Source organism: Streptomyces sp. NPDC045431 (assembly GCF_040646655.1).
Lineage (GTDB): Bacteria > Actinomycetota > Actinomycetes > Streptomycetales > Streptomycetaceae > Streptomyces.
In genome coordinates, this window is the sequence record NZ_JBEZAQ010000019.1 from 50,233 (window position 1) to 106,428 (window position 56,196).

55 protein-coding genes and 1 pseudogene (1 of these 56 only partly in view) are annotated in these 56,196 nt (G+C 72.2%); 9 read left to right on the top strand and 47 right to left on the bottom strand.

The window, feature by feature from the left end; genetic code table 11:
- Window positions 1–266: 266 nt before the first annotated feature.
- The 5 genes from AB0A69_RS28595 to rpsB all read right to left on the bottom strand — a co-directional run bounded on the left by AB0A69_RS28595 (window position 267) and on the right by rpsB (window position 4,882).
- Complete coding sequence (locus tag AB0A69_RS28595) at window positions 267–1,445, bottom strand: phosphatidate cytidylyltransferase (protein ID WP_361428040.1); 1,179 nt, start codon at window positions 1,443–1,445, stop codon at window positions 267–269.
- Window positions 1,445–2,002, bottom strand: coding sequence for a ribosome recycling factor (frr, locus tag AB0A69_RS28600; protein ID WP_361428042.1), 558 nt, complete (start codon window positions 2,000–2,002; stop codon window positions 1,445–1,447). The genes AB0A69_RS28595 and frr overlap by 1 nt, the downstream gene beginning before the upstream one ends.
- Window positions 2,003–2,107: 105 nt before the next feature.
- The gene (pyrH, locus tag AB0A69_RS28605) at window positions 2,108–2,872 is read right to left on the bottom strand and encodes a UMP kinase (protein ID WP_361428044.1); all 765 of its coding nucleotides are present in this window, start codon (window positions 2,870–2,872) and stop codon (window positions 2,108–2,110) included.
- Between the two features lie 159 nt (window positions 2,873–3,031).
- A complete protein-coding gene (gene tsf / locus AB0A69_RS28610; protein ID WP_361428046.1) occupies window positions 3,032–3,868 on the bottom strand; it encodes a translation elongation factor Ts in 837 nt (278 codons plus the stop codon).
- 99 nt (window positions 3,869–3,967) lie between these two features.
- Window positions 3,968–4,882, bottom strand: a complete 915-nt coding sequence (rpsB, locus tag AB0A69_RS28615; protein ID WP_361428048.1) for a 30S ribosomal protein S2 — start codon at window positions 4,880–4,882, stop codon at window positions 3,968–3,970.
- 242 nt (window positions 4,883–5,124) lie between these two features.
- On the opposite strand from rpsB, the gene AB0A69_RS28620 reads away from it, so the two are divergent.
- Window positions 5,125–5,643, top strand: coding sequence for a M23 family metallopeptidase (locus tag AB0A69_RS28620; protein ID WP_361428050.1), 519 nt, complete (start codon window positions 5,125–5,127; stop codon window positions 5,641–5,643).
- Between the two features lie 89 nt (window positions 5,644–5,732).
- Here AB0A69_RS28620 and AB0A69_RS28625 read toward each other — a convergent pair whose 3' ends face one another.
- From AB0A69_RS28625 to AB0A69_RS28710, 18 genes and pseudogenes are all read right to left on the bottom strand, one after another.
- Window positions 5,733–6,299 carry a helix-turn-helix domain-containing protein gene (locus AB0A69_RS28625; RefSeq protein WP_361428162.1) on the bottom strand — a complete coding sequence of 189 codons (567 nt, stop codon included), beginning with the start codon at window positions 6,297–6,299 and terminating at the stop codon, window positions 5,733–5,735.
- A gap of 81 nt (window positions 6,300–6,380) precedes the next feature.
- Complete coding sequence (whiG, locus tag AB0A69_RS28630; RefSeq protein WP_361428052.1) at window positions 6,381–7,217, bottom strand: RNA polymerase sigma factor WhiG; 837 nt, start codon at window positions 7,215–7,217, stop codon at window positions 6,381–6,383.
- Window positions 7,218–7,519: 302 nt separating this feature from the next.
- Window positions 7,520–8,716, bottom strand: coding sequence for a DNA-processing protein DprA (gene dprA / locus AB0A69_RS28635; RefSeq protein ID WP_361428054.1), 1,197 nt, complete (start codon window positions 8,714–8,716; stop codon window positions 7,520–7,522).
- Window positions 8,713–10,326, bottom strand: a complete 1,614-nt coding sequence (locus AB0A69_RS28640; protein ID WP_361428056.1) for a YifB family Mg chelatase-like AAA ATPase — start codon at window positions 10,324–10,326, stop codon at window positions 8,713–8,715. Before AB0A69_RS28640 ends, dprA begins: the two co-directional genes overlap by 4 nt.
- 1 nt (window position 10,327) lies before the next feature.
- Window positions 10,328–10,690, bottom strand: coding sequence for a YraN family protein (locus AB0A69_RS28645; protein ID WP_361428058.1), 363 nt, complete (start codon window positions 10,688–10,690; stop codon window positions 10,328–10,330).
- 119 nt (window positions 10,691–10,809) lie between these two features.
- Window positions 10,810–11,118: a DUF2469 domain-containing protein gene (locus tag AB0A69_RS28650; protein ID WP_005311352.1), complete on the bottom strand. Its 309-nt coding sequence runs from the start codon at window positions 11,116–11,118 to the stop codon at window positions 10,810–10,812.
- 55 nt (window positions 11,119–11,173) lie between these two features.
- The gene (locus AB0A69_RS28655) at window positions 11,174–11,668 is read right to left on the bottom strand and encodes an NUDIX hydrolase (protein ID WP_361428060.1); all 495 of its coding nucleotides are present in this window, start codon (window positions 11,666–11,668) and stop codon (window positions 11,174–11,176) included.
- Entirely contained in the window at window positions 11,661–12,404 is a 744-nt protein-coding gene (gene lepB, locus AB0A69_RS28660; protein ID WP_361428062.1) for a signal peptidase I, read from the bottom strand. Before lepB (AB0A69_RS28660) ends, AB0A69_RS28655 begins: the two co-directional genes overlap by 8 nt.
- Before the next feature lie 90 nt (window positions 12,405–12,494).
- Complete coding sequence (gene lepB, locus AB0A69_RS28665) at window positions 12,495–13,430, bottom strand: signal peptidase I (RefSeq protein WP_361428164.1); 936 nt, start codon at window positions 13,428–13,430, stop codon at window positions 12,495–12,497.
- Window positions 13,384–13,545: pseudogene (locus AB0A69_RS28670) on the bottom strand (signal peptidase I); the annotation flags it as partial. The pseudogene AB0A69_RS28670 and the gene lepB (AB0A69_RS28665), both read right to left, overlap by 47 nt.
- Before the next feature lie 142 nt (window positions 13,546–13,687).
- Entirely contained in the window at window positions 13,688–14,533 is an 846-nt protein-coding gene (gene lepB / locus AB0A69_RS28675) for a signal peptidase I (RefSeq protein WP_361428064.1), read from the bottom strand.
- Entirely contained in the window at window positions 14,526–15,308 is a 783-nt protein-coding gene (gene lepB / locus AB0A69_RS28680; protein WP_361428066.1) for a signal peptidase I, read from the bottom strand. The genes lepB (AB0A69_RS28675) and lepB (AB0A69_RS28680) overlap by 8 nt, the downstream gene beginning before the upstream one ends.
- Before the next feature lie 60 nt (window positions 15,309–15,368).
- Window positions 15,369–15,719 (bottom strand): 50S ribosomal protein L19, encoded by a 351-nt coding sequence (gene rplS / locus AB0A69_RS28685; protein WP_361428068.1) that lies wholly within the window; start codon window positions 15,717–15,719, stop codon window positions 15,369–15,371.
- Between the two features lie 128 nt (window positions 15,720–15,847).
- Window positions 15,848–16,669: a tRNA (guanosine(37)-N1)-methyltransferase TrmD gene (gene trmD / locus AB0A69_RS28690; protein WP_361428070.1), complete on the bottom strand. Its 822-nt coding sequence runs from the start codon at window positions 16,667–16,669 to the stop codon at window positions 15,848–15,850.
- A complete protein-coding gene (gene rimM, locus AB0A69_RS28695; RefSeq protein ID WP_361428072.1) occupies window positions 16,669–17,238 on the bottom strand; it encodes a ribosome maturation factor RimM in 570 nt (189 codons plus the stop codon). Before rimM ends, trmD begins: the two co-directional genes overlap by 1 nt.
- 113 nt (window positions 17,239–17,351) lie before the next feature.
- Window positions 17,352–17,591, bottom strand: coding sequence for an RNA-binding protein (locus tag AB0A69_RS28700; RefSeq protein ID WP_030267150.1), 240 nt, complete (start codon window positions 17,589–17,591; stop codon window positions 17,352–17,354).
- 2 nt (window positions 17,592–17,593) lie between these two features.
- Window positions 17,594–18,037: a 30S ribosomal protein S16 gene (gene rpsP / locus AB0A69_RS28705; RefSeq protein ID WP_361428074.1), complete on the bottom strand. Its 444-nt coding sequence runs from the start codon at window positions 18,035–18,037 to the stop codon at window positions 17,594–17,596.
- Window positions 18,038–18,192: 155 nt separating this feature from the next.
- A complete protein-coding gene (locus AB0A69_RS28710; RefSeq protein WP_361428076.1) occupies window positions 18,193–18,822 on the bottom strand; it encodes a hypothetical protein in 630 nt (209 codons plus the stop codon).
- Between the two features lie 441 nt (window positions 18,823–19,263).
- On the opposite strand from AB0A69_RS28710, the gene AB0A69_RS28715 reads away from it, so the two are divergent.
- On the top strand, window positions 19,264–20,139 hold the full coding sequence (locus AB0A69_RS28715; protein WP_361428078.1) for a methyltransferase domain-containing protein: 876 nt from the start codon (window positions 19,264–19,266) through the stop codon (window positions 20,137–20,139).
- Between the two features lie 4 nt (window positions 20,140–20,143).
- Here the strand turns inward: AB0A69_RS28715 and ftsH are convergent, their stop codons facing one another.
- From ftsH to AB0A69_RS28745, 6 genes are all read right to left on the bottom strand, one after another.
- A complete protein-coding gene (ftsH, locus tag AB0A69_RS28720; RefSeq protein WP_361428080.1) occupies window positions 20,144–22,042 on the bottom strand; it encodes an ATP-dependent zinc metalloprotease FtsH in 1,899 nt (632 codons plus the stop codon).
- Between the two features lie 145 nt (window positions 22,043–22,187).
- Window positions 22,188–23,741 carry a signal recognition particle protein gene (ffh, locus tag AB0A69_RS28725; protein WP_361428082.1) on the bottom strand — a complete coding sequence of 518 codons (1,554 nt, stop codon included), beginning with the start codon at window positions 23,739–23,741 and terminating at the stop codon, window positions 22,188–22,190.
- A gap of 85 nt (window positions 23,742–23,826) precedes the next feature.
- Window positions 23,827–26,256, bottom strand: coding sequence for a [protein-PII] uridylyltransferase (locus tag AB0A69_RS28730; RefSeq protein ID WP_361428084.1), 2,430 nt, complete (start codon window positions 26,254–26,256; stop codon window positions 23,827–23,829).
- A gap of 25 nt (window positions 26,257–26,281) precedes the next feature.
- On the bottom strand, window positions 26,282–26,620 hold the full coding sequence (locus tag AB0A69_RS28735) for a P-II family nitrogen regulator (RefSeq protein WP_361428086.1): 339 nt from the start codon (window positions 26,618–26,620) through the stop codon (window positions 26,282–26,284).
- Window positions 26,617–27,969 (bottom strand): ammonium transporter, encoded by a 1,353-nt coding sequence (locus tag AB0A69_RS28740; RefSeq protein WP_361428088.1) that lies wholly within the window; start codon window positions 27,967–27,969, stop codon window positions 26,617–26,619. Before AB0A69_RS28740 ends, AB0A69_RS28735 begins: the two co-directional genes overlap by 4 nt.
- A 352-nt stretch (window positions 27,970–28,321) precedes the next feature.
- The gene (locus AB0A69_RS28745; RefSeq protein ID WP_361428090.1) at window positions 28,322–29,800 is read right to left on the bottom strand and encodes a hypothetical protein; all 1,479 of its coding nucleotides are present in this window, start codon (window positions 29,798–29,800) and stop codon (window positions 28,322–28,324) included.
- 416 nt (window positions 29,801–30,216) lie between these two features.
- Between AB0A69_RS28745 and AB0A69_RS28750 the strand changes: the two genes are divergently transcribed.
- On the top strand, window positions 30,217–30,876 hold the full coding sequence (locus AB0A69_RS28750) for a bifunctional DNA primase/polymerase (RefSeq protein ID WP_361428091.1): 660 nt from the start codon (window positions 30,217–30,219) through the stop codon (window positions 30,874–30,876).
- 55 nt (window positions 30,877–30,931) lie between these two features.
- On the opposite strand, the gene ftsY is transcribed toward AB0A69_RS28750, so the two are convergent.
- Window positions 30,932–32,158, bottom strand: a complete 1,227-nt coding sequence (ftsY, locus tag AB0A69_RS28755) for a signal recognition particle-docking protein FtsY (protein WP_361428092.1) — start codon at window positions 32,156–32,158, stop codon at window positions 30,932–30,934.
- A gap of 100 nt (window positions 32,159–32,258) precedes the next feature.
- Here ftsY and AB0A69_RS28760 point away from each other — a divergent pair, with 100 nt between their 5' ends.
- Both AB0A69_RS28760 and AB0A69_RS28765 read left to right on the top strand, forming a co-directional pair.
- Entirely contained in the window at window positions 32,259–33,704 is a 1,446-nt protein-coding gene (locus AB0A69_RS28760; protein ID WP_361428094.1) for a cytosine permease, read from the top strand.
- A 142-nt stretch (window positions 33,705–33,846) separates the two neighbouring features.
- On the top strand, window positions 33,847–34,161 hold the full coding sequence (locus AB0A69_RS28765; RefSeq protein ID WP_361428096.1) for a hypothetical protein: 315 nt from the start codon (window positions 33,847–33,849) through the stop codon (window positions 34,159–34,161).
- Window positions 34,162–34,284: 123 nt separating this feature from the next.
- Here AB0A69_RS28765 and AB0A69_RS28770 read toward each other — a convergent pair whose 3' ends face one another.
- The 4 genes from AB0A69_RS28770 to AB0A69_RS28785 form a co-directional block, all read right to left on the bottom strand.
- Window positions 34,285–35,718, bottom strand: coding sequence for a sugar porter family MFS transporter (locus AB0A69_RS28770; protein WP_361428098.1), 1,434 nt, complete (start codon window positions 35,716–35,718; stop codon window positions 34,285–34,287).
- Between the two features lie 197 nt (window positions 35,719–35,915).
- The gene (gene smc, locus AB0A69_RS28775) at window positions 35,916–39,491 is read right to left on the bottom strand and encodes a chromosome segregation protein SMC (RefSeq protein ID WP_361428100.1); all 3,576 of its coding nucleotides are present in this window, start codon (window positions 39,489–39,491) and stop codon (window positions 35,916–35,918) included.
- A 220-nt stretch (window positions 39,492–39,711) separates the two neighbouring features.
- Complete coding sequence (locus AB0A69_RS28780; RefSeq protein ID WP_361428102.1) at window positions 39,712–39,927, bottom strand: hypothetical protein; 216 nt, start codon at window positions 39,925–39,927, stop codon at window positions 39,712–39,714.
- A gap of 405 nt (window positions 39,928–40,332) precedes the next feature.
- On the bottom strand, window positions 40,333–40,614 hold the full coding sequence (locus AB0A69_RS28785; RefSeq protein WP_361428104.1) for an acylphosphatase: 282 nt from the start codon (window positions 40,612–40,614) through the stop codon (window positions 40,333–40,335).
- Window positions 40,615–40,735: 121 nt separating this feature from the next.
- Here AB0A69_RS28785 and AB0A69_RS28790 point away from each other — a divergent pair, with 121 nt between their 5' ends.
- The gene (locus AB0A69_RS28790; RefSeq protein ID WP_361428106.1) at window positions 40,736–41,614 is read left to right on the top strand and encodes a CAP domain-containing protein; all 879 of its coding nucleotides are present in this window, start codon (window positions 40,736–40,738) and stop codon (window positions 41,612–41,614) included.
- 4 nt (window positions 41,615–41,618) lie between these two features.
- Here the strand turns inward: AB0A69_RS28790 and mutM are convergent, their stop codons facing one another.
- The 9 genes from mutM to AB0A69_RS28835 form a co-directional block, all read right to left on the bottom strand.
- A complete protein-coding gene (gene mutM, locus AB0A69_RS28795; protein WP_361428108.1) occupies window positions 41,619–42,482 on the bottom strand; it encodes a bifunctional DNA-formamidopyrimidine glycosylase/DNA-(apurinic or apyrimidinic site) lyase in 864 nt (287 codons plus the stop codon).
- 92 nt (window positions 42,483–42,574) lie between these two features.
- Window positions 42,575–43,492, bottom strand: a complete 918-nt coding sequence (gene rnc, locus AB0A69_RS28800; RefSeq protein WP_361428110.1) for a ribonuclease III — start codon at window positions 43,490–43,492, stop codon at window positions 42,575–42,577.
- An 8-nt stretch (window positions 43,493–43,500) separates the two neighbouring features.
- Entirely contained in the window at window positions 43,501–43,674 is a 174-nt protein-coding gene (gene rpmF, locus AB0A69_RS28805; protein ID WP_030496967.1) for a 50S ribosomal protein L32, read from the bottom strand.
- 2 nt (window positions 43,675–43,676) lie between these two features.
- A complete protein-coding gene (locus AB0A69_RS28810; protein WP_361428112.1) occupies window positions 43,677–44,282 on the bottom strand; it encodes a DUF177 domain-containing protein in 606 nt (201 codons plus the stop codon).
- Window positions 44,283–44,480: 198 nt separating this feature from the next.
- Window positions 44,481–45,593 carry a cell division initiation protein gene (locus AB0A69_RS28815; protein WP_361428114.1) on the bottom strand — a complete coding sequence of 371 codons (1,113 nt, stop codon included), beginning with the start codon at window positions 45,591–45,593 and terminating at the stop codon, window positions 44,481–44,483.
- A 99-nt stretch (window positions 45,594–45,692) separates the two neighbouring features.
- Complete coding sequence (coaD, locus tag AB0A69_RS28820) at window positions 45,693–46,172, bottom strand: pantetheine-phosphate adenylyltransferase (protein ID WP_361428116.1); 480 nt, start codon at window positions 46,170–46,172, stop codon at window positions 45,693–45,695.
- Between the two features lie 26 nt (window positions 46,173–46,198).
- Window positions 46,199–46,783 carry a 16S rRNA (guanine(966)-N(2))-methyltransferase RsmD gene (gene rsmD, locus AB0A69_RS28825; RefSeq protein WP_361428118.1) on the bottom strand — a complete coding sequence of 195 codons (585 nt, stop codon included), beginning with the start codon at window positions 46,781–46,783 and terminating at the stop codon, window positions 46,199–46,201.
- A gap of 69 nt (window positions 46,784–46,852) precedes the next feature.
- A complete protein-coding gene (recG, locus tag AB0A69_RS28830; protein WP_361428120.1) occupies window positions 46,853–49,051 on the bottom strand; it encodes an ATP-dependent DNA helicase RecG in 2,199 nt (732 codons plus the stop codon).
- Window positions 49,052–49,129: 78 nt separating this feature from the next.
- Window positions 49,130–50,731, bottom strand: coding sequence for a DAK2 domain-containing protein (locus AB0A69_RS28835; RefSeq protein WP_361428122.1), 1,602 nt, complete (start codon window positions 50,729–50,731; stop codon window positions 49,130–49,132).
- A 247-nt stretch (window positions 50,732–50,978) separates the two neighbouring features.
- Between AB0A69_RS28835 and rpmB the strand changes: the two genes are divergently transcribed.
- Window positions 50,979–51,164, top strand: a complete 186-nt coding sequence (rpmB, locus tag AB0A69_RS28840) for a 50S ribosomal protein L28 (RefSeq protein ID WP_064070327.1) — start codon at window positions 50,979–50,981, stop codon at window positions 51,162–51,164.
- Window positions 51,165–51,305: 141 nt separating this feature from the next.
- Here the strand turns inward: rpmB and thiD are convergent, their stop codons facing one another.
- Both thiD and AB0A69_RS28850 read right to left on the bottom strand, forming a co-directional pair.
- Window positions 51,306–52,100 (bottom strand): bifunctional hydroxymethylpyrimidine kinase/phosphomethylpyrimidine kinase, encoded by a 795-nt coding sequence (thiD, locus tag AB0A69_RS28845; RefSeq protein WP_361428124.1) that lies wholly within the window; start codon window positions 52,098–52,100, stop codon window positions 51,306–51,308.
- Complete coding sequence (locus tag AB0A69_RS28850) at window positions 52,097–53,059, bottom strand: thiamine-phosphate kinase (protein ID WP_064070329.1); 963 nt, start codon at window positions 53,057–53,059, stop codon at window positions 52,097–52,099. The genes thiD and AB0A69_RS28850 overlap by 4 nt, the downstream gene beginning before the upstream one ends.
- A gap of 227 nt (window positions 53,060–53,286) precedes the next feature.
- Between AB0A69_RS28850 and AB0A69_RS28855 the strand changes: the two genes are divergently transcribed.
- A complete protein-coding gene (locus AB0A69_RS28855; protein WP_360979368.1) occupies window positions 53,287–53,520 on the top strand; it encodes an Lrp/AsnC ligand binding domain-containing protein in 234 nt (77 codons plus the stop codon).
- Between the two features lie 23 nt (window positions 53,521–53,543).
- Window positions 53,544–54,056 carry a DUF3515 domain-containing protein gene (locus tag AB0A69_RS28860; RefSeq protein ID WP_361428166.1) on the top strand — a complete coding sequence of 171 codons (513 nt, stop codon included), beginning with the start codon at window positions 53,544–53,546 and terminating at the stop codon, window positions 54,054–54,056.
- Window positions 54,057–54,113: 57 nt separating this feature from the next.
- Here AB0A69_RS28860 and AB0A69_RS28865 read toward each other — a convergent pair whose 3' ends face one another.
- A complete protein-coding gene (locus AB0A69_RS28865) occupies window positions 54,114–55,262 on the bottom strand; it encodes a D-alanine--D-alanine ligase family protein (RefSeq protein ID WP_361428126.1) in 1,149 nt (382 codons plus the stop codon).
- Window positions 55,263–55,324: 62 nt separating this feature from the next.
- A protein-coding gene (locus AB0A69_RS28870; RefSeq protein WP_361428128.1) for an NAD(P)H-dependent glycerol-3-phosphate dehydrogenase crosses the window boundary here: on the bottom strand, window positions 55,325–56,196 show its 3' portion. The gene runs 220 nt beyond the window's last position; only the last 872 of its 1,092 coding nucleotides appear in the window; its start codon lies off the right edge, out of view; its stop codon occupies window positions 55,325–55,327.

The window sequence follows — 56,196 nt, forward strand, 5'->3', positions numbered from 1 at the left end:
GCGTGGCGCCGTGGCCACCGTCAGCCGGCGCCCACGAACAGCACCAGCAACAGCCACACCACCGGCGCCGTCGGCAGCAGCGAGTCCAGCCGGTCCATACTGTGCCTATATGCGGCTACCGCCGCGTGGCGCCGTGGCTACCGTCAGCCGGCGCCCACGAACAGCACCAGCAACAGCCACACCACCGGCGCCGTCGGCAGCAGCGAGTCCAGCCGGTCCATACCGTGCCTATATGCGGCTACCGCCGCGTGGCGCCGTGGCCACCGTCAGCCGGCGCCCACGAACAGCACCAGCAACAGCCACACCACCGGCGCCGTCGGCAGCAGCGAGTCCAGCCGGTCCATGATGCCGCCGTGGCCCGGGAGCAGGGTGCCCATGTCCTTGATGCCCAGGTCCCGCTTGATCATCGACTCGCCGAGGTCGCCGAGCGTGGCGCTCACCGCGACCGCGAGGCCCAGCAGCAGGCCCTGCCACCAGGCACCGCCGTCGATGGCGAACTCCATGCACAGCGCGCCCGCCGCCATGGCGAACGCCACCGCGCCGACCAGGCCCTCGCGCGTCTTGCCGGGGCTGATGCGCGGCGCGAGCTTCCGCTTGCCGAAGCGCCAGCCGACCGCGTACGCCCCGGTGTCGCTGACCACGGTCAGCAGCAGGAAGGTGAGCACCCGCCACGAACCGTCGTCGGCGGTGAGCATCAGCGCCACGAAGGTCGCCAGGAACGGCACGTAGAAGGCGGCGAAGAGACCGGCCGTGACGTCCTTGAGGTAGCCCTCGGGCGGTTCCGTCATCCGCCACACGAGCACGGCGAGCGCGGTCAGCGCCATCGCCACCCACGCGCCCTCGGCGCCGCGTACGTACCCGGCGACGACCATCGCCACGCCGCCCACCGCGAGCGGCACGAGCGGGGCCTTGATGGACTTGCGCTCCTGAAGGCGCGAGGTGAGTTCCCACAGCCCGACCACGACGGCGACCGCGACGACGCCGACGAACACGTCCTTGAGGATGAAGAGCGACGCGATGATGACCGCGCCGAGGCCGACGCCGACCCCTATGGCGGCCCGCAGGTCGCGCCCGGCCCGCTTCTTCGGCGGAGACTGGTGGGGCTGACCCGGCTGACCCGGCTGCTCCGGAGGCTGCGTCGCTCCCGACGGCGGCGTGGGCATGGGCTCCTGCGGCATCTCGTCACGGAACAGGGGACCGCTCAGCCGAGCGGTCCCCCGGTCACGGTGGTCGTCGTCCTGGTCTCCGCCGACGTGTCCTCCGGCGTATCCGCCAGGGGGAACATCGGCGGGTACGACGGGCATGGGGCGGGTCCGGCCCGCTTCATGCCCCTCATATGCGGGGCCCGCCGGGGTCTCCGGGGCGTGTACCCCCGGAGCGTACCCCTGGTCGGGCGGACCCCAGTGGCCGCCTTTCGGCGGGGTCCCCCAGGAAGAGTCGTTCATCAGACCTCGAGCAGCTCGGCTTCCTTGTGCTTGAGCAGCTCGTCCACCTGCGCGACGTACTTGTGGGTGAGGTCCTCGAGGTCCTTCTCGGCGCGACGGCCCTCGTCCTCACCGATGTCGCCGTCCTTGACCGCCTTGTCGAGGGCGTCCTTGGCCTTGCGGCGCACCGAGCGGATCGACACCTTCGAGTCCTCGGCCTTGCCCTTGGCGACCTTGATGTACTCGCGGCGGCGGTCCTCGGTGAGCTCGGGGAACACCACCCGGATGATGTTGCCGTCGTTGCTCGGGTTGACGCCGAGGTCCGAGTCGCGGATGGCCTGCTCGATGTTGCGCAGCGCGCTCTTGTCGAACGGGGTCACCACGGCCATGCGCGGCTCCGGCACGGAGAACGACGCCAGCTGGTTGATCGGGGTCACCGCGCCGTAGTAGTCCGCGACGATCTTGTTGAACATGGCGGGGTGCGCCCGTCCGGTACGGATCGCGGCGAAGTCCTCCTTGGCGACCAGGACGGCCTTCTCCATCTTCTCCTCTGCCTCGAGGAGGGTCTCTTCGATCACCACTTGCTCCTGCGTGTCTTGAGTAGGCGCGTCTTTACGCTCTGCACGGTGTCCGACCGGCAGGGCTTTGTCCATCCCCGGGATCAGGGCACCGGGGAGGGTGGGTCAGTTCCTGGTGCCCTGGTCGCTCACGAGAGTGCCGATCTTCTCACCCTTCACCGCGCGGGCGATATTGCCCGCCGCGAGCAGTTCGAAGACCAGGATCGGGAGGTTGTTGTCGCGGCAGAGGGTGATGGCGGTGGCGTCGGCGACCTTGAGGTCGCGCGAGAGGACCTCGCCGTACTCCAGCGCGTCGAACTTCACCGCGTCCGGGTTGGCCTTCGGGTCGGAGTCGTAGACCCCGTCCACACCGTTCTTGCCCATGAGAAGCGCCTCGGCGTCGATCTCCAGGGCGCGCTGCGCGGCGGTGGTGTCGGTGGAGAAGTAGGGCATGCCCATACCGGCGCCGAAGATGACGACGCGGCCCTTCTCCAGGTGACGGACGGCGCGGAGCGGGATGTACGGCTCGGCGACCTGGCCCATGGTGATGGCGGTCTGGACGCGGGAGTCGATGCCCTCCTTCTCCAGGAAGTCCTGGAGGGCGAGGCAGTTCATGACCGTACCGAGCATGCCCATGTAGTCGGAGCGGGCCCGGTCCATGCCGCGCTGCTGGAGCTCGGCGCCGCGGAAGAAGTTGCCGCCGCCGATCACTACGGCGATCTCCGCGCCGTCGCGTACGACCGCGGCGATCTCGCGTGCGATGGCGTGTACGACGTCGGGGTCGACGCCGAGGCCGCCTCCGCCGGCGAACGCCTCACCGGACAGCTTCAGCATGAAGCGGCCGGCCTTTTTGCCGTGGTTGTCGTCGCCTTGTGCGGCGCCCTGATTCATGGAGATCTCCTCGTGCACATACGAAGAAGGCCATTGCCGGGGTAACTGCTCTCCCTAGCGGCAATGGCCTCCTCGTCAGATCTGCGGGCGTCCGGTCGCTCACGCGCCGACGTCCACGTGGGCAACCCTACTGGGCGGCCCGGTCGATCGCGTACCGGCTCAGATGCCGACCTTGATGCGGGCGAAGCGCTTCAGGGTGACACCGGCCTCGTCCAGGACCTTCTGGACGGACTTCTTGTTGTCCAGCGCGTACGGCTGGCCCAGGAGGGTGGCGTCCTTGAAGAAGCCGTTGAGGCGACCCTCGACGATCTTCGGGAGCGCGGCCTCGGGCTTGCCCTCGGCGCGGGTGGTCTCCTCGGCGACGCGGCGCTCGGCCTCGACGACCTCGGCCGGGACGTCGTCCTTGGAGAGGTACTTCGGGGCGAACGCGGCGATGTGCTGCGCGATACCCTTCGCGACCTCGGCGTTCTCCTTGTCGAGCTCGACGAGGACGCCGATCTGCGGGGGCAGGTCGGGCATGGTGCGGTGCATGTACGCGGTGACGAAGCCGTCGCTGAACTGCGCGAAGCGGTCCAGGACGATCTTCTCGCCGAGGTTGGCGTTGGCCTCGTCGACGTACGCCTGGACGGTCTTGCCGGGCTCGATCTCGGAGGCGAGGAGCGCCTCGATGTCGGCCGGGGAGGTCTTGGCGACGTGCTCGGCGATCGCGTTGGCGACGGCCTGGAACTTGTCACCCTTGGCGACGAAGTCCGTCTCGCACTTCAGCTCGACGAGGACACCGGAGGTGTTGTCGCCGGCGATGAGGGAGACGACGGCGCCGTTCTCGGCGGAGCGGCCCTCGCGCTTGGCGACGCCCTTCTGGCCCTTGATGCGCAGGGCCTCGACGGCCTTGTCGACGTTGCCGTCGGACTCGTCCAGCGCCTTCTTGCAGTCCATCATGCCGGCGCCGGTGAGCTCGCGGAGCTTCTTGACGTCAGCGGCGGTGTAGTTCGCCATGATCTGTGAGTCTCTCTCGAAGTCTGGAAGATCTACGAAGATCTGCGGGTGGACGGCGGGGGCTTCGTGGGCCCCCGCCGTCATCCGAACCTTGAAAGGTCAGGCCTGCTCGGCGTCCGCGGCCGGAGCCTCGGCAGCGGCCTCGGGGGCCTCGGCGGCCTCAGCGGCCGGAGCCTCGGCGGCGGCCTCGGCCGGCTTCTCGGCGGCCTCGGGAGCCTCCTCGGAGGCCTCCTTCTTCTCGCCCTCGAGCAGGTCGCGCTCCCACTCGGCCAGCGGCTCGCCGGCGGCCTTGTCGCCCGGCTTCTGGTCGCCGGTGGCGGCGCCGGAGCGGGCGATGAGGCCCTCGGCGACGGCGTCGGCGATCACGCGGGTGAGCAGGGTGACGGAGCGGATCGCGTCGTCGTTGCCCGGGATCTTGTAGTCGACCTCGTCGGGGTCGCAGTTGGTGTCGAGGATCGCGACGACCGGGATGTGGAGCTTGCGCGCCTCACCGACGGCGATGTGCTCCTTCTTGGTGTCGACGATCCAGACGGCGCTCGGCACCTTCTGCATCTCGCGGATACCGCCGAGGGTCTTCTCCAGCTTGGCCTTCTCGCGCGAGAGCACGAGAAGCTCCTTCTTGGTCAGACCGGACGCGGCGACGTCCTCGAAGTCAATCGCCTCGAGCTCCTTCAGACGCTGAAGGCGCTTGTAGACGGTGGAGAAGTTGGTGAGCATGCCACCGAGCCAGCGCTGGTTGACGTACGGCATGCCGACGCGGGTCGCCTGCTCGGCGATGGCCTCCTGGGCCTGCTTCTTGGTACCCACGAACATGATGGAGCCGCCGTGCGCGACGGTCTCCTTGACGAACTCGTAGGCGCGGTCGATGTACGACAGCGACTGGAGCAGGTCGATGATGTAGATGCCGTTGCGCTCGGTGAAGATGAAGCGCTTCATCTTCGGGTTCCAGCGACGGGTCTGGTGACCGAAGTGGACGCCGCTCTCCAGCAGCTCCCGCATCGTGACGACGGCCATGGCCGTATCTCCTTGGAATCTCGGTTGTGTCCTGACGCCCCGACGCGCTGCTGCCACAAGGGACCGAAGAGCGCTACCACGACTTTGAGGGCGGTGGCGGGGCGTGCGAAGTCGACCCGGTGGCCCGGGTCGCCAGAAGAAGTGTACGGGACCCAGGCACCGCCGGGTGACGGCGCTGTCCACAAGACCTTCGGAATCCACAGCCCCCGGCGGGCGCGGCTCCGGTGCCCCACAGTCGCCCCATGCGCCTGATCACTCTGCTGCTCACGCTCGCGACCGCCCTGACGGGCTCGGCCGTCCCGCCCGGCCCGCCCGGCTCGGCCGTCCCGCCCGGCTTGGCGGGCACCTGGCCGGTGGGGCCGCCGCGACCACCGGTCGTCCGTGGCTGGGAGCCGCCCGCCTCCCCGTACGGCCCCGGCCATCGGGGCGTGGACCTGGGCGCCGCACCGGGCACCCCGGTCCGCGCGGCGGCCGCCGGCCGGGTCACGTTCGCGGGGCCGGTGGCGGGCCGCGGCGTCCTGACGATCACGCACCCGAGCCCGGGGCCGCCCCTGCGTACGTCGTACGAACCGGTCGAGCCCCTGGTCCGTGCGGGCGCCGAGGTCGCGAAGGGCCAGGTGGTGGCGGTCCTGACCGCCGCGCGGCCCCACTGCGCCCCCACCTGCCTCCACTGGAGCCTGCGCCGGGGCGACACGTACCTGAACCCCCTGGCGCTGGTACCGCGCCGGCCGTCGCGCCTGCTGCCGCTGACGGGCACCTGAGGCTCCTCGGCGGCGCGCCTGCCGGGCAGGCCGCCCGGCAGCCCGGCGGCGCGGCGTACCGGCCGGGTGGGAGTCCGGCGGCGCGGCGGTCAGCTCGCGGAGCCGCCCACGCCCCGCAGGGCCAGCGCCACCGCGGCCTCGGCGATGGACGACGGCTCCTCGGCCGCGCCGAGCTCGATGCGGCGGACCGCCGCGTCGACCATGCCCTGCAGCAGCATCGCCGTCAGCCGGGGCTGCTCCTGCCCCAGCTCCCCGAGCGCCTCGACGATCATGGCGATGAGCCCGCCGTGCGCGGCGCGGATCTTCTCGCGCGCGCCGTCGTCCAGTTCGCCGGCCGAGATCGCGACGACGGCCCGGTGGCGCCGGTCCCCGACCAGCTCCAGCTGCTTGCGGACGTACGCCTCGACCTTGCCCTCGGGCGTGTCCGCCCGCTCCATCGCCGCCTCGACCTCCGCCGCCCACACGGGGAAGTCCACCGCGCACAGCTCCTCCACCACGGCGGCGCGCGAGCGGAAGTACTCGTACACGGAGGACCGGGCCAGGCCGGTGCGCTCGGCGAGGGCGGGGAAGGTCAGCGCCTCCGTACCGCCCTCGGACAGCAGGGAACGCGCGGCGTCCAGCAGGGCGCCGCGCTGCATGGTCCGGTGCTCGGCCACGGAGGCCGCTCGAATCCTGGGCACGGCTCCACTTTACGGTTTACGGCCGCCCGTTCGACCTCGGCGTGAGAGATCGCCGGCTCAGCGGCCGACGTCCGCCAGCTTGGCCCGCAGCTGGAGCACGGACTTGGTGTGGATCTGGCTGACCCGGCTCTCGGTGACGCCGAGCACGTTGCCGATCTCGGCGAGGGTCAGCCCCTCGTAGTAGTACAGGGTCACCACGGTCTTCTCCCGCTCGGGCAGCGTGTTGATCGCCCGGGCGAGCAACCGCCGCAGCTCGCGGTCCTCGGCGACCTCGACGGGGTCGTCCGCCGCGGTGTCCTCCAGCGTGTCCATCAGGCTGAGCCGGTCGCCGCCCTCACCGCCGACGTGCAGCAGCTCCTCCAGGGCGACGACGTTCGCCAGCGACAACTGGCTGAATACCGCGTGCAGTTCCTCCAGTGCGATGCCCATCTCGGCGGCGACCTCGCTCTCGGAGGGGGTGCGCCGCAGCTGCGCCTCCAGCGTGGCGTACGCGCGCTCCACGGCCCGCGCCTTCTGCCGCACCGACCGGGGGATCCAGTCCAGCGCCCGCAGCTCGTCGATCATCGCGCCCCGGATCCGGGTGATCGCGTACGTCTCGAACTTGATCGACCGACCGATGTCGAACTTCTCGATCGCGTCGATCAGCCCGAACACCCCGGAGGAGAAGAAGTCCGCCTGCTCCACGTTGGACGGCAAACCCACGCTGACCCGCCCGGCCACGTACTTCACCAGCGGCGAGTAGTGCAGGATCAGCTGTTCCCGCAGGCGCTCGTCGCCCGTGTCCTTGTACGACCGCCACAGCTCCTCGAGCGACGAGGGGGCGGGCGGGCGCACGGCGCCCCGTGCAGCGGGGGGCACCGCTGCGCGGTCGGACCCGGAGGTGTGCTGGGGCATGCGTCGCCTTGAGCCGTTCTGGGTGTGCGGGGGGACGGGGGAACGAAGGGGGGCCGAATAGCGGAAGGGGTAATTCTGGTGAGCGTAGCGTGACTGGCCGGTCGCAGTGCGCTAAGGAATGCGCATCATGCCTCCTCGGGGGCGTGCCGTCGGCCGCATCTTCGAATAGTCCGCACGCTTCGAAAACATCGGCAGCCACGAGGGGGGCCGGCGGGGCCGACGGCGCGCACACCGGCCCCTCGGGCGGTTCCGGGAGCGCTACGGACGTCATCGGCATCACCTTTTCACCCGAATGCTGCAGGTCAAGCACCGCCTCGCCGGGTGTTCGGGCGGCGCATGGCCTCCGCGGTCAACTGCCAGCCCTGGCCGTGGCGTTCGACGTACCCGAGGGAGTGGAGTTCGTACAGGCTGCCGAGGGTTTCGTCAACGCCGGTGCCGGCGCCGCGCGCCGCGTCCCGCGCGGTGACGGGCGTGCCGCGCGGCGGGAGGGCTTCGAGTACGCGGGCGCTCACCGGGCCGAGCAGGTCGCGCGGCAGTACGGGTCCGCGCCGGGCGGGCGCGAGCTCCCCGATGTCCCCGACCAGTTCGGCGACTTCGGCGGCGTCGGTGACGAGGACGGCCTCGCCGCGCAGCAGTTCGTGCACGCCCGCCGACAGCCCGCTGGTGGCGGGCCCCGGCACGCCCATCGTGTACCGGCCGAGCCGCTGCGCGCTGCGCGCGGTGACGAGCGACCCGCTGCGGTACTCGGCCTCGACGACGACCGTGCCGCGGGTCAGCGCGGCGATGACCCGGTTGCGGAGGATGAAGCGGCTGCGTGTCGGATGCGCGCCGGGTGGCAACTCGCCGACGAGGAGCCCCTGTTCGGCGATGCGCCCGATCAGGCCGGCGTGGCCGCGCGGGTAGGGGACGTCGACGCCGCAGGCGAGGACGGCGACGGTGGCGCCGTCCACGGCGAGCGCGCCGCGGTGCGCGGCCCCGTCGACGCCGAAGGCGGCGCCCGAGACGACCACCCAGCCGCGCTCGGCGAGCCCCGAGGCGAGGCTCGCGGCCATGTGCGCCCCGTACGGCGTGCACGCCCGCGCGCCGACCACGGCGACGGAGCGCAGCGCCCAGGGGCGCAGCCCGGCCCGCCCGCGCACCCAGAGCCCCACGGGCCGGGCGTCCCCGAGGTCGTCGAGCTGACGGGGCCACTCCGCGTCGCCGGGCACGACGAACCGCCCGCCGACGGCGTCCACCGCCGCCAGGTCCCGCTCGGGTTCGGCGTCGGCGGCCCGTATCCGCAGGCCCTGGAGCCGCCGCTCGGTCACGCCGCCGAGGGCTCCGCGCCGGTACGGCTCCGAGGTCAGCCGGGCGAGCAGCTCCCGGGGCCCGAGCTCCCGCAGCCAGCGCCCGCCGTGCTCGTCGCCCGGCTCCAGGACCCGCGTCAGCGCGGCCCGCGCCAGCCGCTCCTCCTCCCCCACGCCGCCGCCCCCGCTCTCCGCCCCGTTCGTGGTGCTCACGGCGCCGCCCCCGCCTCCACCGGCACGCCCCGGGCGATGCCGGTGCGCAGCTCCAGCGCCAGGGCGACGTCGCCCGCCCCCGGCCGGTCGCGGCCCGCCAGGTCGGCGAGGGTCCAGGCGACCCTGAGCACCCGGTCCAGGCCCCGCGCGGTGAGCAGGCCGCGCTCGACGTCCCGCTCCGCCGCGTCGAGCGCCCCGGGCGCGACCCGCCAGCGCGTGCGCAGTTCATGGCCGGGCACCTCGGAGTTGACGGTCCACGGGGTGCGGTCCAGGCGGGCGGCGGCGCGCGCCCGGGCCTCCAGCACCCGCGCGGCGACCGCCGCGCTGGGCTCCCCGCGCCCGCCCTGCCCCATCAGGTCGGCGCGGCCGACCGGGGCGACCTGCACGCGCAGGTCGACGCGGTCGAGCAGCGGCCCGGACAGCCGCGCCTGGTAACGGCGGATCACCGAGGGCGGGCACTCGCAGCCGGCCCCTTGCAGGGTGTGCCGTCCGCACGGGCAGGGGTTGGCGGCGAGCACCATCAGGAACCGCGCGGGCAGCCGCACCACGCCCGCGCTGCGGGCGACCACCACGTGCCCCGACTCCAGCGGCTGGCGCAGCGCGTCGAGCGCCTTGCCGGAGAACTCCGGGGCCTCGTCCAAAAAGAGCACCCCGCGGTGAGCGAGCGAGACCGCGCCCGGTCTCGGCAGCCCGTTGCCGCCGCCCACGAGGGACTGCATCGTCGCCGAGTGGTGCGGGGCACAGTACGGCGCCCTGCGCACCAGCGGCTCGCCGGGCGGGAGGATGCCGGCCACCGAGTGGACGGCGGTCACCTCCAGGGACTCCTGCCGGGTCAGCGGCGGCAGCACGCCGGTCAGCCGCTCGGCGAGCATGGTCTTGCCCGCGCCCGGTGGCCCGGAGAGCAGCAGGTGGTGCCCGCCGGCCGCCGCGGCCTCCAGGGCCAGGCGCGCGGCCCGCTGTCCGGCGACGTCCGCGAGGTCGGGGGCGTCGGCCGGGTCGGGCGCGAGCCCCGTGCCGACCCCGGCGCCGGGTACCAGGAGCCCGGCGAGCATGGCGTCGGGCCGGCCCTCCTCGTCGGGGTCCTCCTCGGGCACCGGCTCGTCCGCGAGCACGGCGATGAGCTGGCGCAGGGTGCGCACGCCGAGGACCGAGACGCCCGGCACCAGCGCGGCCTCCCCGGCGGTCCGCTCCGGTACGACGACCTGCCGGTAGCCGGCCTCGGCGGCGGCGAGCACGGCCGGCAGGACGCCGCGTACGGGTCTGACCCGGCCGTCCAGGCCCAGTTCGCCGATGAGGACGAGATCGGCGATGGTCCTGGGGTCGATGCGCTCGGCGGCGCCGAGCACTGCCGCGGCGACGGCGAGGTCGAAGCCGGAGCCACTCTTGGGCACGGAGGCCGGGCTGAGCCCGACCGTGAGCTTCTTCTGGGGCCACTCGGCCTCCGAGTTGACGATGGCGGCCCGCACCCTGTCCCGGCTCTCCGACAGGCTCTTGTCGGGCAGTCCGACCAGCGTGAACGCCGCGACGCCCGGCTCCAGGTCCGCCTGGACCTCGACCACGACTCCCTCGACGCCGACCAGCGCCACCGAGCACGTACGCGCGAAGCCCATGTCAGGCCACCCCCCGCGCGTGCTCGACCACGGGGGCGCCGCGCCGGGGCAGCAGCACGCCGATCAGGTCGATGCGCAGCCCGCCGGGCGGCGGGCCGCCGTGCCGGTCCAGCCAGCAGGCGGCGAGCCGTCTGAGGCGGTCCGCCTTGGCGGGCGTGAGCGCCGCCATGGGGTGCTGGTAGTCGCCCGCCCTACGGGTCTTGACCTCGCAGACGACCACCGTGTCGCCGTCCCGGGCGACGATGTCGATCTCCCCGGTCCGTCCGCACCGCCAGTTCCGTGCGAGCACGGCCATCCCGGACTCGCTCAGCCGGCGCACCGCCAGCCCTTCGCCGTACGCGCCCAGTGCCCCCGTCGCGTTCATTCGGCACCACCTCCGGCACCGACTGTGGCGGGTCGGCGCCGGACTATTGGATCTTGGTGGATAACCGAACACTTGTGGACAACCTGCTCACCCACACCGGTGAGCTGGGGACCCCGGGCTCAGCTGCCGGGCAGCTCCAGATCGCTCTTGTTGAGCTCCTCGATGTTCACGTCCTTGAACGTCAACACCCGTACCTGCTTGACGAACCGCGCCGGCCGGTACATGTCCCAGACCCACGCGTCCGCCATCGACACTTCGAAGAACACCTCGCCCTGCACCGAGTGCACCTGCATCTCGTAGTCATTGGTGAGGTAGAAGCGACGCTCGGTCTCGATCACGTATTTGAACAGACCGACGACATCGCGGTACTCCCGGTAGAGCTTCAGCTCCATCTCGGTCTCGTACTTCTCGAGGTCCTCGGCGCTCATGGCATGTTCCCCTTCAGCCGTGCGTCCCCCCATTGTGCGCCAGTCACCTGCACCCCTAGACGATTTCCGGAGCCAGGACCACCGGCGCACTCGGGGGCCCCTCGACGAGCAGCGTGCGCAGCAGCTCGGCGAGGCGTGTCGGGTACACCGTCTCACGGGCCGCCGACAGTTCGGCGGAGGTCCACCACCTCAGCCCCGTGACACTGCGCGCCTCCAGCTCCGTGGGGTCCGCCAGGGCCACCGCCGCCGCCGGCCGCCGCGTACGGGCGAGGTAGTACCACTCGTCCTGGTCCCACCGCCGCCCGGCGAACGGGAAGGAGCAGAACCGCTGCCACACCACCGGCCCCAGCTCCACGTCCGTGAGCCCGGTCTCCTCGGCCAGCTCCCGCAGGGCGGCCTCCTGGCGGGTCTCGTCGCCCTCCACCCCGCCCCCCGGTGTGAACCACCAGGTCACGGCGGGGTCGTCCGGCTCGTACCCGTGCAGCAGCAGGATCCGGTCGTCGGGGTCGAGCAGCACCACCCGCGCGACCCTGCGTGCGGCCTCACCCACGGGCGACCGCCCCCGCCCGGGTCCGGCGCCGCGACAGCAGCCCCGCGACCGGCCCGTACGCCGCACCGGCGAGGATCAGCACCGCGCCGGCGACCACCGCGCCCACCACCAGCACCACCGGCCCCGGTTGTGACACACCCCCGGGCAGCGCGGCGAACGCCCGCGGCCGCTCCACCATGCCTTCGGTCGGCCACGCCACCGCGTCCACCCGGGCGCTCACCGCGCTGCGCGGCACCGACCCCCGGGCGGCGTCCTGGAGGTGCACGCGCGAGTCCTGCGAGCCCATGCGCTCGTCGCCGAGCAGGAAGAGCCGCCCCTCGGGCACGGTCACGGAGAACGGCGACGAGGCGGCCGCCTGCGACCGCAGATACGGTTCTTCAATCGACGTGCCGTTCACGGTCAGCCGGCCGTCCGCGCCGCAGCAGGCGACCTTGTCGCCGCCGACGCCAACCACCCGCTTGACCATCGGCAGATCGCCCCACGTCGAGTCGGTGAAGACCACGACGTCACCGCGCCGCACCTCGGCGCCGTCGATCCGCTGCGCCAGCACCCGGTCCCCGGCGGTGACGGTCGGCGACATGGAGTCCGTCGGCACGGTGTACGGCTGGTACTGGACCGCTCCCCAGGCGAATCCGCCGAGGAAGAGCACACAGCCGACGGCCACGACCAGTCCCGACAGCACACTGCCGAGACGGCCGCGGCCGTCGTCCGTTCGCTCACGTCGCGTTCGGCTCATCCCAGCGCTCCCCACGTTCGGAGATCGACGATCTGGGACGGAACCCTACCCGCGGTGCCCTACCAGGCGGTACGCCTCAGGCCGTACGCCTCAGGCGGCGGTACGCCGCTTCCTGCGCCACAGCACGACCGGCAGCGCGCCCGCGAGCCCGAGGGCGCCCGGCCCGACGGCCGCCGCGGCGGCCGCGCTCAGGCCCGGCTGCTCGAAGGTGTCCGGCACCGGCAGCGTGGACCAGCGGTCGAGCGGCCAGGCCACCACGACCGCCCGCCCGACGACCCGCTCGGTGGCGACGGTGCCGTTGCCGGGCAGCTCCTGGTGGTAGCGGGAGTCCAGCGAGTTCTGCCGGTTGTCGCCCATCACCCAGATGCGGTCCTGGGGCACCTTGATCGGCCCGAACGGCTCGTCGTCGCACGGCGTGGAGCCGGGCGCGATGTACGCCGTCTCGTCGAGCGGCTTGCCGTTGAGGATGACCTTGCCGCCCTTCTTGCACTCCACCGTGTCGCCGCCGACCGCGATGACCCGCTTGATCAGGTCCTTCTCCTCCGAGGAGGGCATCAGCCCGATGAAGCTGAGGAACTCCTGGAGGATGTTCGGCTCCGGCGTCGGTTCGCCCTCCAGCCAGCCGCCCGGGTCGTGGAAGACGACGACCTCGCCGCGCTCGGGCTCCGAGCCGAACCACGGGGTGAGCTTGTCGACCAGGACCCGGTCGCCGCGCTGCAGCGTGTTCATCATCGAGTCGGACGGAATCGAGAAGGCCTGCACCAGGAAGGTCTTGATCAGCAGCGCCAGCAGCAGCGCGATACCGATCAGCAGGGGCAGCTCCTTCCAGAAGGAGCGGGGCTTCTTCGGCCCGTCGTCACCCGTGCCGCCGTCCGCGTGCGCCGCATCCGCCGGGGGGCCCTCAGCGTGCCCGGTTCCGGGGGAGGGCTCCCCGCCCGACCCGGAAGGCCCTGCGGCAGAGGACGCGGAGGGCTGCTCCGGCCTCTCCTCCGGCCCGTCGTGTCCGGATCGTGCGCCGACCGCCAAATCCCCCACATCCACTCCTCACTCCGTGCAACCGCCCGCCCCACAGCAGGGGTGGGCCCACCACTCCCATAACGAGCGGGAGTTCCGCAGGGCTCGGGAGCCGGATGGTTCCGTTCGTTCCATTCAAAATCTGAGAGGACCACACTATGCGAAGCGCCGAGCGACATCGCAGTCCCGCCCCGCGAGTCCCCCGAGTCCCCGTGTCCTCCGTGTCCTCCGTGTCCCCCCGACTCAGCCCGGCTGCCCGGCCTCCCCCACTACCCCGAGTCCGCCAAGCCTCCGGGGACGCCCGGACCCCGCCCGTCCGGGACGGAGGCGAACGTCCCCGGCTCCTCCAGCCGGCGCCAGTGGTCGAACGGCCAGGCGATGACGAACGCCGTCCCCACCACCTCCTCCTCCGACACCGTGCCCTGGAACGCCTCGTCCAAGTGGAACCGCGAGTCCGCCGAGTTGGAGCGGTGGTCACCCAGCACGAACAGCCGCCCCTCCGGCACCTTCACGTCGAACGTGATGGTCGAGGGAACGTTTCCGGGGTGCAGGTACGGCTCGTTCAGCGGTACGCCGTTGACGGTGACGCGGCCGTCCGCGTCGCAGCACTTGACGTTGTCCCCGCCGACCGCGACGACCCGCTTGATCAGGTCCTGCTCGTCGTCGGACGGGAGCAGCCCGATGAAGGTGAGGGCCTGCTTGACCTGCTTGACGACGACCGGGTCGTCCTTCTTCGGAGCGTTCTCCTCCTGGAGCCAGCCGCCGGGGTCCTTGAAGACCACGACGTCCCCGCGCTGCGGCTTGGACCCGAACCAGGGCGTGAGCTTGTCGACCAGCACCCGGTCGTCGATCCGGATCGTCTGCTCCATCGATCCCGAAGGGATCACGAAGGCCTGCACCAGGAAGGTCTTCAGTACGAGGGCGATGACCAGCGCCACAGTGATGAGGAGCGGTATCTCCTTCACCGCCGACCTGCGCCTGCGCCGCTTCACGCGCCGGGCGAGCTTGCGCCGCTCCGCGCGCCCGGGCAGGGCGCGGGCGCCGTCCGTGGGCCGCGAGCCGGTGGGCAGCCGCGTATCGGCCCGGTGGCCGCCGCGCCTGGCCCGGTTACCCATGGCCCCCGCCCGCCGGATGCGCCGCGCCGGGTACGTCGCGGAAGGCCGGGGTCGGCTCGATCGACGACCAGCGGCCGAAGGGCCAGCCGATCCAGTCCGCGCGGCCGATCACCTTCTCCACCGGGACCACGCCGCCGCCCGGTTCGCCGAGGTGGTCGCGGGAGTCGCGCGACTGGCTGCGGTGGTCGCCCATGACCCACAGGGTGCCCTGCGGCACGACGATGTCGAAGGGCACCTGGGAGGGTGCGTCGCCGGGGTGCAGATACCCCTCGCTCACCGGTACGCCGTTCACCTCGACCCTTCCCCCCTTGTCGCAGCACTTCACGCGGTCGCCCCCCACGCCGACCACGCGCTTCACGTAGTCGGTCTCGGCGGGCTCGGTGAGGCCGAGGGCCGCCCCCGCCGCGTGCAGCAGCGCCGTGAGCGGGTTCTCCTCCGGTGCCTCGCGTACGAAGGACCCGGTGCCGTCGAAGACGACCACGTCCCCGCGCTGGGGCTCGGAACCGAAACGGTACGCCAACTTGTTCACCAGCACCCGGTCCCCGACCTGGAGGGTGGGTTCCATGGAGCTGCTGGGGATCTGGAAGGGCTGCACCACGAAGTGGCTGAACAGCAGCAGGAACACGGCGCAGGCGACGCCGATCAGCCCGGGCGTCCGCCACGGGGACCCGCCGCGCCCCTCGCGCCCGCCGGAACGCACGGAGCGCACGGAGCGCGACCCCTCCCCCGTATCGGAGGAGGAGCCGCGCTCGGTGTGCTGTGCTTCGGTGTCCATCGGGGCCAGATGCTATCCGGCCCTCCTGTGGACGCCCGAACGACGGAGCTGAGCCGGGGCTCAGTTCTCGCGCTTCTCCTTGATCTTCGCGGCCTTGCCGCGCAGCTCACGGAGGTAGTACAGCTTGGCGCGACGGACGTCACCGCGGGTCACGAGCTCGATCTTCTCGAAGATCGGGCTGTGCACCGGGAAGGTGCGCTCGACGCCGACGGAGAAGGAGACCTTGCGGACCGTGAAGGTCTCGGAGACGCCCGAGCCCTGGCGGCGGATGACGACACCCTTGAACTGCTGGATACGGGAGCGGTTGCCCTCGATGACGCGAACGTGGACGTTCACGGTGTCACCGGGACGGAACGACGGGACGTCGGTCCGCAGGGACGCGGCGTTGACGGCGTCAAGCACGTGAGACATGGTTGTCTGCTTCCTCGCTGATGCCACAGGTCATCAGCGGCAACTAGAGATGGGGTTGAAGAGCCGTACCGTCGGGCCGGCGCGTGTCCCCCTGTGGCAGGGGCGCCGCTCGGACGTACAGCAGCCGCCTATTCTTCCACGCCGCCGGGCCTGCGCCAAAATCGGCCACCCGGCTCCGGTGCCCAGCCCAGCAGGGAGAGCGTCTCGCGGTCCTTCTTGTCGAACGCGGCCGGGTCGGTCCGCTCGATGAGCTCGGGCCGGTTCGCGGCGGTCCGCCGCAGCGCCTCGTCCCGCCGCCAGCGGGCGATCTTCCCGTGGTGGCCGCTGAGCAGGACGTCGGGGATGCCGCGCCCGCGCCACTCGGGCGGCTTGGTGTAGACGGGGCCTTCCAGGAGGTTGGCCATGGCGCCGGGGGCGAAGGAGTCGTCGCGGTGGGACTCGGCGTTGCCCAGGACGCCGGGCAGCAGCCGGGCCACGGCCTCGGTGACCACCAGGACGGCGGCCTCGCCGCCCGCCAGGACGTAGTCGCCGATGGAGACCTCGTACACCGGTATCCGGGTGGCGTACTCGTCGATCACGCGCCGGTCGATGCCCTCGTACCGGGCGGGCGTGAAGACCAGCCAGGGGCGCTCGGACAGCTCGACGGCGAGCTCCTGGGTGAAGGGCCGCCCGCTGGGCGTGGGCACGACCAGCGCGGGGCCGTGGGCGCCCGCCTCGTACCCGGCGGCGAGCGTGTCGTCCAGGGCCTCGCCCCAGGGGTCGGTCTTCATGACCATGCCGGGGCCGCCGCCGTACGGGGTGTCGTCGACCGTGTGGTGGCGGTCGTACGTCCACTGGCGCAGGTCGTGTACGTGGACGTCGAGGACGCCGCGCGCACGGGCCTTGCCGACGAGCGAGACGTTCAGCGGGTCCAGGTACTCGGGGAAGATCGTGACGACGTCGAGCCGCATCAGGCCCCGTCCTCCTTGCCGGAGGGCTCGGCCGCGTCGCGCGACGAGGCGATCTCGGCGCGGTCGTCGATCAGGCCGGGCGGCGGGGTGATGACCGCCTTCTGCTCGGCGAGGTCGATGTCGGTGACGATCTCCTCGACGAACGGGATCATGACCTCGCTGCCGTCGGGCCGCTCCACGACGAACAGGTCCTGGGACGGCAGGTGCGAGATCTCGGTGATGCGGCCGACCTCGGTGCCGTCGGCGAGGACGACGTCCAGGTCGATGAGCTGGTGGTCGTAGTACTCGTCGGGCTCCTCCGGCCGCTCGTCCGGGTCCACCTCGGCGATCAGCAGGGTGTTGCGCAGCGCCTCGGCGGCGTTGCGGTCCCGTACGCCCTCGAAGCGGAGCAGCAGCCGGCCGCTGTGCACCCGGCCGGTCTCGATGGTCAGCGGTCCGGCGGAGGCCGGGTCCGTGGCCAGTACGGCGCCGGGCGCGAGCCGCAGCTCCGGCTCGTCCGTCCGCACCTCGACGGTGACCTCGCCCTTGATCCCGTGGGCGCGGCCGATCCGTGCGACTACCAGCTGCACTGCTCACCTCTCCAAACGACGTACACGCGACGTACCACACGAACACGGGCCGGGGAGGGCCGTAGCCCTCCCCGGCCCGTGCCGGTGCATCTAACGCAAAACAGCCAACTTGTTCAGCGGACCTGGTCCACGTCGACGAGGTCGACCCGGATGCCACGACCGCCGAGGGCCCCCACGACGGTCCGCAGAGCACGAGCGGTGCGGCCGTTGCGGCCGATCACCTTGCCGAGGTCGTCGGGGTGGACCCGGACCTCCAGCACGCGCCCGCGGCGCAGGTTGCGCGAGGCGACCTGCACGTCGTCGGGATTGTCGACAATGCCCTTCACGAGGTGCTCGAGAGCCTCCTCGAGCATGCTCAGGCCTCGGTCGACTCGGTGGACGCGGCGTCCGCCTCGTCCGCCTTCTTGTCGGCCTTCTTGGCCTTCGGGGTGATGGCCTCACCCTTCGCCTCGTCGCCCTCGAGCGCCTTCGCGAAGGCGTCGAAGGAGGCGCGCTTGTCTTCCTTGGTCGCCGGGGCGAGCAGCGGCTTCTCCGGGGCCGGCAGGCCCTTGACCTTCTGCCAGTCGCCGGTGAGCTTCAGGATCGCGAGGACCGGCTCGGTCGGCTGGGCGCCGACGGACAGCCAGTACTGCGCACGCTCCGAGTCGACCTCGATGCGCGACGGGTTCTGCACCGGGTGGTACAGGCCGATCTCCTCGATGGCCCGGCCGTCACGGCGGGTACGGGAGTCGGCGACGACGATGCGGTAGTGAGGCGAACGGATCTTGCCCAGACGCTTCAGCTTGATCTTGACTGCCACGGGTGTGGTGTCTCCTGGTCTTGACGTGGTTGGGCACGACGAGATGCCACGTGGGGTTGCGGTACTCGGGTGCCCGATGGACGCGTCAGCCGGAGGAGAGAGGGGTCCTGTTCGACTGTCGAGTACAGCTAGCCATTGTGCCACACCACGCGGGGTCAGCTCGCCGCGCCCACCGCTTCGGGAATACGGAACGGCTTCCCGCAGCCGCCGCAGACGATCGGCGCCTGTGCGAGGACCGAGGGGACCACGCGGACGTTCCGCCCGCAGTCGCAGACCGCCTTGACCCGCACCCCGCCGCCGGAGGAGCCGTGGCGCGCGGCCGGCCCCCGGAAGGAGCGCTTGGTGTCGGCGGCCGTGGCGGCCGTGTGCGCCTTCAGGGCGCGCTGGAGCCGCTCGATCGTCGGACGGTACCGGCGCTTGGCCTCGGGGCTGAGCGTGACCAGCGAGAAGCCGCTGCTCGGGTGCGGCTCGTCCGGGTGGTCGAGGCCCATCTCCTCGGCGATCGCCAGGAATCTGCGGTTGTGGTAGCGGCCGGCGCGCGAGGTGTCGCGGACTCCTCGGGCGGCGGCGATGCCGTGGACTGCCTCATGGAGCAGTCGCTCGAACGAGAGCTCGGCGCCACAGGCGGACGACGACTCTCCGATCAGGGATTCGGGCGCGGCGAGATCGGGCAGCTCGGGGTGGTGCCGCTGAATGTCGGCCCACGCCTGTGCCAGCTCTGCGGCGAGAACAGGTGGTGTCGTGCTCACGTCGTGACAACGAGCCGGAGTGCCTGTGGGTTCCATTCCGGGGCATCCCAAATAATTTGCACGTACCCGTCAGTTGCCGTTGATGCGTCCTGACGAGGGCCAGTGCGCCGATGTACGGAGAAGGCTCACAGCTCGCACCAAGGTGGTACGTAGTGCCGCGCACGCCCCCGCGCCCACACTCCGGCGCGGAGCGCTCGCGGAGGGCGGCCGCGGTGTGACAGTACTCCGGCGCGCGGAGGCGCGCGGCACCGGCCCGTTGCCATGGCGGGATTCGCTCGCCGCCCCCACTATGAGAGAAGTTCGTGCCGACTCGGGGGCGCACGCCCGGGGCACGCAAGCATTGCGTCCCGACCCCTGGACACCGGGGGCGGATGCGGAGTTCCCTGGGCGTCGGGGAGTGCGCGCGCACGCACACGGGGGCTGTCAATCAGGGCACAGACGCACAGATGGACCTCTCGGCGGATTGGGGCGCTTTCGATGACACCTATGCTCGTCCAGCACCACCCCCACCCGGCTTCGGCTCCTCCGGCGACGGATGGGCCCGGCCGAGCCCGCGACTGGGCGGAGATCCAGGAGCGGATGCTCGTCCCGCTCTACGAAGCGGTGTACCAGCACCTGGAGGTCGGCACCGGGACGCGGCTGCTGGGTCTCGGTTGCGGCTCGGGACTCGCCTTGCTGATGGCCGCCTCCCGCGGCGCGCAGGTCACGGGCTGCGACACCGACCACGCGCGCGTGGAACTGGCCAAGGAGCGGCTGCTGCCCGGCACGGGGGCGCACGCCTCCGGGGCGCAGGACTCCCCGCGCTGCGGCGAGCCGAAGCTCCTGTACGGCGGGCCCGCCGAGAACGCGGACCCCACCCGTCCGGCGTACAACCTCATCACCGCCTTCCAGCCCATCGGCTGCACCGCCGGGGACTCCGAAGGGCTGGTGCCCGCCCTGGTCAGCGGCGTACGGCTGGCGGAGCGCGGCAGCGCCGTGGTGCTGGCGGGCTGGGGCCCGCCGGAGCGGTGCGCCACCTCCACCGTGCTGCGGGTCGCGGGACGGCTCACCGAGCGGCTGCGCACGCGGGCCGGCTGGCGCCCGGCGAACCGCGACGACCTGGAGGACGTGGCCGCGCGGGCGGGGCTGAACCCCGACGGCTCGGGACGGGTGGCCTGCCCCTTCGGGTACGCCGACATCGAGAGCGCCGTCCGCGGCCTGTTCTCGACGGGCCTCTTCGACGCGGCGGTGGAGGCCTCCGACCAGGAGACCGTCGAGAAGGAGGTCACCGAGGCCCTCCACCCGTACGTACGGCCCGACGGCACGGTGTGGATGCCGAACGTCTTCCGCTACCTGGTGGCCAGAACGCCCTGAACCGTCACTCCTCCGCGTGCGCCTTGGCGAGGCGGGGGATGCCGGCCGCACGGTAGGCCTCGGCCTCCTCCAGCGTCTCGTTCTCCAGGAGCGCCGCCGCCAGCGCGTCCAGCTTGGGGCGGTGCTCCTGGAGGAGCCGGCAGGCGTGTTCGTAGCACTCGTCGACGATGCGGCGCATCTCGTGGGCCACCGCGTCCAGGGTCGCGGGCGCGGCGGAGAGCCCGTACGCCTGCTGCGCGTCGCCGGGGATCGCGCTGAGCCGGCCGACCCGGTCGCTCATGCCCCAGCGGCCCGCCATCCCGCGGGCGATGTTGGTGACCTGCTCCAGGTCGCTCTCCGAACCCGTCGTGACGACCCCGAAGACGACGTGTTCGGCCGCCATCCCGCCCAGTGCGCCGATGATCCGGCCGCGCAGGTAGTCCTCGGTGTACGCGTACTTGTCGGCGTCCGGCGTCGACAGGGTCACGCCGAGGGCGCGCCCGCGCGGCACGATGGTGACCTTGCGGACCGGGTCCGCGCCGGGCTGGAGCATGCCGAGGAGCGCGTGACCGCTCTCGTGGTACGCGGTGCGGCGGCGCTCCTCCAGCGGCATGACCAGGGCGCGCTCGGCGCCGAGCTGGACCTTCTCCAGGGCCTCGGAGAGGTCCGTCTGGGTGACGCGCGGGCGGCGGCGCTTGACCGCGATCAGGGCGGCCTCGTTGGCGAGGTTGGCCAGCTCGGCGCCGGTCATGCCGGGGGTCGTACGGGCGACGTGGGCCAGGTCGACGTCCTCGGCGAGCGGGATGTCGCGGGTGTGGATCCGGAGGATCGCCTCGCGGCCGCCCCGGTCGGGCGGGCTGACGTGGACGATCCGGTCGAAGCGGCCGGGCCGGGTCAGGGCCGGGTCGAGGACGTCGGCGCGGTTGGTGGCCGCGATGACGATGACGCCTTCGGAGCCCGAGAAGCCGTCCATCTCGGTGAGGATCTGGTTCAGCGTCTGCTCGCGCTCGTCGTGCCCGCCCATGGCGGCGGAGCCGCCGCGTACGCGCCCGATGGTGTCGATCTCGTCGATGAAGATGATCGCGGGGGCGACCTTGCGGGCCTCGTTGAACAGCTCCCGTACGCGCGAGGCGCCGACGCCGACGATCATCTCGATGAACTCGGAGGCCGACGCCGAGAAGAACGGCACCCCCGCCTCACCGGCCACCGCCCGCGCGAGGAGCGTCTTGCCGGTGCCCGGCGGGCCCGCGAGCAGCACACCGCGCGGCATCTTGGCGCCCATGCGCCAGTACGCGTCCGGGTTCTTCAGGAAGTCGACCACGTCGTTGAGCTCGCCCTCGACCTCGTCGATGCCGGCGACGTCGGCGAAGGTCGTGCGCTGCCCGGCCGTGACCTCGACCGGCTTCGGCGGCGCCTTGCGGCCGAGCATGCCCCCGGCACCGCCCAGCCCGGCGCTCATCCGCCGCGAGATGAACACCCACAGCAGGACCAGGAGGAGGATCGGCGCGAGTGAGAGCAGCAGGTTGGCGACGAAGCTGGGCCTCTCGACCACCGGCTCGGCGGTCACCGTGACCTTCTGCTTGGTCAGTTCGGACCAGAGGCCGTCGTCGGCGAAGGCCGGCCGCTGGGTGGTGAACCGCTGGCCGTTCTCCAGCTCGCCCTCGATGGCGTCACCCTTGGAGTAGATCTTGGTGACCTTGCCGTCGGTGACCTGCCGGCTGAACTCGGTGTACGAGATGGTCTTCCCGTCGCCGTCGCCGAAGTACGACAGGGCGAGGTTGGTGAGGACGAACACGGCCACCGCGGCGAGGATGAGCGCGATCCACCCGCCGGGCATCTTCCGGCGCGGCGGCGGTGGCGGAGGCGCGCCCTCGGAGCGCCAGGGCTGGTCGGTGCGGTCGCGTGGGGGTACGGAATTGGCCACATTGCCATCATGCGAGACCGCCGTGAAAGCGGCATTACGGGCGCCGCGCGCCGTGGTGGGCGTACGGCGAAGAGACCGAAGGGGCGCCCACCACCTGGTGGACGCCCCTTGCGCTCAGCCGTCGTACGCGGCCGTCAGACCGTGATCAGCCCATGAACTTCTTGAACTCGTCCGGAAGCTCGAAGTCCTTGCCCGGCTGGCCGGGCGGCAGGCCGAAGGCGCCGCCCTGCTGGGCCGCCTGCTCGCGGCGGGCGGCCTCGGCCGCCTCCTCGGCCTTCCGCTTCATCGGGTTGCCGCTCTTGCGCTTGCCCTTGGCCTGCTTCTGCTGCTTCTTCTGACGGCCGGGGCCGCCGCCCATGCCGGGGATCCCCGGCATGCCCGGCATCCCGCCGCCCTGCGCCATGCGGGACATCATCTTGCGGGCCTCGAAGAACCGCTCCACCAGGTTCTTCACCGCGCTGACGTCGACACCCGAACCACGGGCGATACGCGCCCGGCGCGAGCCGTTGATGATCGTCGGGTCCTGGCGCTCGCCGGGCGTCATCGACTTGATGATCGCGGCCGTGCGGTCGACGTCCCGCTCGTCGATGTTGTTGATCTGGTCCCGCATCTGCGCCATGCCCGGCAGCATGCCGAGCAGCTTGGAGATGGAGCCCATCTTCCGGACCTGCTCCATCTGGGCCAGGAAGTCGTCGAGGGTGAAGTCCTTGCCCTTGGAGGACGCCAGCTTGGAGGCCATCTTGGCGGCCTCTTCCTGGCTGAAGGTCTGCTCGGCCTTCTCGATCAGCGAGAGGACGTCACCCATGCCGAGGATGCGGGACGCCATGCGGTCCGGGTGGAACGCGTCGAAGTCGTCCAGCTTCTCGCCGTTGGAGGCGAACATGATCTGGCGGCCGGTGACGTGCGCGATCGACAGGGCGGCACCACCGCGGGCGTCGCCGTCGAGCTTGGACAGCACGACGCCGTCGAAGCCGACGCCGTCGCGGAAGGCCTCGGCGGTGTTGACCGCGTCCTGACCGATCATGGCGTCGACGACGAAGAGGACTTCGTCGGGCGAGACCGCGTCGCGGATGTCCGCGGCCTGCTGCATCAGCTCCTGGTCGATACCGAGGCGGCCCGCGGTGTCGACGATGACGATGTCGTGGAGCTTGGTCTTCGCGTAGTCGATCGAGTCCTTGGCGACCTGCACCGGGTCACCGACGCCGTTGCCCGGCTCGGGCGCGTACACGGCGACGCCCGCGCGCTCGGCGACGACGGCGAGCTGGTTGACGGCGTTCGGCCGCTGGAGGTCACACGCGACGAGCAGCGGCGAGTGGCCCTGGCCCTTGAGCCAGAGGCCGAGCTTTCCGGCGAGGGTGGTCTTACCGGCACCCTGGAGACCCGCGAGCATGATCACGGTGGGCGGGTTCTTGGCGAACCGGAGGCGCCGGGTCTCGCCACCGAGGATGCCGATGAGCTCCTCGTTGACGATCTTGATGACCTGCTGCGCGGGGTTCAGCGCCTGCGAGACCTCGGCGCCGAGGGCCCGCTCCTTGATCTGCTTGATGAAGGCCCGCACGACGGGCAGGGCCACGTCGGCCTCGAGCAGCGCGATACGGATCTCACGTGCCGTGGCGTCGATGTCCGCCTCGCTGAGGCGGCCCTTGCCTCGGAGGTTCTTGAAAGTCGCTGCAAGGCGGTCGGAGAGGGTATCGAACACGGCGGTCGCGGATCCTCGGGTGTAGGGGGCGGGCGGACAGTCGAACCCAAGGGTATCGGGCTTGAGCCGATCCGTAGCAGCCCCGTCATGCCCGCAGTGCTGCTTCCAGGGTGCGTGCCACTTCCGCCGCCTCCTCGGGGGCCAGCGGGGCGCCGGCGGCGTCCGTGACGTAGAAGGCGTCCACCGCGTTCGCCCCCAGCGTCGAGACGTGCGCGCTGCGCACCCGTACCGCCGCCGACTCCAGCGCCCGCCCGATGCGGTGCAGCAGGCCCGGGGCGTCGTGGGCGCGGACCTCGATGACCGTGGCCAGCGCGGAGCCGGCCGGGGCGACCGTGACGCGGGGTGGCGGGGCCGTGGCGCCGTGGCGGCGGGGGTAGGCGGCCTCGCGTTCGGCGAGGCGGGAGCGGATGTCGAGGGAGCCGTCCAGGACGCGGACGAGGTCGGCGCGCAGCCGGGTGGCCTGCGGCAGGGAGCCGTACTCGGCGGCGACGCGCCAGTTCAGTACGAGGACCGCCCCGCCGCCGCCGAGCCCCGTCGGCAGGTCGATCGCGCGGAGGTCGGCGGAGCGGACGGTGAGGCGGTGCAGGGCGAGGACGCCGGCCACGGCGGGCAGGACGCCCGGCCGGTCGGGGAGGGCGATGAGCAGCTCGACGCCGACGGGTTCGGGTGCGTCGCCGTCGGCCGGGCCGTCGGCGTGCAGCGTGAGGACGGGTTCCCCGGTGCGCAGGGCCTCCACGGCGAGGCGCTCCTCCTCGGCGCCGGGCGCGGCGGGTTCCGGGGCCGGGGGTGCCTCGCCCGCGAGGGCGCCGGCGACCCGCTTGACCAGGTCCGCGACGAGGGAGGCGCGCCAGGAGGACCAGGCGGCCGGGCCGGTGGCGAGCGCGTCGGCCTCGGTGAGGGCGTGCAGGAGCTCCAGCGTGGACGCGGAGCCGACGGCCGCGGCGACGGAGTCGACGGTCGCGGGATCGTCGAGGTCGCGGCGGGTGGCGGTCTCGACGAGCAGGAGGTGGTGGCGTACGAGGGTGGCGACGACGGCGGTGTCGTGGGGGTCGAAGCCGATGCGGGCGGCGATGTCGCGGGCGAGGGGCTCGCCCACGACCGAGTGGTCGCCGGGGCGGCCCTTGCCGATGTCGTGGAGGAGGGCGGCGACGAGGAGGAGGTCGGGGCGCCCGACGCGGCGGGCCATGGCGGAGGCGCGTACGGCGGTCTCGACGAGGTGCCGGTCGACGGTCCAGGTGTGGACGGGGTTGCGCTGCGGGCGGCAGCGGACCCGCTCCCATTCGGGCAGCAGGCGGCTGATGACGCCCTCCGCCTCCAGGGCCTCCCATACGGGCACGGTGGACTCCCCCGCGCCGAGCAGGGTCACGAGCGCCTCGCGGGCCTCGGCGGGCCACGGCACCGGCAGCGGCTTGGTGGCGGCGGCCAGGCGGCGTACGGCGTACGGGGAGAGGGGCAGGTCCGCCTGGGCGGCCGCCGCGGCGGCGCGCAGCGGCAGGGCCGGGTCGCGTTCGGGGCGGGCGGTGCGGGCGAGGACGGCCTCGCCGTCCATCTCGACGACGCCCTCGGCGAGCGGGGAGCGCACGGCGGGCTGCCGTCCGAGGAGGGCGCGCAGCCGGGGGCGTACGGCCCGGGCGCGCAGGACGCGGTTGACCTCGCGCCAGGTGACGTCGCCCGCGTACGAGAGGGTGCGGGCGGCTTCGTAGACGCTGCGGAGCAGGGCGTCGGCGTCGGGCAGGCCGAGGGCGGCGGCGACCTGGGGCTGCTCCTGGAGGGCGAGCCGGTCGGTGGCGCGTCCGGTGACGAGGTGGAGGGCGTCGCGGGTGTCGAGGAGGGTGCGGCGGGCCTCGGCGAGCCCTTCGCGGGGGGCGTCGGCGAGCCAGGAGGCGGCGACGGCGCGCAGGGCGGTGGCGTCGCGCAGGCCGCCTCGGGCCTCCTTGAGGTCGGGTTCGAGGAGGAACTGGAGTTCGCCCTGGCGTTCGGCGCGCTCGCGGCAGAGCGCGTCGAGTTCGGGGAGGCGCTTGGGGGCCTGGTTGCGCCAGTCGGCGAGGACGGCGGTGCGCAGGGCGGTGACGAGGCCGAGGTCGCCGGCGAGGTGGCGGGCGTCGAGGAGGCCGAGCTGGACCTTGAGATCCTCGGCGGCGGTCTTGCGGGCCTCGGCGAGGGTGCGTACGGAGTGGTCGAGGGCGAGGCCGAGGTCCCAGACGGGGTACCAGATCCGGTCGGCGAGCGCGGCGATGGCGGCGGGGTCGGCGGTGCCGTCGTGGAGGAGGAGCAGGTCGAGGTCGCTGCGCGGGGAGAGCTCGCCGCGCCCGTACCCGCCGACGGCGACGAGCGCCACGCCGCGCGCGGGGGCCGCCGGGGCGAACAGGCCGGTGAGCCAGTGGTCGGTGAGGCGGGAGAGGGCGGCGCGGCGCGGCGGCCCGGACCGCGCCTCCCGGGTCAGGAGGTGCAGCCGGGCCGCCGCGTAGCCGCTGGGTCCCGAGTCGTCGGCTTTCACATCGTCGGTGCTCGTCACCCAGGGGCTCCTTGGAAGGCGTGTTCTACAGGGCGTCGGGGCCGCGTTCGCCGGTGCGGACCCGGACGGCGGTGTCGACGGGGACGCTCCAGACCTTTCCGTCACCGATCTTGCCGGTGCGGGCGGCCTTGACGATGACGTCGATGAGCTGTTCGGCGTCGTCGTCCTCGACGAGGACCTCGATGCGGATCTTGGGCACGAGGTCGACGGTGTACTCGGCGCCCCGGTAGACCTCGGTGTGGCCGCGCTGGCGGCCGTAGCCGCTGGCCTCCGTGACCGTCAGTCCCTGGACCCCGAAGGCCTGGAGGGCCTCCTTGATCTCGTCGAGCCGGTGCGGCTTGACGACCGCCGTGATCAGCTTCATGCGTCCACCTTCTTGTTCTCCACTGCGGGAAGGGTCTCCGGGGCCGGGGCGGGCTTGCGCGAGCCGGTTCCGCCGCCGGCGCCGCTGAAGTCGTAAGCCGTCTCGGCGTGCTCGACGCGGTCGATGCCGGAGACCTCGTCATCCTCGCTGACCCGCATGCCCATCGCCTTGTCGATGACGAAGGCGAGCAGCGCGGAGACGATCAGGGAGTAGGCGAGGACGGCGAAGACGCCGATGGCCTGCTTGCCGAGCTGCTCCAGGCCGCCGCCGTAGAAGAGGCCCTTGGCGTCGGACTGGACGCCGCCGGTGGCGAAGAAGCCGACGAGCAGGGAGCCGGCCACGCCGCCGACGAGGTGGACGCCGATGACGTCGAGGGAGTCGTCGTAGCCGAACTTGTACTTCAGGCCGACGGCCATGGCGCAGAGCAGACCGGCGATGGCGCCGATGGCGATCGCGCCGAGCGGGGAGCAGGAGCCGCCCGCCGGGGTGATGGCGACGAGTCCGGCGACCGCGCCGGAGGCGGCGCCGAGGGTCGTGAAGGCGCCGTGGCGGATCTTCTCGTACGCGAGCCAGGCGCACATGGCGGCGGCGGTGGCGACCTGGGTGTTGAGGAACATCACGGCCCCGACGCCGTCGTCGTTGCCGAGCCAGGAGCCGGCGTTGAAGCCGAACCAGCCGAACCACAGCAGCCCGGCGCCGAGCATGACCAGCGGGAGGCTGTGCGGGCGCATCGGGTCCTTCTTGAAGCCGACGCGCTTGCCGATGACGAGGATCACGCCGAGGGCGGCGGCGCCGGCGTTGATGTGGACGGCGGTGCCGCCCGCGAAGTCGATGACACCCATCTCGAAGAGCCAGCCGCCGGCGCCCCAGACCCAGTGGGCGACCGGGAAGTAGACGACGGTGACCCAGAGGGCGATGAACAGCGCCCAGGCGGTGAACTTCACGCGGTCGGCGAGGGCGCCGCTGATCAGGGCGGGGGTGATGATGGCGAACATCAGCTGGAAGGCGGCGAATACGTACACCGGGATGGTGTAGCCGTCCCAGAGCTCGGTGATGCCGATGCCGCTGAGGCCGACGTACTCGGACGACCACCCGATGAGGGAGCCGGAGTCGGTGCCGAAGGCGATGCTGAAGCCGTACAGCACCCACAGGATCGTGACGATCCCGAGGCTGATGAAGCTCATCATCAGCATGTTGAGGGTGGACTTCACCCGGACCATGCCTCCGTAGAAGAAGGCGAGGGCCGGTGTCATCAGCATCACCAGGGCGGAACAGATGAGCATGAACCCGGTGTTCGCGGCAGACAGCGTGGGTGCGTCTGCGGCAAGGGTCGTGATGCCTGGGGGCATCGGCGTCTCCTCGTCTCGGTCGGCCTGTGCGGGGCGGTGCCGGTGGTGGCTACACGGCTATGAGGGGTGGCCGGTTATGAGCACCGAGGTTGGCGCAGCGCGGTTTCGGTCGATGCCGCACGATGTTTCGCCGCAGTGACGAAGAGCCCCCGCGTGTTACGCGGCGGTGAAGCGCAGGGTCACGGGAATGTAACGCGGGTACCGTGCGGGCGCGGCCCGGCACCAGCCCCGCGCGGAGTCCGGCACGGCGCGGGACCGGCCGCGACGGTCACCCTGTTGACCTGGCGTGAGGGAGCCGAGTCGGGCTGTACAGGGGTGACGGTCGCGGCCGGGGTCTGGGTGGCTCGCGCGGTCAGACCGCTTCGGCGGTCTCGGGGAGCTGGGCGGTGAGCTTCTCGGTGAGCCGGGCGACTTCCGGTACGTCGCCGAAGTCGCGGGCCGCCGTGTCGACGGTCTTGCGCAGCCGGGTGTTGACCCGCTCCGACCGGACCCGCTTGGCGACGTGCAGGGCCTGCTCGGCGAGGGCGGTGGACTGCTCGGGCTCGCGCTTGAGCAGGTGCACGGTGGCCATGCCGATGAGGTTGAGCGCGTACGACCGCTGGTGCTCGTCGTCCTTGCGGAACAGCTCGACGGCGCGCTGCATCACGGGCTCGGCGAGGGAGGCGTACGTGGGACTGCGGCCGGCCACATAGGCGAGGTCGCGGTAGGAGTGGGCGTTCTCGCCGTTGAGCTCGGCTTCGGAGAAGAAGCGGATCCAGTCGGGCTCGGGCTCGCCGTCGAGGCCCGCGTCGGCGAAGGTGTCCTCGGCCATCCGTACCGCGCGCTTGCACTTGCTGGGCTGGCCCATGTTGGCGTACGCGCGGGCCTCCATCGCATACAGCATGGCCTGGGTGCGCGGGGTGGCGCAGTCGCGGCTGCCGTACTGGGCGAGGTGGATGAGTTCCAGCGCGTCGTCGGGCCGCCCGAGGTGGATCATCTGGCGGCTCATGGAGGAGAGGATGTACGAGCCGAGGGGCTTGTCGCCGGCTTCCTTGGCGGCGTGCAGCGCGAGCACGAAGTACTTCTGGGCGGTGGGCTGGAGGCCGACGTCGTAGCTCATCCACCCGGCGAGCTCGGCCAGTTCGGCGGCGCAGGTGAAGAGGCGGCGGGCGGTGGCGGCCGGGTGCGGCTCCTGCAGGAGGTCGGTGACCTCGTGGAGCTGGCCGACGACCGCCTTGCGGCGCAGTCCGCCGCCGCACTGGGCGTCCCACTGGCGGAACATGGCGGTGGTGGACTCCAGCAGGTCCAGTTCCGGTGTGGACAGCCGGGTGGGGCGGCGCGGTCCGCCGGACTGCTCGGTGCGGCCGCCGGTGTCACCGGCGGGGGTCGGGACGAGCCAGCGCTGCATGGGCTCGATGAGGGCGGGGCCGGCGGCCAGGGCGAGGGACGTGCCGAGGAAGCCGCGCCGGGCGAGCATGAGGTCGCTGCGGGAGAAGTCGCTGAGCAGGGCGACGGTCTGGGGTCCCGCCCAGGGCAGGTCGACGCCGGACACCGAGGGTGACTGGTGGGCGGTGCGCAGGCCGAGGTCCTCGACGGCGACGACCGTGCCGAACCGCTCGGAGAACAGCTCGGAGAGGATGCGCGGAATGGGCTCGCGCGGCTGCTCGCCGTCGAGCCAGCGCCGTACGCGCGAGGTGTCCGTGCTGATGTGGTGTGCGCCCATCTGGCGCGCCCGGCGGTTCACTTGGCGCGCGAGCTCGCCCTTGGACCAGCCGCTGCGCACGAACCACGAGCTCAGTTGCTCGTTCGGGCGCTTGCCGGCATTCGTACCGTCTGCGCCGCTGCCGCCCACTGGAACGCCCCCATCCGCTGTCGTCGCTTGTCGCGCGAACCGTTGTCAGAATGCCGTCGATCGCGACCGTCCGCGTACGAAACGCGGAACCGGCTTGCCCCCGGCATACCCAAGAGGAACGGCCACCACCCCGGTTTCATGTACCGAAAGTAATCCTACGATCACCGATCAGGCGAGGTCGTTTCCATAAACGCCACCATTCGCCACCCCTTCGAATGAACTCGCCCCGCCCCAGGCGCGATTCACTTGACGCACGACGACCAGGAGCCGGCGGATCGTCGTACCGCGAGGCGCGCGTGACGGCTCGCACGACCCTCGATGCCTCCGCGCGCCACCCGTCGGGGCATGGCGGCGACGCAGCGTCACGAGAAGACTCCGGGTCGTAACCACCGGCGAGTTCACCCGTTGGAGGGGGCATGGGCTTCACGATCGGCTCGACCCGCACCCGCACCCGCATCCGCGACATCCGGCGCCGCGGCATGCGCACCGCGGAGTGCACCGTGGTGGCGGAGTACACCGGCCTGTGGGGCTGGGACGTGGTCCCGGGCGCCCGCGCCGCCTCGGGCCGCTGCTCCTGCGGCGACCCGGCCTGTACGGCCCCGGGGGCGCATCCCCTCGACTTCGCGCCCGAGGTGCCGGCGGGCGCGACGCTCGACACCGTCACCGAGGCGTGGTCCCGGTTCCCCGGCGCCGCGCTGATGCTGCCCGTGGGGCGGACGTTCGACGTGCTGGAGGTCGCCGAGCCGGCGGGCCGCCGGGCGCTCGTCCGCCTGGAGCGGATGGGCCTGCCCCTGGGGCCGGTGTGCGCCACCCCGACGGGGCGCGCGCAGTTCTTCGTGGCGCCCGGCGCGGCGGCGGAGCTGCCCGAGCTGCTGTACCGGATGGGCTGGGACGACGCGGACCTCGACCTGCAGTGCCTGGGCCCCGGCGCGTACATCACGGTCCCGCCGTCCGACCACGCGGGACTGGGCCCGGCCCGGTGGCTGCGGCCGCCGTCGCTCGACGCGGGGGCACCGCCGCAGGCGCGGCTGCTGCTGGGGACGCTGGCGTACATCTGCCACCGCTCGGCGGGCTGACGCGAAAAAAGGGGGGCCCGGGGGTGGACCCCGAGCCCCGGACCCCGCGCTGGGGTCAGTCGCCGATGAGCGCGTCGACGAACGCCTCCGGCTCGAAGGGAGCCAGGTCGTCCGGGCCCTCGCCGAGGCCGATGAGCTTCACCGGGACGCCCAGCTCGCGCTGGACCGCGACGACGATGCCGCCCTTGGCCGTGCCGTCCAGCTTCGTCAGGACGATGCCGGTGATGTCGACGACCTCGCGGAAGACGCGCGCCTGCACCAGGCCGTTCTGACCGGTGGTGGCGTCGAGGACCAGCAGGATCTCGTCCACCGGGCCGTGCTTCTCGACGACGCGCTTGACCTTGCCGAGCTCGTCCATCAGGCCCGTCTTGGTGTGCAGCCGGCCCGCCGTGTCGATCAGGACGACGTCGGCGCCCTCCGCGATGCCCTCCTTGACCGCGTCGTAGGCGACCGAGGCCGGGTCGCCGTTCTCGGGGCCGCGGATCGTGCGGGCGCCGACCCGGTCGCCCCAGGTCTGGAGCTGGTCGGTGGCGGCGGCGCGGAAGGTGTCCGCCGCGCCCAGGACGACCGAGCGGCCGTCCGCCACCAGTACGCGCGCGAGCTTGCCGGTGGTCGTGGTCTTGCCGGTGCCGTTCACACCGACGACCATCACGACGGCCGGGGTGTCGAGGTCGCTCTCCGTCTTCAGGGAGCGGTCGAAGTCCGTGCCGACGAGGGTGAGCAGCTCCTCGCGCAGCAGCGCGCGCAGGTCCGCCGGCGTCCGCGTGCCGAGCACCTTCACGCGCTCGCGCAGCCGCTCCACCAGCTCCTGGGTGGGCGCGACGCCGACGTCCGCGGTGAGGAGGGTGTCCTCGATCTCCTCCCAGGTGTCCTCGTCGAGGTGCTCCCGGGACAGCAGGGTGAGCAGCCCCTTGCCCAGGGAGGTCTGCGAACGGGCCAGCCGGGCGCGCAGCCGGACCAGCCGGCCCGCGGTGGGCTCCGGGACCTCGATCTCGGGCGCGGGCGGCGCCGCGACGAGCGGGTCCTCGACGGCCGCCGGCGCGTCGAGCGCCTCTTCGGCCGTGGGGAGGTCCACCTCCTCGATGGTGCGGCGCGGTTCCTCCCGCGGTGTCTCCGCCTCCTCGCCGACGTGCGGCTCGGCGGGCGGAGCGGTGATGGTCGGCGTGGACGACGGCGCCTGGGGCGGCGGCAGCTGCTTCTTCTTGCGGCTGCTGACCACAAGGCCGCTGATCGCGCCGACCGCGACCAGAGCGATGACTACAGCAAGGATGAGGATTTCCATAACGCGACCAGTATCCCCCAGGGCCGTAGGCCCCTATCTGGAGCTTTTGGGGTGAATGTACGATGTCGTGAATCCCCCACCTCTCGCACGGAGCTGATCCATGCCCCACGCCTCCGAAGCCGAAGGCGCGATAGAGACCCGCGGCCTCGAACCCGTCCCCGACGGGGAACGCACCGGCCATGTCCGGGAGCTGTTCCCGACCTGGGTGGCCGCGAACATCAGTGTGCTGCTCCTCACCATGGGCGCCGGCCTCATCGTCTTCAACGGCCTGAACATCTGGCAGGTCCTGGTCGTCGCGCTCGCCGCGCCCCTCCTGTCGTACGGGATCGTCGGTCTCATCTCGATCGCGGGCAAGCGCGGCGGGTCGCCCGGCATGGCGCTGTCGCGGGCGGTCTTCGGCCAGCGCGGCAACCTCTTCCCCGGCTCGCTCATCTGGGTGGCCCGCTGGGGCTGGGAGACGATCAACGCGGTCACCGGCGCGTACGCCGTGCTGACCGTGCTGGACCTGCTGGTCGGTGTGAAGAGCAGCACGCCGCTGATCGTCGTCACGCTGCTGTTCTTCGTCGCCGCCACGTTCGTGGTGTCGGGGCTCGGCATCAACGCGCTGCGGGTGTGCAGCACCTGGTCCACGTACCTCTTCGGCGCCTTCTCCGTGCTGGTGATGGTCTACCTCGTGGCCGACACCGACTGGGGCGCGGTCTTCGACAAGCCGGCCGGGTCGACGGCGATGCTGATCGCGGGCATCGGCACGATCGCGGCGGGCGGCATCAGCTGGGTGCCCTCCGGTCCGGACTTCACCCGCTACCTGCCGCGTACGGCGTCGAACCGGGCCGTGGTCGGCTCGACGGTCGGCGGCGCCGGGATCGTGGTGCTGCCGATGGTGCTGATGGGCGCGGTGATGGCGGTGTCCACGCCGGACCTGGCGTCCGCGCAGGACCCCGTGTCGTTCATCGGCGAGCTGCTGCCGGCCTGGATCTCGGTGCCGTACCTGATCATCGCCCTCATCGGCATGCTGCTGATCAACTCGATGTCGATGTACTCGGCCGGCTTCACGGCCCAGACGCTCGGCATCAACGTCCCGCGCGCCTGGGCGGTCAGTGTGAACGCCGTCATCTCGCTGGTCTTCGGCTTCCTGCTGATGGTGGTGGCGACCAGCTTCATCGGCTCGTTCATCTCCTTCCTGACGCTGCTGGCGGTGGCGTTCTCGGCGTGGATCGGCGTCTTCGGCGTCGACATGCTGCGCCGCCGTTCGTACGACGGCCAGGCCCTGATGGACACCACGCGCACCAGCGCCTACTGGTACCGGGGCGGCTTCGCCCCGCAGGCCATGGCGGCGTGGGCCGTGGCGCTGCTGGTGGGCCTGGCCTTCACGAAGGTCGACTGGTTCGCCGGGCCGCTCGCGGAGTCCTGGATCGGCCGCAACGGGCTGGGCTGGCTGGTGACGATCGTGGTGGCGGCGGTGCTGTACGCCGTGCTGCCGCGCGCGGCCGCGGCGGCTCCCGTCGAGGCGTCGGACGAGCCCGAGCGGGCCGCGGTCTCGGCCTGAGCCCCGGCGCCGCGCCGACTGCTGCTCCGCCTGTGCCCCTTCGCCGGACGTGTTTCCGGTGAAGGGGCGTCTCCATGCCCGAGTCAAGGCGTCGGCGGGGCCGCGCCCGTGTCCGACCTGCACTGGTATGCGTTGGCGGTGCATGAACCGTATGCACGTCACTGGCGCGCTGGCGCTGCTCACCGCCGCCGGCAGCCTTCTCGGCATCGCTGCACCCGCAAGCGCCACCTCTATCATCGGCTTCGGCAACGCGGCCTTCGACAACGCCTGCGCCAACATCGGTGGCCCTCGTGCCGGCGGCGCCACGCAGCAGCACAGCGGCATCATCACCGGCCTCGGTGTCGCCGTGCCCGCCGGCAGTCCAGGCAACCAATGCGGCACCCTGGGACTGCCCAGCGTCATCCACGAGATGGGTGGTGTGGATGTGATCGGCACATTGACGGGCGGGGAAGTTTAGCCGCACGGCTGCGAGCGATCACCTCGCCCCACGCCGACACCGCCCCACGCGTACTGCCCCGGCTCGCACCTTCGCAGGCGCGGGCCGGGGCAGTCTCGTGGGTGAGGAGAGGGGCAGCGGGGTTTAGCCCATCTCCTCCAACGCCTTGCCCTTGGTCTCCTTCACGTACCGCAGTACGAAGGGGATGGAGAGCACGGCGAAGACCGTGTAGATGATGTACGTGCCGGAGAGGTTCCAGTCCGCCAGGGACGGGAAGCTCGCGGTGATGGCCCAGTTGGCGATCCACTGCGCGGAGGCGGCGACGCCGAGGGCCGCGGCGCGGATGCGGTTGGGGAACATCTCGCCGAGGAAGACCCAGACGACCACGCCCCACGACAGGGCGAAGAAGAGCACGAAGAGGTGCGCGGCGATCAGGGCGACGATGCCCTGGGTCTCCGGGAGCTTGCCGCCGACCAGGTCCGCGGAGAAGGCCCAGGCCTCGAAGGCGAGGGCGATCGCCATGCCGGCGGAGCCGACGAGGGCGAGCGGCTTGCGGCCCACGCGGTCGACCAGGACCATCGCGATCACGGTGCCGATGATGTTGATGATCGACGTGGTGAAGGAGTAGAAGAACGAGCTCTCCGGGTTGACGCCGACCGACTGCCACAGCGTGGACGAGTAGTAGAAGGCGACGTTGATGCCGACGAGCTGCTGGAAGACCGAGAGGCCGATGCCGACCCAGACGATCGGCAGGAAGCCGAAGCGACTGCCGAGCAGGTCCCGGAAGCTGGACTTGTGCTCGCGGCGCATGGCCGTCTCGATCTCGGCGACGCGGGCGTCCAGGTCGACGCCCTTGCCCTCGACCTCGGCGAGGACCTCCTTGGCGCGGTCGTGGCGGCCGACGGAGATCAGGAAGCGCGGCGACTCGGGGATCGCGAAGGAGAGCAGGCCGTACAGCACGGCCGGGACGACCATGACGCCGAGCATCCACTGCCAGGCCTCGATGCCGGCGATCTCGCCGCGCTGATCGCCGTCGGCCATGTTGAGGATGGCCCAGTTGACGAGCTGGGAGACGGCGATGCCGATGACGATGGCGGCCTGCTGGAAGGAGCCGAGCCGTCCCCGGTACGCGGCCGGGGCGACCTCCGCGATGTAGGCGGGGCCGATGACCGAGGCCATGCCGATGGCGAAGCCGCCGATCACGCGCCACATGGCGAGGTCCCACAGCGCGAACGGCAGCGCGGAGCCGATGGCGCTGACGGTGAAGAGCACCGCGGCGATCTGCATGCAGCGGATGCGTCCGATGCGGTCGGCGATCCGGCCCGCGGTGGCGGCGCCGATGGCGCAGCCGATCAGGGCGATCGCGATGACCTGCGCGAGGGTGCCGGAGCCGATCTCGTACCGGTGGCGGATCGCCTCGACGGCGCCGTTGATGACGGAGCTGTCGTAGCCGAAGAGGAAGCCGCCCATCGCGGCGGCGGCCGTGATGAAGATGACATGGCCGAGGTGGTCGGGGTGGGCCTCGCGGGCGCCCGACGCGGGTGGCTGCGCGGCGGGTGGCTGGGCGGTGCTGGTCACGTGAACTCCTGGGCCCGGCAGCGTCGCCGAGCATGGGGGGCGAGCCCTTCCAGTGGCGCACAACATGACGCCGCCCACCACTTGAAGGTAAAAGCAACGTTGCAGAGACTATGCCTTCAAGTTTCGAAGTCAAGGGCTGAAGGTCTGTGAATTTGCCCGGACGGCGTGTCGGCTTGCGTTCAGGACTTGAAGACAACTCAGCGAAGGCGCTGGCTGATCACCTTGGACACGCCATCGCCCTGCATGGAGACGCCGTAGAGGGCGTCCGCGACCTCCATGGTCCGCTTCTGGTGCGTGATCACGATCAGCTGTGAGCTCTCCTGGAGCTCCTGCATGATCCGGATCAGCCGCTGCAGGTTGGTGTCGTCGAGCGCCGCCTCGACCTCGTCCATCACGTAGAACGGGCTGGGCCGGGCCTTGAAGATCGACACGAGGAGGGCGACCGCGGTCAGCGACCGCTCCCCGCCGGACAGCAGCGACAGCCGCTTGACCTTCTTGCCGGGCGGGCGGGCCTCGACGTCCACGCCCGTGGTCAGCATGTTGCCGGGGTCGGTCAGGACGAGCCGCCCCTCGCCGCCGGGGAAGAGGCGGGAGAAGACGCCTTCGAACTCGCGGGCCGTGTCCCGGTACGCCTCCGTGAAGACCTGCTCGACGCGTACGTCCACCTCCTTCACCACCTGAAGAAGGTCGGCACGCGTCTTCTTCAGGTCCTCAAGCTGCTCCGAGAGGAACTGGTGGCGTTCCTCCAGCGCCGCGAACTCCTCCAGGGCGAGCGGATTCACCTTCCCGAGCTGTTGGTACGCCCGTTCGGCGGTCTTCAGGCGCTTTTCCTGTTCGGCGCGGACGAAACGCCGGGGCTGGTTGCGCGGATGCTCCCCCGCGGCGGAGCCGCTATCGGACGCAGTGTCCGGCAGCTCCTCGCCCTCGGCGGGCGGGGAGGGCGGTACCGGCTGGTCGGGCCCGTACTCGGCGATGAGGACGGCCGGCTCCACGCCCAGCTCCTCGAGCGCCTTGGTCTCCAGCTGCTCGATCCGCAGCCGCTTCTCGGCACCGAGCACCTCGCCCCGGTGGACCGAGTCCGTGAGCTTGTCGAGCTCGCCCTTGAGGTCCCGGCCCCGGGCCCGGGCGGTCGCCAGGTCCCGCTCGCGCGCCGCCTTGGCGGACTCGGCGGCGGCCCGCTCCCGCTCGGCCCGTACGAGGGAGACCTCGACGTGCGCGAGGAGCTGGCGGGCGCCGGAGGCGACGGCCGTGGCGACCTCGGCCTCGTGGCGCAGCCGGGCGCGGCGCTGCTCGGCGCGGGTGCGGGCCTCGCGTTCGGCGCGGGCGGCCCGGTCGAGGGAGTCGGCGCGGCCGGCGAGGCCCTTGACCCGCTCCTCGTGCGTCCGGACCTGGAGGCGGGCCTCCATCTCGGTCTGGCGGGCGTTGGCGCCGTCGGCGGCGAGCCGGTCGCGTACGGAGGTGTCCGGTTCCTCGTCTGTCGGCGCCTCCTCGGCGACCGCGAGCCGCTCGGCGAGCTCCTCGGCCTCCTCGGTCGCCTTCTCCAGGGCCTCCTGCGCGCGGGCGGCGGCCGCGGCGGTCCGTTCGGCCTCGCCCGCGGCGCCCCGGGCCTGGCCGGCGAGCCGCCCGAGGGCCTGCGCGACCTGGGACTTCTCGCGGTCGGCGGCCCGGCGCCGGTCGCCCAGCTCCTCCACGCGGGCGGCCGCGGCGCGGCGCCGCTCGGCCGCCTCGGTCTGCGCGGCGGCGAGCTCCTCGCACCGTACGGCCAGCTCGGCCAGCTCGGCCGCGGCCTCGTCGACGGAGGCCTGGACCTCCAGGAGGCTGGGCGCCCCGGCGGAGCCGCCCTGCGCGACGTGCGCCCCGAGGACGTCGCCCTCGGCGGTGACGGCGACCGCCTCGGGGTGCGCCGCGACCAGGTCCTCGGCGTCCTCCAGGGTTCCGACGACCACCATGCCGCGCACGAGCCTGCGCACGGCGGCGACGAGCCCTTCGGGGCCCTGCACGAGGTCGGCCACCCGCGTCCCGCCGGGCACCGGGGGCTCGGCCTCGTACGCGGGCGCGCCGGCGACCAGCAGGGCCGCCCGGCCCGCGTCCTGCTTGCGCAGCAGGCGGATGGCGTCGGCGGCCGTCGCGGGGTCGCGGACCGCGAGGGCGTCGGCGGCGGCCCCCAGGGCTGCGGCGACCGGGACCTCGTGGCCGGGCGTCACGGTGAGCAGCTCGGCCGCCGGGCCCAGCAGCCCGGCCAGCCGGTCGCCGGCGGCGAGCACTGCGCCGGTGCCGTCCTTGCGGCGCAGCCCGAGGGCGAGGGCCTCGTGGCGGGCCTGGGTGGCGGCGCGCTTGCGTTCCGCCGCGGTGGCGGCCTCGCGGGCGGCCGTGAGCGCGGCCTCCGCGTCGGCGAGCTCGCGCTTGGCTGCCTCGTGGCGCTCGGCGAGTTCGGCGTCGCCCGCGTCGAGGCCGTCGACCTCGGCCTGGAGCGCCTCGTACTCCTCCTGGGCGGCGGCCGCGCGCTCGCGGGCCTCGTCGCGGGCGGCGGCCAGCCGGTCGATCTCGGCCTGGGCGGCGGCGGCGCGCGACCGGGCCGCGCCCACCTGTCCGGACAGCCGGGCCAGGCCCTCGCGCCGGTCGGCGATGGCCCGGGCCGCGTCCTTCAGTCGCCGCTCCTCCGCCGCGAGCTCCCGCTCCAGCTCGGCGCGGTGCGCGACGGTGTCCTCCAGGGCCCGCTGCGCCGCCTCCAGCGCGGCCTCCAGCTCCGCCTCCTGCTCGCGGACGCGGGCGGCCTCACGCTCCAGGTCCTCGGGGTCGCGGCCGCGCCGCTCCTCCACGGGGGGCGCGGTGGCGCTCTTCACACGGGCGTCGGCCAGCGAGACGGTCCCGCGTACCCGCTCGGCGAGCTGCGACAGCTCGTACCAGGTCTGCTGGGCGCGCTGGAGCCGGGGGGCGAGCCGGCGCACCTCGTCCTCCAGGTCGGCCTCGCGGGCGAGGGCGGCCTGGAGCTCGGCCTCGGCCCGCTCCTTGCGCTCCTTGAGCGCGGCCTCGTCGGCGAGCTCCGTCCGCAGCGCCTCCCGGAGGCGTACGAGGTCGTCGGCGAGGAGCCGGAGCCGCGCGTCGCGCAGGTCGGCCTGGATGACGGCGGCTCGCCGTGCCACGGCCGCCTGCCGCCCGAGGGGCTTGAGCTGGCGCCGCAGCTCGTCGGTGAGGTCCTGGACCCGGGCGAGGTTGGCCTGCATCGCGTCGAGCTTCCGCAGCGCCTTCTCCTTGCGCCTGCGGTGCTTGAGGACGCCCGCGGCCTCTTCGATGAACGCCCGCCGTCCCATGGGATCGGCGTGCAGGACGGAGTCGAGCTGGCCCTGCCCGACGATCACGTGCATTTCCCGGCCGATACCGGAGTCGGAGAGGAGTTCCTGGATGTCCAGCAACCGGCAGGTGTCGCCGTTGATCTGGTATTCGCTGCTGCCGCCGCGGAACATGATCCGCGTAATGGTGACTTCGGCGTAGTCGATGGGGAGCGCGCCATCGGAATTGTCGATGGTGAGGGACACCTCGGCGCGGCCCAGCGGCGGCCGCCCGGTGGTGCCGGCGAAGATGACGTCCTCCATCTTTCCGCCGCGCAGCGACTTGGCGCCCTGTTCGCCCATGACCCAGGAAAGGGCGTCCACCACATTGGACTTCCCGGAACCGTTCGGCCCCACGACACACGTGATGCCCGGTTCGAACCGCAGGGTGGTGGCGGAGGCGAACGACTTGAAACCACGCAGGGTCAGGGCCTTGAGGTGCACGCCCCCGGACTCTACCGGGCGTCCTCCGTTTGACCCATGAACACGAAGGGCAGACCAGACCGTAAGGAGCGGGGATACAGCAGATGAACATGGGGAACCCGAGGTCCATGGGGCTGGGTGGGTCCCATGGGGCGGGAGCGGAAAAGAAAGAAGGGACGCCGCAGGAGCGTCCCTTGCATATCTAGGGAGAGTGTTTCTCACCTGCCCGTGGGGGCTGTGGTCAGGTGAGCGCAGGCTCCGCCTTGGATACGTCGATGTCGATGCCGTCGAGCAGCGACTCGCCGCTGTGTGCGGCAGCTGCATTCAGCGCGTCGTTCTCGGACTGGATCCGTACGAGCTCGGATTCCAGGTCCTGGACGCGCTGCTGAAGCCGCCGCATCTCGGCGAGAAGTCGCGGGTCGGAACCGCCGACATAACCGAGAAGCGCCTTTGCCATGATGGATGGTCCTCCACACTGAGTGACCGACCGAAGCGGTGTGGGTCGTGAGGGTTCGCACCCGCGGTGTCCGGCAGCAGAGAGTGGTGCCGCTGCGGTTCCCACTGCCAAACAGCTAAGGTGCGCGGGGCTTCCAGAGTCTCACCAAAAAGTTTGACGGTCAACACGATCACGCCCCGCATCAAGGGCCAACCGGGGGGTCTGCGGCCGCGGATGCTGCGGCGGCGCCTCGCGCACGGTGCCCTCGGGGGCGTGTCGATCATCGTTTCCCGCGCAGCCTGGCACGCGGCGCCGTTCTTGGCAACCACCAGGGGCTTTTCCCCGCACGGGGGAACGCGCGGCACTGCGTGCCGGGGGCCGCGCGGGGGTTTCCCGGCGCCCCCCGACACCCCCGGACCAAGATCGTCAGCGGACCTCGAAGCCGTCGTAACCACCGCGCGGCGTGTCCCAGATCTCAGTGACTCCGTCAACACGGCCGGGAGTGTCGCCGGAGCCGAGCCACTCCAGCAATTGGTGGCAATTCTCACTCGGCCCCTCGGCCACCACCTGGACCCTCCCGTCTTCGAGGTTCAGGGCGAATCCGGTGAGCTCACCGATGCGCAATGCGTTTGCCCTGGTGAACCAGCGGAAGCCCACTCCCTGTACGCGGCCGCGCACCCAGGCGGTGAGCCTTACGTGATCATTCATGGCTGCACGCTAACCGGCGAATTGCTCAAGCGGCACTTCTCCCCCACGCGTCATGGCGTACAGTCCCGACGCAATGAGCGTCACCCATACGGGTGAGTTAGTCATCAGGAAGGCAGAGCAGATGGGACGCCACCGGAAGAAGCGGGCCATGGTCCCCGTACGCACCGGTCTGCTCGGCGCCTCCGCCGCGGTGGCGGTGGGCGCCGTCGCCGTCGCCTCCGGGCTGCTGCCGGGCGGCGACACGTACAAGGTGGGCGGCGGCCCGTCCGCCGAGCACATCCGCACCGGGGCCCCGGAGCTGCGGACCCAGGGCGAGGCGAGCGCCACGCCCACCGGCCGCGCGCCGGCCTCCCCGAGCCCGAGCCGGAGCGCCGAGCGCCCGCAGACGCCGTCGAAGACGCCCACGGCGAAGCCCACCCCCACCCCCAGCCCCACGAAGCCGTCGGCCACGCCGTCGAAGCGCGCGAAGGCCCCGGAGCCGTCGGCGTCCACGCAGCGGGCCACGCCGAAGAGCGCGAGCCCCTCCCGTACGGCCACGCCGAAGAGCGCGAGCCCCTCCCGTACGGCCACGGCGACGCCCCAGCGGACCGTCGAGTCCACGACGGCCCGCGTGGCGAGCAAGGAGCGGGCCGCCGAGGCCGCCGTGCTGAGCCTCGTCAACGCCGAGCGCGCCAAGGTCGGCTGCAGCCCGGTCCGCCCCAACGCCGAGCTGGCGTCGCTGGCGGGGGCGTTCAGCCTCGACATGGCGCAGCGGAACTTCTTCTCGCACACCGACCCCGACGGGGACTCCCCCTGGGACCGCGCCTCGCAGGCCGGCGTGTCCAGCCTCGCCGCCGAGAACATCGCCCGCGGCCAGTCCGACGCCCAGGCGGTGATGGAGTCCTGGATGAACAGCGACGGCCACCGCGCCAACATCCTCAACTGCGACTACACGACGCTCGGCGTCGGCGTGCACTTCGCCGAGGGCGGCCCGTGGTGGACGCAGGACTTCGGCTTCTGAGCCGCTACGGCGCCACGGCGCGCGGCGGGCGCTGGCAGCGCGGGCAGAAGTAGCTGGACCGGTTCATCCAGGGGCGGCGGCGCATCGGGGTGCCGCATCGGCGGCAGGGCTCGCCCTCGCGGCCGTAGGCGTCCAGGGAGCGGTCGAAGTAGCCGGACTCGCCGTTGACGTTGACGTACAGGCTGTCGAAGCTGGTGCCGCCGACGGCGAGCGCGGCCGTCATCACCTCCCGTACGTGGCCGAGGAGCTCGGCCGAGCGGGGGCGGGTGAGGGTGGCGGTGGGCCGGTCGTAGTGGAGGCGGGAGCGCCACAGCGCCTCGTCCGCGTAGATGTTGCCGACGCCGCTGATCAGCGACTGGTCGAGCAGGGCCCGCTTCACCGTCGTACGGCGCAGGCGCAGCGCGGTGTGGAAGGCGGCCTCGTCGAACGCGGGGTCGAGCGGGTCGCGGGCGATGTGCGCGATGGCCTGGGGCAGCCCCTCGGGGGTGTTCTCGTGGAGCGAGAGCCCGCCGAAGGTGCGCTGGTCGACGAAGCGCAGCTCGGTGCCCAGGGCATCGTCGAAGCGGACGCGTATCCGCAGGTGCTTCTCGTCCGGGGCGTCCTCGGGCTGGACGAGCAGCTGGCCGCTCATGCCCAGGTGTCCGAGCACGGACGCGTCGGTCTCCTCCAGCGGCAGCCACAGGTACTTCCCGCGCCGCTGTGCGACACCGAAGCGCCGCCCCTTCAGCCGGGCCGCGAAGTCCTCGCCGCCCGCCAGATGCCGCCGTACGGCGCGGGGGTGCAGGACCTCCACCTCGCGGACGGTCCGCCCGCTGATCCAGCGCTCCAGGCCGCGTCGTACGACTTCGACCTCGGGCAGCTCGGGCACGGGGCACCTCCGGTGGGCGATGTGGAGGGGGATATGGGGAAACCCCGCCGCACCGCGGAAACGGTGCGACGGGGGCGGAAGCGAGCAGCGGCTCAGGCCGTGGCCGAGTCCGCGGTGTGCGCGGCCTCGGGGACCGAAGAGGTGTCGGCGGCCTCTTCGGAGCCGGAAACAGAGCCGGAAACGGAGTCGCGGCCGGTTTCGGAGCCCCCGGAAGCGGAATCCGTGCCGGATTCGGCCGCGGCCTTCGCCGCCGCCTCCCGCTCGTCCGCGGCGGCCCGGATGGCCCGCCAGGCGGACTCCGCGGCCTGCTGCTCCGCTTCCTTCTTGCTGCGGCCGGTGCCGGTGCCGTACGAGACACCACCGACGCGGGCAGCAGCAGTGAAGGTCTTCTCGTGGTCCGGTCCGGTCTCGGTGACCAGGTACTCCGGAACGCCGAGGCCCTCGGCCGCGGTCAGCTCCTGGAGGCTGGTCTTCCAGTCCAGGCCGGCGCCGAGGTTCGAGGACTTCTCGATCAGCGGGTCGAAGAGCCGGTGCACCAGCTCGGACGCCGCTTCGAGGCCCTGGTCGAGATAGACCGCACCGATCACCGCTTCGAGGGTGTCGGCGAGGATGGAAGCCTTGTCCCGGCCCCCGGTGCCCTCTTCACCCCGGCCAAGCCGGATGAAGGAGCCCAGGTCGAGGCCGCGGCCGACCTCCGCCAGCGCACGCGAGTTGACCACCGCGGCCCGCAGCTTGGCCAGTTGGCCCTCGGGCAGGTCGGGGTGGGTGCGGTACAGCGTGTCCGTGACCACCAGGCCGAGCACGGAGTCCCCGAGGAACTCCAGCCGCTCGTTGGTGGGCAGACCGCCGTTCTCGTACGCGTACGAGCGGTGGGTCAGCGCACGCACCAGAAGGGCGGACTCGAGCTGATACCCGAGCCGCCCTTCCAGAAGCGTGTGGGACGAGGCCGTGTTCTCCGCCTGCTTCTTGGCGTCATCCGCCGTTTTGTGGCTAGACACGGTGCCTCTCACCAGCCCGCTCAGACCGAGAGGACCTGGCGCTTGTTGTACGTGCCGCAGCTGGGGCACGCGATGTGCTGCTGCTTCGGCTCCTGGCAACGCTCACACGAAACCAGGGTGGGGACCGCAGCCTTCCACTGCGACCGGCGGTGGCGCGTGTTGCTGCGCGACATCTTCCGCTTCGGAACAGCCACGGCTACTTCTCCTGCTTCTCGTCGACGCCCGGTTCGGCGCCGCTCATGTTGTCCTTCTCCCCGGTCCCGAGTGAACCGGCGAGTCCCTGCAGTGCCGCCCAACGGATGTCGACGGCGTCATGGTGGTGGTCCGGGTCGTCGTTCAGGCTGACCCCGCAGTCGGGGCACAGGCCGGCACAGTCCTCCCGGCACACCGGCTGCAACGGCAGTGCGAGCACCACCGCGTCACGCAGCACGGGCTCGAGGTCGAACATGCCGTCCTCGAGGGGGGTCATGTCCTCGTCGTCCTCGGCATCGTCGTCCGCGGCCCCCTTGCGGTGGCCCCGGTCATCGGTGTCGGGGTACGAGAACATCTCCTGGAAGTCCGCCACAACGTCCTGGTGCAGCGGCTCCAGACACCTTACGCACTCCCCCTCGGCGCGTGCACGGGCGGTGCCCGTGACGAGCACCCCTTCCATGACGGACTCGAGGCGGAGCTCCAGCTCGACCGGCGACCCCTCGGGCACGCCGATGACCTCGGCGATCCCGAGGTCGGCCGGGGCCTGGACCGAGCGGGAGAGCCGCTGGAGGGCACCAGGACGCCGCCCCAGCTCGTGCGTGTCGAACACGAGGGGGTTGCGGTGGTCGAGGCGCGTACTCAGGGCTCTTCCTGCTTTCGGAAATCGTCTGGGGGGCGGCCCGGCATCAGGACTGACGCCGACGCGGGCACGCCGAATCGCGGATGTACTCGCGACCGAAGAGCCAGGATACTTGACGCTTCGCTCACAGCCCAATCCGGGGCCGTCCGCTCCGGATGTGCGGGCCGCTCAGCGCCCCTGCTCGTAGCGGCGCAGCTGCTCCATGTCGATCATGCTCGTGTCGAAGAAGCTGGTCTCGTCGAGCGCGGCGGCCTGCTGGCCGCCCTCCGGCACCGGCTGCGGCTGAGGCTGCTGCTGGCCGTGCTGGCCGTGCTGGCCGTACGCGTACGGATCGGCGTACGCCTGATCGTAGCCACCCTGCTGCTGGTAGCCGGCGTAGGGGTCCTGCTGCGGGTAGCCGTACGCCTGCTGGGGGGCGCTCTCGGGCACGTACGTATACGGGTCGGGCGTCAGGGCCGGGGCCGCCGGGACGGGCGGCGTGGAGGCCGCGGAGGCGGTGGAGGCCGCGACGGGCTGCCGGCGGGCCGGCTCGGGGTCGGCCAGCTCGGCGAGGCCGGCCAGGTAGTCCGCGTCGCTGGTGTGCCGCTGCTGGGGGAAGCCCGCCGCGTCCTGCGCCGCCATGTGGGCGCCGAGCTCGTCGGTGGCGATCCGGCCGTGCAGCTTCTGGCGGCCGCGGCCGACGGCCTCCAGGGTCTTGGAGAGGACCGCCTCGAAGGCGCCGAGCTTGGCGTCGACGTACTCGTCGGCGCGGTGGATGAGGGTCTGCGGGTCGGCGCTGTACTCGGGGGCGTCATCATCGGAATATTCCGCGTACCGCGCCTGCGCGTCGACGCCCGGGCCCCGTCCGAGGAGCTTCTCGCGGCCGCGGTCGACGGAGCCGATGGTCTTGGTGAGGACGACCTCGAAGTTGGCCAGCTTGGAGTCGACGTACTCGTCGGCCTCGGCGCGGATCTCCTCGGCCTCTCGGCGGGCCTCGGCGAGGATGCGGTCGGCCTCCTCCTGGGACCGCCGGGCGATCTGGGTGTCGGAGATCAGCGAGCCACGCTCGGCGTGGGCGGCCTCGATGATCCGCTCGGCCTCGGCGCGGGCCTGCTCGACCAGCTGCTCACGGCCGCCGATCAGCTCCTGGGCCTGGGCCAGGGAGCCGGGCAGGGCCTGGCGGACCTCTTCGAGCATCGCGAGCAGCTCGGCGCGGTTGACCACGCAGGAGGCCGACATGGGCATGGAACGGGAGTTCCTGACCGTCTCGACGATCTCGTCGAGCTTCTTCTGCACGTCCACCGTGTGCTCGCCACTCTCTACAGCCGGGTTGGAGACGGACGGGTCGACTGTACGGCCAGAGGGCGCGGCCCCGACAGCGGGTGACGGGACGTCAGTCGCTCACTGCCCGCGCAGGCGCCGCACGAGGGCCTCGTGGACCACCGGGGGCAGCAGGTGCGAGACGTCGCCGCCCCAGGCGGCGACCTCCTTGACCAGGGAGGAGGAGAGGAAGCTGTAGGTCGGGTTGGTCGGCACGAAGAGGGTCTCGACGCCCGAGAGGCCGTTGTTCATCTGGGCCATCTGGAGCTCGTAGTCGAAGTCGCTGACCGCACGCAGGCCCTTGACGATCGCGGGGATGTCGCGTTCCTTGCAGAAGTCGACGAGCAGGCCGTGGTGGGACTCGACCTTGACGTTCCCGTAGTCGCTCGTCACCTGGCGGATGAGGTCCATCCGCTCCTCGACGGTGAACAGGCCCTTCTTGGACTGGTTGATCATCACCGCGACGTGCACGACGTCGTACAGCTTGGAGGCGCGGGCGATGATGTCGAGGTGTCCGTTGGTGATGGGGTCGAACGACCCCGGACAGACTGCGCGGCGCAACTGAAGTCCCTCGCTCCCAGGTCCGGTCATCGTGCGTCTTCGCACGGAGAGGCGGCGCGACCGTACCAAAACGTTCCCTCGCCGTAGCGACGGGACCGCAACGGCTCGAAACCGTCCGGCCAGGGGAATTCCCCGCCTCTGGTGCTGCGCTCCACGGTGACGAGCGCATCGTCCGCGAGCCAGCCCTGCGCGCGGAGTGTGAGGAGTATCTCCCCAAGATCGCCGTCGGCGACGGCGTAGGGCGGGTCGAGGAAGACGACGTCGTACGGCGTCGTCGGCGCCGGTCCCGTCACGATCTGTTCGGCTTTGCCGTGGCGGACCTCGGCGCCGGGCAGGCCCAGACCGCGGACGTTCTCCCGGAGGGTGCGGGCGGCCCGGGCGTCGGCCTCGACGAGCAGGGCGTGGGCCGCGCCGCGTGAGAGCGCCTCCAGGCCGACGGCGCCGGAGCCGGCGTACAGGTCGGCGACCCGGATGCCGTCGAGCGTGCCGAGGAGCGCCTCCCAGGTGGAGAAGAGGCCCTCGCGCGCCCGGTCGGAGGTGGGGCGGGTGCCCTGGCCCGGGGGCACCGCCAGGCGGCGTCCGCCGGCGACGCCGGCGATCACGCGGGTCATCTCGGTCCTTGTCGTCGTCCCTGGTGGTCTGTGTCTCCACGATATGGGCTCGGGCCGCATGTGCACGGGTCAGCCCTTCTCCAGGAACTCCTCCCGCTCCTTGTCGACCAGCGCGTCGAGCGCCGTGCGCAGCTCGGGCAGGTGCTCCAGGTCCGGGTCGGCGGCGACGACCGCGGCGGCCTCCTCGCGGGCGGCGGCGATGATCTCCTCGTCCTCGATGACGGCGAGCATGCGCAGGCTGGAGCGAGCGCCGGACTGGGCCTGGCCGAGAACGTCGCCCTCGCGGCGCTGTTCGAGGTCGATGCGGGAGAGCTCGAAGCCGTCGAGGGTGGAGGCGACGGCGGCGAGGCGCTGCCGCGCGGGGCTGGCCTCCGGCATGTCGGTGACGAGGAGGCACAGACCGGGGGCGGAGCCGCGGCCGACGCGGCCGCGCAGCTGGTGGAGCTGGGAGACGCCGAAGCGGTCGGCGTCCATGATGACCATGGCGGTGGCGTTGGGGACGTTGACGCCGACCTCGATGACGGTGGTGGCGACCAGGACGTCGGCCTCGCCCGCGGCGAAGCGGCGCATGACGGCGTCCTTGTCGTCGGGGGCCATCCTGCCGTGCAGCACCTCGACGCGCAGTCCGGCGAGCGGGCCCTTGGCGAGCTGGTCGGCGACCTCCAGGACGGCGAGCGGGGGCCGCTTCTCCGCGTCGTCCTCGGGGGACTTCCTCTTGGGCTGGGCCGCCTCGTCGTCGGAGTCGCCGATCCGGGGGCAGACGACGTACGCCTGGTGGCCGTTCTCCACCTCCTCGCGGACCCGCTCCCAGGCGCGGGCCAGGAAGTGCGGCTTGTCGGCCGCCGGGACGACGTGGCTGGCGATCGGGGAACGGCCGGCCGGGAGCTGGTCGAGGACGGAGGTCTCCAGGTCGCCGAACACGGTCATCGCGACCGTACGGGGAATGGGCGTGGCGGTCATGACCAGCAGGTGCGGGGGCTGCTTGCCCTTGCCCCGCAGGGCGTCGCGCTGTTCGACGCCGAAGCGGTGCTGCTCGTCGACGACGACCAGGCCCAGGTCGTGGAACTGGACCTTGTCCTCGATCAGGGCATGGGTGCCGATGACGATGCCGGCCTCGCCGGTGACCAGGTCCAGCAGCGCCTGGCGGCGGGCCGCGGCGCCCATGGAGCCGGTGAGCAGCACGACCTTGGTGCCCTGGTCGGAGCCGCCCAGCATCCCCGCTTCCGCGAGGTCGCCCATCATCTCCGTGATGGAGCGGTGGTGCTGCTGGGCGAGGACCTCGGTGGGGGCCAGCATGGCCGCCTGGCCGCCCGCGTCGACGACGGCGAGCATGGCGCGCAGGGCGACCATCGTCTTGCCCGAGCCGACCTCGCCCTGGAGGAGGCGGTGCATGGGGTGTTCGGTGGCCAGGTCGTCGAAGATCTCGCGGGAGACCTTCTCCTGGCCCTCGGTGAGCGTGAACGGCAGCCTGGCGTCGAAGGCGTCCAGCAGCCCGCCGGGCGCGGGCTTGCGGGCGACGGCGGGCAGTTGGGTGTCGGCGTACCGGCGGCGGGCGAGGGCGACCTGCAGGACGAACGCCTCGTCCCACTTGAGGCGGTCGCGGGCCTCGGCGACGTCCGCCTTGGTGCGCGGCCGGTGGATCTTGCGCAGGGCGTCCGGCAGGGCGGTGAGCCCGCGGCCCTCGCGCAGCCGGGGCGGCAGCGGGTCGAGGGCCTCCGCCGCGCTGGGCAGGACGGCGTCGACCGCCTTGGCGATCTTCCAGGACTCCAGCTTGGTGGTGGCGGGGTAGAGCGGGATGAGCGCCCCCGCCCAGCTGTCCACGGCGCTCTCGCCCTCCTCGCCGCGCAGCAGTTCGTACGCGGGGTGGGCGAGCTGCGTCTTGCGGTTGAAGACGGAGACCTTGCCGGCGAACATCGCGCGGGTGCCCGGCAGCAGGTCCTTGTGGGGCTTGTGGACGCCCTTGCCGAAGAAGACCAGCTGGAGGCGGCCGCTGCCGTCGGTGATGGTGACTTCGAGCCGCTGGCCGCGCCCCTTGGCGCCGTTGAAGGTCAGCAGGCGCGCGTCGGCCACGCGGGCCACCACGGTGACGTGCTCGTCCAGCGGCAGGTCGGCGAGGGTGGTGAGCTCGCCGCGCTCGGCGTACCGCCGCGGGTAGTGGTGCAGCAGGTCGCCGACGGTGTGCAGGTCGAGGTGCTCGGCCATCACCTTGGCGGTGGCGGCGCCGAGCTGCTTCTTCAGTGGTTCGTCGAGGGCTGACACGTCTCCCATTGCACACCACGGCACTGACAGCCGGGCACACCTGTGGACGGACGCGCTGTTCGGCGCGGTCCGGGCGCTGTGCGCGCGCTATTCGACGCCGATCAGCAGCAGCGGGGCCTGCGGGCCGCCGGAGTAGGTGACCGTGTCGACCGCCAGGTGCGTTTCGCGGACGTGGGTCTCCAGGCGGCGGGCGAGGGAGTCCGGGGCGTCCTCGGCGACGACCAGGGTGACCAGTTCGCCGCCCCCCGAGAGCATCCGGTCCAGGACCGTCTCGGCCGTGGCGGCCACGTCGTGGCCGATGACCGCCACGTCGCCGTCGATGAGGCCGAGGACGTCACCGGCCTGGCAGACGCCCGCCGAGGTGAAGGAGCGGTGCTCGGCGACGGCCAGTTCGCCGTAGCGGGTGGCGCCCGCGGCGGCGGTCATCGCGACCACGTCCTCGTCGAAGCGGCGGTCCGGTTCGTGGACGGCGAGGGCGGCGATGCCCTGGACGGCGGCGCGGGTCGGGACGAGCGCGACCCGGATGCCCTGCGCGCGGGCCTGTTCGGCGGCGGCCGCGGCGGTGTGCCGGAGCTCGGCGTCGTTCGGCAGGAGGACCACTTCGCGCGCGTGGGCCCGGCGGATGGCGTCGAGGAGCTCCCCGCTGGCGGGCGGTTCGCCTGGCCGGGCCAGTACGGTCGTGGCGCCCGCCTCGGCGCAGAGCGCCGCGAGGCCCTCGCCGGGCAGCACGGCGACGACGGCGCGCCCCGCGCGCTCCTGGGGCGCCTCCGTGCCGGGCGTACCGAAGTGGGTGATCCGGATCCGGTACGGGCGTCCCGCCTCGACGCCGGCCTCCACGGCCGCGCCCGCGTCGTCGACGTGGACGTGGACGTTCCACAGGCCGTCTCCGCCGACGACGACGAGGGAGTCGCCGAGCGCGTCCAGCCGGTCGCGCAGCCGTGCCACGGCCGTGTCGTCGGCCTCCAGGAGGTAGATGACCTCGAAGGCGGGCCCACCGTCGGCGCAGGGCTCCTCGGATGCGGCCACGGCCGCCCTCGGCGCCCGTACCGGCCGCGTCGGCGGCCGTTCCCGCACCGGCTGCCCCGAGACCGCCTCGACCAGCGCTCCCAGCACCGTGACCAGCCCGCGCCCGCCCGCGTCCACGACTCCGGCGCGCTCCAGCACGGCGAGTTGCGCGGGTGTGCGCTCCAGCGCCGTACGCGCCCCCTCGTACGCGGCGCGCGCCACCGCCACCACGTCCGCGCCGTCCGGAACGGTCGAGTCCGCCGCCGCGGAGGCCACGCTCAGGATGGTGCCCTCGACCGGGTGGGCCACGGCCTGCCGCGCGGAGGCGGCCGCCAGGCGCAGCGCCCGTGCCAGGTGATCCCCGTCACGGCCCTCGGCCAGCACCTCGCTCATGCCGCGCAGCAGCTGCGCCAGGATCGTCCCGGAATTGCCCCGCGCCCCGATCAGCGCGCCGTGCGCCATGGCCCGTACGGCGTCGGCGAAGTCGGGCGCGGCGATGGCGGTGAAGACGGCGTCCACCGCCTGGGAGGCGGATTCGACGGTGAGGTAGAGGTTGGTGCCGGTGTCCCCGTCGGCGACCGGATAGACGTTGATCGCGTCGATCTCCTCGCGCTCCCGGCCCAGCGCCTGCAGCGCGAGTGAGCACCAGGTACGCACCACGGTGGAGTCGAGAGTCTGCGGCACCGGGGCGGTCCTCCTTGGCTAAGGGCCTGGGGCTGCACCGCAGGGTAGACCCCGCCCGGCACCCGGGCCCCACGCGGGGGCCGGGCGGGCCGTGGTAGTTTCGTTGTACCGAAGCGGCCGTTGTATGCTGCTCCGGTTGCCCGATGAAAATCGGGCCGTACCCCCGGCAACGCCACTTCAGTCACCAGATCTGATTCCGGCTCGCCGGATTTCACTGTAAGTGCATCTGAAGTCTTTGGAGTGACCCGTGGCTGCCAACTGCGACGTCTGCGGCAAGGGGCCGGGCTTCGGCAACAACATCTCGCACTCGCACCGCCGTACGTCCCGTCGCTGGAACCCGAACATCCAGCGCGTGCGTGCCGTGGTCAGTGGGACGCCGAAGCGGCTCAACGCCTGCACCTCGTGCATCAAGGCCGGCAAGGTCTCGCGCTAATACCGGCGACGTGTCGTCGTAGCGCAGCCTCTGCGGTTGCCTTGAAAAGCCGGTCCACCTCGGTGGACCGGCTTTTTGCCGTACCCGCTGCCGTACCCGCTGCCGTACCCGCTGCCGTCCCGCTGCCGGACCCGCGGGACGTCAGCGCAGGCGCCACCCGTGGTCGACCGGGCCGATGCCGCCGCCCAGCGCGAACCCGGCCGCGATGGCCCCGGTCACGTACTCCTTCGCGGCCCGTACGGCCTCCGGCACCGCGAGGCCCTTGCCCAGGCCCGCCGCCACCGCCGAGGCGAGCGTGCAGCCCGTGCCGTGGGTGTGCCGGTTGTCGTGCCGGGGCGCGCGCAGCCAGTGCTCCTCGGAGCCGTCCGTGAGCAGGTCCACGGCGTCACCGGCGAGGTGACCGCCCTTGATCAGCGCCCAGCGCGGCCCGTACTCCAGCACCGCCGCGGCGGCCCGCCGCAGGTCGTCCTCGCCCTCCACGGTCACGCCGGTGAGCTGGGCGACCTCGTCCAGGTTCGGCGTCGCCACCGTCGCGACGGGCAGCAGCCTCGTCCGTACGGAATCGAGCGCGGAGGCCGCCAGCAGGGAGTCCCCGTGCTTGGAGACCCCCACCGGGTCGACCACCACGGGCGCGTCCGTCCCGGCCAGCAGTTCCGCCACCGCCTCCACCAGGGGCGCGGACGCCAGCATGCCGGTCTTCACGGCCTGGACGCCGATGTCGTCCACGACGCTGCGGTACTGGGCGCGGACCGCCTCCACGGGCAGTTCCCAGGCGCCCTGCACGCCCAGGGAGTTCTGCGCGGTGACGGCGGTGATCACGCTCATGCCGTGGACGCCGAGCGCCAGCATGGTCTTCAGGTCGGCCTGGATGCCGGCGCCGCCGCCGGAGTCGGAGCCGGCGACGGTCAGGACGTTCGGGAGCGCGCGGCGGGTCACTCGCCCTCCCCGAAGTGGTCCCAGCCGCCCTGGGTGTGCCAGGGGGCGCCGTCGACGGTCACCTGGGGCAGGGCGGACGGGTTGAGCACCTCGCCGATCACCTTCCAGCGCGCGGGCAGCTTCACGTCCGGCGGGAAGGTGGCGACGATGGCGTGGTCCTCGCCTCCGGTGAGGACCCACTGCATGGGGTCGACGCCGACGGCCTGCCCGATGTCGTTCATCTGGGTCGGGATGTCGATGAGCCCGGAGCGCAGGTCGATGCGGACCTTGCTGGCCTCGGCGATGTGACCGAGGTCGGCGATCAGACCGTCGCTGACGTCGCACATGGCGGTGGCGCCGAGCCCGGCCGCCGCGGGGCCCGCGTGGTAGGGCGGTTCGGGCCGCCGGTGCGCCTCGACGAAGGCGCGCGGCGAACGGAAGCCGCGCGAGAGGACCGCGTAACCGGCCGCCGACCAGCCGAGCCAGCCGGTGTACGCGACCACGTCGCCGGGCTGCGCGCCGCCGCGGGTGACCGGCTCGTGGTTGCGCAGGTCGCCGAGGGCGGTGATGGAGACGGTGATGGTGTCGCCGCGCACGACGTCGCCGCCGACCACCGCCGCGCCCGCGACCTGGCACTCGTCGCGCAGGCCGTCCATGAGCTCGGTGGGCCAGGTCACCGGGAGTTCGGCGGGCACGACCAGGCCGAGCAGCAGCGCGGTCGGTACGGCGCCCATGGCGGCGATGTCCGCCAGGTTCTGCGCGGCGGCCTTGCGGCCGACGTCGTAGGCGGTGGACCAGTCGCGGCGGAAGTGCCGTCCCTCCAGCAGGATGTCCGTGCTGGCCACCACGCGCCGGTCGGGCGCGGCCACGACCGCGGCGTCGTCGCCCGGCCCGATCCGTACCGCCGGGGTGGAGGTGAGCCGGGAGGTGAGCTCCCTGATGAGCCCGAACTCGCCGAGCTCTCCGACAGTGCCCTTCACCGAGGTTCACCTCTCCATGTCGTCGTGGACGCACCGTGCGACGGGTCGCGGCCCGTCGTCGCTCTCGGTACCGTCACGTAGGTCAAGTAGACCGTCAACTGTTCCGTGCCTGTACGCCGACCGTGCACGCCACCGGCCGCGCAGGTCTCCCCGCGGCCCGCGGCGACGCGGTACCGTGGCGTCCCTTTCTCTTTCCACAAGATCCTCGTGGCCGCCCTGGAGGTTCCGTGGTTCAGGCGTACATCCTTATTCAGACCGAGGTGGGCAAGGCGTCGACGGTCGCCGAGACCATCTCCAAGATCCCGGGGGTGATCCAGGCCGAGGACGTGACGGGCCCGTACGACGTGATCGTGCGCGCCCAGGCCGACACGGTCGACGAGCTCGGCCGCATGGTCGTCGCGAAGGTCCAGCAAGTCGAGGGCATCACCCGCACTCTGACCTGTCCGGTCGTGCATCTCTAGCCCCCGTCTACCCTTGGCCGGTGATGTCTCGACACCGGTCCTCGCCCTCCCCGTCCGCCACCGCCGCCCGCGGCGCCCTGGCGGCCGCCGCAGCCGCCGCCGTCCTGCTGGCCTCCGCGGGCTGTTCCGCCTTCGGCGACGACGCCGGGCCGTCGGTCGCGGTTCCCCGCCCGTCGGCGGAGGAGGCGGCCGTCTGCCGGGCGCTGGACAAGGAGCTGCCCGCGACCGTCGCCGGACTCGACCGGAGTGATCCGGAGCCGGATTCGGAGCTGACCGCCGGATGGGGGGACGGGGCGATCGTACTGCGCTGCGGCGTCCCGCGGCCCGCCAGGATGAGCGACCCCAAGGCACAGGGGATCGAGGCGAACGGCGTGAACTGGCTGCTGGAGTCGCGCGAGGGCACCGGGCCGCGCTTCACCTCCACGTACCGCAAGGCGTACGTGGAGGTGTCGCTGGACGAGCGGTACGTGCACGACGCCGGCCCGCTGGCGGCTTTCGCCGAGCCCGTGAAGAAGGCCGTCCCGCCGAGCCTGTGAGGCGCCCGGCGGGTTCCCGCCCCCGGCCGGTCAGCGCGGCCCGCTCACGCGGAACGGTCAGCGCAGGCCGGTCGAGCGGTTCAGCGCGGCCTGGATCAGCCGGTCGATCAGCTCCTGGTAGCCCACGCCGCTCGCCTCCCACATGCGCGGGTACATCGAGATCGGCGTGAAGCCGGGCATCGTGTTGATCTCGTTGATGACGAACTCGCCGTCGTCGGTGAGGAAGAAGTCCGCGCGGACCAGGCCCTCGCAGGAGACCGCCTCGAACGCGGCGATCGCGAGCCGCTGCACCTCGGCGGTCTGCTCCGGGGTGATCGGGGCGGGCACCACGCCGGAGGCCGAGTCGATGTACTTGGCCTCGAAGTCGTAGAACTCGTGGTCGGTGACCGGCGGGATCCAGGCGGGCGCGCTGGCGCGCGGGCCGTCCTCGAACTCCAGCACGCCGCACTCGATCTCGCGGCCGGTGAGCAGCGCCTCCACGAGGATCTTGGGGTCGTGGCGCCGCGCCTCCTCGATGGCCTCGTCGAGGCGGGAGGGGTCGTCGACCTTGGTGATGCCGAAGGAGGAGCCGGCCCGGGCGGGCTTCACGAACAGCGGCCAGCCGTGCTCGTCGGCGAAGCGGAGGATCCTGTCGCGGGCGGCGGAGGGGTCCTGCGCCCACTCGCGGGGGCGGATGACCTCGTACGGGCCGACGGGCAGCCCGTACGACTGGAACACCCGCTTCATGTACTCCTTGTCCTGGCCGACGGCCGAGGCGAGCACGCCGGCGCCGACGTACGGCACCCCGGAGAGCTCCAGCATGCCCTGGAGCGTGCCGTCCTCGCCGTACGGGCCGTGGAGCATCGGGAAGACCACGTCGACGTCGCCGAGCGCCTTGGGCACGGCGCCCGGCTCGCTGTAGACGACCTCGCGGCTGCCGGGGTCGACCGGGAGGACGACCGTGCCCTCGGCCGACTCGGTGAGGTCGGCGACGCTCGGCAGCGCGCGGTCGGCGATGGCCATCCGCTCCGGCTCGTCGGCGGTCAGCGCCCAGCGGCCGTCCGTGGTGATGCCGATGGGCAGCACGTCGTACTTGCTCCGGTCGATGGCGCGCAGGATGGCGCCGGCGGTGACGACGGAGATGGCGTGCTCGGAGCTGCGGCCGCCGAAGACGACGGCCACGCGCGGCTTGCGCCCGGGGCTGGTGGGGAGGTTCTCGCTGCTCATATCGCGATGAGCGTACCTGCTCCCTCCCCCCGCGTCAGCGACCGAGTGGCCGTCTGTTCGGGTCAGCGCCGCTCGGGCTTGGCGGCGCGCGCCATCAGCTCCTTGAGGGCGACGATCGGCGGCTTGCCCTCGTGGACGATGCCGACGACGGTCTCGGTGATGGGCATGTCGACGCCGTGGCGCCGGGCCAGATCCAGCACCGACTCACAGGACTTGACGCCTTCGGCGGTCTGCCTGGTGACCGCGATGGTCTCCTCCAGGGTCATGCCCTTGCCGAGGTTGAAGCCGAAGGTGTGGTTCCGGGAGAGGGAGGAGGAGCAGGTGGCGACGAGGTCGCCGAGGCCGGCGAGGCCGGAGAAGGTGAGCGGGTCGGCGCCCATGGCCATGCCGAGCCGGGTGGTCTCGGCGAGGCCCCGGGTGATGAGGGAGCCCTTGGCGTTGTCACCGAGGCCCATGCCGTCGGCGATGCCGACGGCCAGCCCGATGACGTTCTTCACGGCGCCGGCGAGCTCGCAGCCGACCACGTCGGTGTTGGTGTACGGGCGGTAGTACGGGGTGTGGCAGGCGGCCTGGAGCCGGCGGGCGACCTCTTCGTCGCGGCAGGCGACCACGGCGGCGGCCGGCATGCGGGCGACGATCTCCTTGGCGAGGTTGGGGCCGGTGACGACGGCGATCCGGTCCGGGGAGACGTCGGCGACCTCTTCGATGACCTCGCTCATCCGCTTGGCGGTGCCCAGTTCGATGCCCTTCATCAGGGAGACGAGGACCGTGCCGGGGGCCAGCTTGGGTGCCCAGTCGGCGAGGTTGCCGCGGAGGGTCTGGGAGGGGATGGCGAGGACCGTGAAGTCGGCGCCGTGCGCCGCTTCGGCGGGGTCGGTGGTGGCGCGTACGGAGTCGGGGAGCCGGGCGCCCGGGAAGTAGTCCGGGTTGGTGC

Bases quoted from the DNA above. Each gene is read 5' to 3' on its own strand.
- AB0A69_RS28595 (WP_361428040.1), bottom strand. From the start codon at position 1,445: ATGAACGACTCTTCCTGGGGGACCCCGCCGAAAGGCGGCCACTGGGGT.
- pyrH (WP_361428044.1), bottom strand. From the start codon at position 2,872: ATGAATCAGGGCGCCGCACAAGGCGACGACAACCACGGCAAAAAGGCC.
- tsf (WP_361428046.1), bottom strand. From the start codon at position 3,868: ATGGCGAACTACACCGCCGCTGACGTCAAGAAGCTCCGCGAGCTCACC.
- rpsB (WP_361428048.1), bottom strand. From the start codon at position 4,882: ATGGCCGTCGTCACGATGCGGGAGCTGCTGGAGAGCGGCGTCCACTTC.
- AB0A69_RS28620 (WP_361428050.1), top strand. From the start codon at position 5,125: ATGCGCCTGATCACTCTGCTGCTCACGCTCGCGACCGCCCTGACGGGC.
- whiG (WP_361428052.1), bottom strand. From the start codon at position 7,217: ATGCCCCAGCACACCTCCGGGTCCGACCGCGCAGCGGTGCCCCCCGCT.
- AB0A69_RS28640 (WP_361428056.1), bottom strand. From the start codon at position 10,326: ATGGGCTTCGCGCGTACGTGCTCGGTGGCGCTGGTCGGCGTCGAGGGA.
- AB0A69_RS28645 (WP_361428058.1), bottom strand. From the start codon at position 10,690: ATGAACGCGACGGGGGCACTGGGCGCGTACGGCGAAGGGCTGGCGGTG.
- AB0A69_RS28650 (WP_005311352.1), bottom strand. From the start codon at position 11,118: ATGAGCGCCGAGGACCTCGAGAAGTACGAGACCGAGATGGAGCTGAAG.
- lepB (WP_361428062.1), bottom strand. From the start codon at position 12,404: ATGAGCCGAACGCGACGTGAGCGAACGGACGACGGCCGCGGCCGTCTC.
- lepB (WP_361428064.1), bottom strand. From the start codon at position 14,533: ATGGGTAACCGGGCCAGGCGCGGCGGCCACCGGGCCGATACGCGGCTG.
- lepB (WP_361428066.1), bottom strand. From the start codon at position 15,308: ATGGACACCGAAGCACAGCACACCGAGCGCGGCTCCTCCTCCGATACG.
- rplS (WP_361428068.1), bottom strand. From the start codon at position 15,719: ATGTCTCACGTGCTTGACGCCGTCAACGCCGCGTCCCTGCGGACCGAC.
- trmD (WP_361428070.1), bottom strand. From the start codon at position 16,669: ATGCGGCTCGACGTCGTCACGATCTTCCCCGAGTACCTGGACCCGCTG.
- AB0A69_RS28700 (WP_030267150.1), bottom strand. From the start codon at position 17,591: ATGCTCGAGGAGGCTCTCGAGCACCTCGTGAAGGGCATTGTCGACAAT.
- AB0A69_RS28710 (WP_361428076.1), bottom strand. From the start codon at position 18,822: ATGGAACCCACAGGCACTCCGGCTCGTTGTCACGACGTGAGCACGACA.
- AB0A69_RS28715 (WP_361428078.1), top strand. From the start codon at position 19,264: ATGACACCTATGCTCGTCCAGCACCACCCCCACCCGGCTTCGGCTCCT.
- AB0A69_RS28735 (WP_361428086.1), bottom strand. From the start codon at position 26,620: ATGAAGCTGATCACGGCGGTCGTCAAGCCGCACCGGCTCGACGAGATC.
- AB0A69_RS28740 (WP_361428088.1), bottom strand. From the start codon at position 27,969: ATGCCCCCAGGCATCACGACCCTTGCCGCAGACGCACCCACGCTGTCT.
- AB0A69_RS28750 (WP_361428091.1), top strand. From the start codon at position 30,217: ATGGGCTTCACGATCGGCTCGACCCGCACCCGCACCCGCATCCGCGAC.
- ftsY (WP_361428092.1), bottom strand. From the start codon at position 32,158: ATGGAAATCCTCATCCTTGCTGTAGTCATCGCTCTGGTCGCGGTCGGC.
- AB0A69_RS28760 (WP_361428094.1), top strand. From the start codon at position 32,259: ATGCCCCACGCCTCCGAAGCCGAAGGCGCGATAGAGACCCGCGGCCTC.
- AB0A69_RS28765 (WP_361428096.1), top strand. From the start codon at position 33,847: ATGAACCGTATGCACGTCACTGGCGCGCTGGCGCTGCTCACCGCCGCC.
- AB0A69_RS28780 (WP_361428102.1), bottom strand. From the start codon at position 39,927: ATGGCAAAGGCGCTTCTCGGTTATGTCGGCGGTTCCGACCCGCGACTT.
- AB0A69_RS28785 (WP_361428104.1), bottom strand. From the start codon at position 40,614: ATGAATGATCACGTAAGGCTCACCGCCTGGGTGCGCGGCCGCGTACAG.
- AB0A69_RS28790 (WP_361428106.1), top strand. From the start codon at position 40,736: ATGGGACGCCACCGGAAGAAGCGGGCCATGGTCCCCGTACGCACCGGT.
- rsmD (WP_361428118.1), bottom strand. From the start codon at position 46,783: ATGACCCGCGTGATCGCCGGCGTCGCCGGCGGACGCCGCCTGGCGGTG.
- recG (WP_361428120.1), bottom strand. From the start codon at position 49,051: ATGGGAGACGTGTCAGCCCTCGACGAACCACTGAAGAAGCAGCTCGGC.
- AB0A69_RS28860 (WP_361428166.1), top strand. From the start codon at position 53,544: ATGTCTCGACACCGGTCCTCGCCCTCCCCGTCCGCCACCGCCGCCCGC.
- AB0A69_RS28865 (WP_361428126.1), bottom strand. From the start codon at position 55,262: ATGAGCAGCGAGAACCTCCCCACCAGCCCCGGGCGCAAGCCGCGCGTG.